The organism is Pontibacter chitinilyticus (assembly GCF_039748935.1).
GTDB classification, from domain to species: Bacteria; Bacteroidota; Bacteroidia; order Cytophagales; family Hymenobacteraceae; genus Pontibacter; species Pontibacter chitinilyticus.
The window spans coordinates 57672-114473 of sequence record NZ_JBDIZJ010000012.1 but is presented as its reverse complement, the minus strand read 5'-3'; the positions used below and the strand labels follow the sequence as shown (position 1 = coordinate 114473).

Below are 56802 nucleotides of genomic sequence, written 5' to 3'. Positions count from 1 at the left end.
CACTTACGCCTGTTTGCGCCGAGGCTGCTACTCCGCTATCCGTTTCAGGCATCTACTGCGTCATAGATCAGCACCTTCGACCAAAGGTGCGCGCACTCTTCCACGAACTTCTTGTGCACGGGATGCACCTGGTAGTTGTCGTGCGCTTCCATGTCGTTAAACACAAGCAGCAGCGAGAAGTCGTATCCTTTTTCAATCACCGGCCGGTCGGTGCTGGCGGGTACGCCAATATGTACGGTGTGAATACTTTCTACCGCTTTTAACTGCTTTATACCTTCCAGCAGCTTCGTTCTTTCTTCCGTCGAATCAGTATTCTTTAGCCAAAAGAAAACGTGGTGTACAAACATATTAAGAGGATCTTAGAATGTGAAACTTCAAATTTAAATGGCAGGTACTACCTGCACGCATACGGGCTTGTGCACCTGCGCGTCATAGCCGGTAGCTGTTAATTTACCAGTCGCTTTATCGATCTTAAAGGTGGTGATGCTGTTGGAGCGCTCATTGGCTACCATCAGGATGTTACCGGAGCGGTCGATGTTGAAGTCGCGGGGCCAGTCGCCGCCGGTGCTTATGTTCTGCACCTGCGTCATCTTGCCGGTACTTTCGTCGATGGCATATACCACAATGCTGTTCTGCCCGCGATTGGAGCCATAGAGGAACTTGCCATCCGGCGATACTTTCACCTCTGCCGGGTTGTTATTTTCCTTGTAATCTGCGGGAATGGTCGATAAGGTCTGCAGCTCGGTGAAGGTGCCTTTATCGGCATCATAGGCAAGCGCCGTCATGGTAGAGTTGAGCTCATGGATCAGGTACGCATACTTGCCATTGGGGTGAAAAGCCAGGTGGCGCGGCCCGGAAGCGGGTTTAGACGCAAAAGCAACAGCCGCATCGTTTGCCACCAGTTTGTTGCCGTCCAGGTGGTAACCCAGCACTTTGTCGTTGCCTAAGTCCACTGCAAAAATATTTTTACCGTCCGGCCCCGGTGCAATGTAATGTGCATGCGGTGCTTCTTGCCGGTCTTTGTTCGGGCCGGTACCTTCGTGCTGTTTTACAGAAGCCGCTTTGCCCAAGCCGCCATTCTCCTGTACCGGAAAGGAGGCCACATTTCCGCCCACATAATTGGCCACCAGCACCGTTTTGCCGTCAAGCGAGATATAGCAGGGCGCACCACCTTCTGAGGGCACTTTGTTGATAAAAGTCAGGCTGCCGGATTGCGGATCAACCGTAAACGCACTCACAGCTCCGCTTTTTTGCCCCTCGTATTCTGTCGTCTCGTTGACGGCATACAACTGGTTTCGCTGCTCATCCAGCGTCAGGAACGAGGGATTCTCCCCGGCTTTAAAGCCACCCGCGCGGGTGAGCTCGCCCGTGCCTGGATTCAGCTTATAGAGAAAGATGCTTTCGCTGTCGGGCTCGGCATAGGTGCCCACGTAAATCATGGATGTTTCCATAGTATCAGTTTTAATTTCGCTGGTCGCCTTATCTGTCGTGGCTTCTTTGGTGCCGGAAGAATTACAGGCTGTAAAAGCAAGCGATAAGCCAGTGAGGCCAAGTGCTGCCACACGTGCAACCCGGCGATGATGGTTATACTTCATATGAGCTGTTTATGGTTTAACTGCACTGAAACAAATGCCACCAATTAAAGCGGCTGTAGAAAAGCTCAAAATAAACAATAATGCCAGCTTAGCCTAAGCTATAAGCTGAAAAATGCAACACGGCACCTTGGCTTATACTATGCCGGCCTACCTGCACGCATATTTATCGTTCTCCGAAGCAATCAATTTATAGCATTTGGCTTGCTTTAGCTGCCGGGTAACAGCACCTGTCTAATAGTTTAAAACGATGCAGGATGCATTTGCCGGTTCGATGCGCACATAGCTTTTGCATGTCTGCACATTTCGTTCTAATTTGCCTCTTTGCTCACTCTTCCTCATCAGCTGTTCTCCGTGTCTTCGACCTTTTATACTTATTTACAACTAGGGTTTCACCATATCTTTAACTTCGGCGCCTATGATCATATGCTGTTCCTGCTGGCATTAAGTGCTATTTATACTTTAAGCGACTGGCGCAAAGTCATTGCCCTGGTGACGAGTTTCACCATTGGCCATTCCATTACACTGGCGCTGTCTACGTTTAACCTCATCCGCTTCGATACGGCCCTAATCGAGTTTCTGATTCCAGTTACCATTTTCGTCACCTGCGTTACCAACTTCTTTAAGCTGAAAGGAGCGGCTGCCAAACAACCGACCATCTGGTCGCTGCACAACCTGATGGCTGTCCTTTTCGGGCTGATCCATGGCATGGGTTTCTCTAATTACCTAAAGGCCTTGCTGGGCCGCGGCACAGATACGTGGCTGCAGTTGCTGGCCTTCAACATCGGAATTGAACTTGGGCAGATGCTGATTGTGTTGCTTCTACTTATACTTGGTTTCCTGATAATGAACCTGTTACGTGCCAAAAAGCGCGACTGGATCATGGTTGTCTCCAGCGCCGCTGCAGGCATCTCCTTGATTTTGATGCTGGAAACCAATATCTTTTAGCGTTCAAACTTTCTTTTGTAACTTTCTGCTTATCAAACTAAACGAATCATCTTACCGAACCAAATGAAACACCTTTTCGCAGGTATGGCACTTGCAGGGCTTGTTGCCGGACCGCTGATGGTCCAGGCACAAGACACCAAGTTTGCCCAGCTGGGGCAAGAGCTGCCAACACCTAATAACTACCGCACCGCCTCCGGTGCTCCCGGCCACGAATACTGGCAGCAGCGCGCCGACTACAACATCAAAGCGGAGCTGAACGATGACAACCAGTCCATCAAAGGCGCTGAAACCATCACCTATACCAACAATTCCCCCGATCCGCTTTCCTATCTATGGGTGCAGCTGGATCAGAACATCTTTGAGCCGAACTCTATGACGAACCTGACCAAAACAGGCGAGTTGAAGGACAAGATGAGCCTTAGTGCCGTGGAGTACATGACGCGGGAGAAGTTTGACGGTGGCTTTAAGATAGAGCAGGTAAAAGACCGCAACGGCAAAGCGCTCAAGTATACCATCAACAACACCATGATGCGCATCGATCTGCCGGCGCCGCTGAAACACGGGCAGAGCTATTCGTTTGATGTAAACTGGCACTATAACATCAACAACCAAAAAACCCTGGGCGGCCGCTCCGGCTACGAATATTTTCCGGAAGATGGCAATTACCTCTACGAAATAGCACAATGGTACCCGCGCATGGCTGTGTATGACGATGTGAACGGCTGGCAGCACAAGCAGTTCCTGGGCAACGGTGAGTTTGCGCTGCCCTTCGGCGACTTCAAAGTGAGCTTAACCGTACCGGCCGACCATGTGGTAGCCGGTACTGGCGAGCTGCAGAATGCCAGCCAGGTGCTCTCGTCCACGCAGCAGAAGCGCCTGGCCGATGCCGCCAAAAGCGACAAGCCGCTGGTGGTAGTGACGCAGGAAGAAGCTACCAAAGCCGAGAAGAACCACGCCAAAGACAAGAAAACCTGGACGTTTGCAGCCAAGAACGTGCGCGATTTTGCCTGGGCCAGCTCCCGTAAGTTTATCTGGGATGCTATGAACGTGAACGTGGGCGGCAAGCACGTGTTAGCGATGTCGTACTACCCGAAAGAAGCGAACCCGCTGTGGGGCCAGTATTCTACGCAGGTGGTAGGCCATACCCTCCGCACCTACTCCAAACACACCATCGATTATCCGTACCCGGTGGCGATCTCGGTGCACGGACCTGTGGGCGGCATGGAATACCCCATGATCTGCTTTAACGGCTATCGCCCCGAAGCGGACGGCACATATTCTGACCGCATCAAGTATGGCCTGATTTCGGTGGTCATTCACGAGGTAGGGCACAACTTCTTCCCGATGATCGTGAACTCCGATGAGCGCCAGTGGACGTGGATGGACGAAGGCCTGAATACCTTTATGCAATACCTGGCCGAACAGGAGTGGGAGCGCAACTATCCTTCCAGACGAGGCGAGCCGAAAGATATCGTGGATTATATGAGCGGCGCTAAAAATACGATGGTGCCGATCATGACCAACTCCGAATCGATCCTGCAGTTTGGCAACAACGCCTATGGCAAGCCGGCCACCGGCCTGAACATCCTGCGCGAATCCATCATGGGCCGTGAGCTGTTCGACTACGCCTTCAAAACGTATGCGCAGCGCTGGGCTTTCAAACACCCGATGCCGGCTGATTTCTTCCGCACCATGGAAGATGCTTCCGGTGTGGACCTGGACTGGTTCTGGAGAGGCTGGTTTTACACCACCGATCACACTGACCTTGCCATCGAAAATGTGAAGTGGTATACCATTGATGCACAGGACCCGGAGTTTGTGAACGCCCAGAAGCGGGAGCAGCAGAACAAAGCGCCGCAAACGCTCTCGCAGCAGCGCAACTTGCAGGATATCTCCAAAACGCTGGTAGAACAGAAGCCGGAGCTGAAAGACTTTTACAACAACTACGACCCGCTGGCAACCACCGCTTCTGACAAAGCTACCTACCAGACCTTCCTGAAAGGCATGACGCCGGAGCAGAAAAAAATGCTGGCTTCCGGCCTGAACTTCTACGAGGTAGGCTTTAAAAACCTCGGAGGCCTGGTAATGCCGTTAATCGTGCGCATGCAGTATGAAGATGGCTCTGAGGAAGTAGTAAACATTCCGGCAGAGATCTGGCGCCATAACAACGAAGAGATCACCAAAGTGTTCGTAACTGAGAAGCCGGTAGCCAGCTTCGTACTGGATCCATACTTACAGACAGCAGACACCGATTTGTCGAACAACAGCTTTCCGCGCCGCATGGCTCCTTCCCGCTTCGAGCTTTTCAAGGAAAACCAGAAGCAGCAGCAAAACCCGATGCAGCAGCAGCGTGCCACCAGCCGCAGCAACAGCACCGGCGAAGCTGGCAGCAGCTCTATCAAGTAGCGTCCTACTTGTACAAGTATAAAAACCAAGTATAAAAAAGCGCCTTCGGATCTTGGTCCGAAGGCGCTTTTTTATTTATAGGCTCAGGTCGAAGCCAAACAGACTGATTCGGAACCATTGGATCGGTCATGACTTGTTCAATCGAAAGAATGCACAGCCATTCAGCAATCTAATCATCCGTGTTATACTTGTTAATGAACTGCCGCGTGGTGCGATCGCCTTTTCGTACAAAAGGCCGGATGATCAGGCGCGTACCGTTTTCATAAGTGAAGAATTTATAGATCCAGTTGCTGAGCACCACCAGTTTGTTACGGAAGCCGATGAGGTACATGATGTGCACAAACAACCAGGTAACCCAGGCAAAGAAACCGCTCAGGTGAATATTTTTCGGCAAGTCGGCCACGGCCTCGTTGCGCCCGATAATTGCCAAAGAGCCTTTGTCAAAGTACTTGAACCGCTCCAATGGCTGATTATGAATAAGCTTGCGCAGGTTTTTGGCCAGCAGCTTGCCCTGCTGGATGGCTGGCTGCGCCACACCCGGATGTCCTTTCGGATATTCCTCGGTTTTCATGAAGGCAATATCCCCGATGGCAAAAATGTCTTGAAAGCCAAGCACCTGGTTATACTCGTTTACCAAAATGCGGCCCCGCTCCACCGATGTGGCCGGGAGCCCGTCTACTAAAGCACCGGCTACACCTGCCGCCCAGATCAGCGTATTCGTCTGGATTTGCTCGCCCCCTTTCAGCACCGCCGTCACACCGTCATACGATTCTACCAGGGTATTCAGTTTAATGATTACTCCCTTTTCGGTGAGGTACTTAAAGGTTTTCTGGCTAGCTTCCGTAGACATAGGCGGCAACACCCGGTCCATTCCCTCAACCAAAAAGATGTTCATTTTATCAAAATCGACACCCGGGTAATCGTTCGGCAGCACGTGCTTGCGCATCTCTGCCAGCGCACCAGCCAGCTCCACGCCTGTTGGCCCGCCCCCGACAATCACGAAGTTCATCAGGCTCTGGCGCGTTTCCGGGTCGGCGGTCATGTTGGCCTGCTCAAAAGCCTGCAGCATCTGGCTGCGCAAATTCAGCGCGTCCGGTATCTGCTTCAGCGGGAAAGCGTACTTTTTCACCTGCTCGTTGCCAAAATAGTTCGGCTTGGTGCCTGTCGCGATCACCAGGTAATCATAAGGCAGGTCGCCAATGAGCGTTGAAACGGTTTTCGTCTCCGGGTTAACGCTTGTCACGCGCACAAGCCGGAAGTGAAAGTCCTCAAACTCATCGCCGCCAAACATCTTGCGCAACGGCTCTGCAATAGAATCCGGCTCCAGACCGGCAGTGGCTACCTGGTACAGCAGCGGCCAGAAACCATGGTAATTTTGTCTGTCGAACAGCACCACCTGAAAATCTTCGCATTTGAGTTTTTTACCCAGGTTAATGCCGCCAAATCCGCCGCCAATAATCACCACGCGCGGTTTGGTAGTATCCGGAATATTGAGAGAGAGCTTATCTGGTTCAAGCATAGGTGTATATCTTTAAGCTGTTAATTCGGCAGAAAGGACTTCTGCCTGGCTTTTATGTCTGTAGGTACGCATTATCATACGCACTTAGCTATACTTGCGAATAACGCAACAGCTAATTGTTAGTTTCCTGCTTCGGAGTTACTGGCGAATTCTGAGGGGGAAAAGAGGCGAAAGCGTGATGCCACCCCAGATCATTGGATAGCTAAAGTATAGCCGTAACCTTTCACCTGAAGTAGAACAGGCGCTTCAACGTATAAGCTAGCACCAATAGGGCGGCAAGATTTTTAACTTTACCTGTACGTTTTGCAGGCAAGTATAAGTGAGGATATTAAACTATTACTTATCCTGTTTAAAATCGCCGTTGATGAGTGATTTGATAAGCGCCGGAATGGCAAAGGGGCTGATAGTCGGGTACATGTAGCGGTTTTGCTGCTGTATCTGCTGCTGCTGGTTAAAGTACCGGAAGTTGCCTTCGCCACCCATCGGCGTACTTTTAAAGAGCTCTTCTAGCCTTTTCGGGTCCAGGTTGCGCATGGCAATAGCACGTCCCTCGTCCGGTAGCTTTACTTTAGCAATAGCTTCGCGCAGGTCACGCTCCGTTGGCCACGGAAAAACATCTACGGTTGGTAGCTCCGTCGGGTCTTCCTGCATTTGCATGATGATGGAGTAGCTCTGGCTGCTGTAATTCTTAGGAATGATGAGGTACTGCTTTTTATAACCCAACGCACTGAAGATCACACTATCGCCTGTTACCACCGGCACTGAAAAGAAGCCGTACTGGTTTGTTTGCGTACCGCGAATGGTGTTGGGCACATACACGCTTACCCCCGCCACGCCATACAGGCTATCGCCAACGGCCACAAAGCCTGACAATTGCACTGCGTGGTTCCGCTGCTGCGCCATACCTTGTTGCGGTATAGCCAGTACCATCAGTAATGCGGCCAGAAGAGGTAGAAAAAGCCACCGCGATGGGCTGAACAGCGAAGTATAAGTTTGCGGAAGTAGGTTCATGCAGTACAATAATAGGATATATTCTTTTATAATAGCAGCTTTTGCCTAATTTTGTTTACGCTGCCAACCTAATTTATGAGGCTCAAACACTTTAGTCTTTCTTTTGGAGAACAGGTTTTTAAAGCCCTGGCCGATGAGTCCCGCATCCGCATCCTGCACCTGATCCTGCGCAACAAAGAGATGTGTACTTCAGACCTGGAGCAGGTGCTGGACTTCACTCAAACCAAAACATCACGCCACCTGGCTTACCTGCGCAACGCCGGGCTGGTAACCTCGCGCAAGCAGGACCAGTGGGTCCATTATACGATCAAGGAAGAAACCGCTGATCTGGTGTCGCAGGTTTTTGGCTACCTGGAGCGTGACGCCCAACTACAGAAGGATGCGGAAACGTACCGGATCCTGTACTCGAACCGCGAACTGGCTGTGAATAAACTACACGCCGGCCGCTGGACGGCTTCTTAGCCGAAAAAAAAGCATGATCGTTTAATAACTATTCACGCCGGAATTTATTGCCCTAGAGCAGCAAAAGCCGGCTTTCTATTAGCTTTACATGAAAACGTATACCCATATTCTTTTTGACCTGGACCACACACTCTGGGACTTTGAGAAAAATTCTGAAGAAACACTTTATACTTTATACGACCAGTTTGACCTGGCCCGCTTCGGCAGCTTTACCAGCGAATCCTTTTATAAGAAGTATAAGTTTGTAAACAACCGCCTCTGGGACCTGTACCGCAAAGGCAAAATAGACCAGAAACAGCTGCGCGACGCCCGGTTTGTGAAAACGCTGATGGGCCTGGGCCTGCAGCACCACCAGGTGCCGAAGGAGATCAGCAAAGCTTATACCGACCTGTGCCCCACCAAAACAGCCGTTTTTCCGTTCACGCACGAGGTGCTGGAATACCTGCAGTCCAAGTATAGCCTGCACATTGTTACCAACGGGTTTAAAGACATGCAGCATGTGAAGATGAGCGGCTCTAAACTCACGAACTACTTTCAGGAAATTGTTACGTCGGAGTGCTGCGGCTACAAGAAACCTGACAAACGCATCTTCGACCATGTGCTGGAGCGGATTGGCAGCCGGGCAGAAGAATGCCTGATGATTGGCGATAACGTGGAGTGCGATATTGAAGGCGCACGTATCAGCGGCATCGACCAGGTATACTTTAACCCCGACAAGATCAAGGCAAAGATTCATCCCAGGCCAACGTTTGAGATCCATTGCCTGAGCCAGTTAAAGCAAATATTATAGTGTTCATCCATCAAAGGCTTTTATACATGAATATCGTGCATCCGCTTTCCCGAAAAATTACGATGATAGTGCTGGCGCTGCTGGTTTTTGGCTGCAGTACTTCTTCTGAAAGAGCCAGTGAAAAAGACAGCATCAAGGCAGGAAAGAGAGATTTTGCCGTGATGGCTTACTATACCGGCGAGCCTGCAACCCTGGATGAACAGTCTGTGGGGCAGCTCACGCACATCATCTACAGCTTTTTTCATTTGGAAGGCAACACGCTTAACAAACCAACACGGCAGGACAGCGCCTCTCTCACCTACCTGACTTCCTTAAAGCAAACGCACCCCGACTTGAAGGTTATGTTTTCGCTGGGCGGCTGGGGTGGCTGTGAGTACTGCTCTCCTGTTTTTGCAACTGCCGAAGGCCGCGAGGCCTTTGCCAAGTCGGTAAAGGCATTCTCCCGCCAGTATCACCTGGATGGCATCGATCTGGACTGGGAATACCCGGCCATAGAAGGTTTTCCGAACCACCGGTTTACGCCCGAAGACAAAGCCAACTTCACGCTGCTGGTGCAGGAACTCCGCAAAACGCTCGGCAAAAACTACATCATTACCTTTGCCGCCGGTGGCTTTAACAAATACCTGGAGCAGTCGGTGGCCTGGGATAAAGTGATGCCCCTGGTTGATTATGTGAACCTGATGAGCTACGACCTGGTAAATGGCAACAGCACCGTAACCGGGAACCATACCCCTTTGTATTCGACTCCGGCCCAGGTAGAATCGATCGACAATGCTGTTCGGTACCTGGACTCCGTAGGTGTGCCGGCTGGCAAGATTGTGGTGGGCGCTGCTTTTTACGCCCGCGTTTGGGAAGGCGTGCAAGATCAGCAGCATGGCCTTTACCAAAGTGGCCGGTTTAAGGAGGCTGTCGCTTATAACGAGCTAAACAGGTACTTCGGCGAAAATCCCGGCTATACTACCTACTGGGACTCTACCGCACAGGCATCCTACAGTTACAACCCTGAAAAGCAGCTTTTCGCTACCTATGACGATTCGCTTTCTATTGCTAAAAAAACAGCTTATGCGCTGCAGTATCACCTCGGCGGCATTATGTTCTGGGAGTTTTCAGGCGACAACAGGCAGGAAGGCCTGCTGGATGTAATTGACCGGGTAAAACAGCAGCAGAGCGCCGCCCAGTAAAAGTGCTATGTATGTGCTGCCTATAGTATACCTGCTGGAACAGCCGCAACTCCTTCGCTGAACGCTGGGCCGGATGCGGCATTTAGCGGAAATCGGCGTACCTTTGCGTTTGAGGCCACCGCTATACTTGTAGCCGCCTCCGCATACCTTACTCATACTTATAAATCAAATTATAAACGCATGGCAACCGGATTTTTTAAAGTACCAACTCCTGTTAACGAACCCGTAAAATCTTACGCTCCCGGCTCTCCTGAAAGAGAAGAGCTGCTGCGCACGTATAAAGAATTAAAGTCGCAAGAGCTGGACGTGCCGATGTACATTGGCGGCGAGAAAGTATACACCGACACCAAGCAGCCTATGCGGCAGCCCCACGACCACCAGCACCTGCTGGGCCACTTTAATGAGGGCGATGCCACCCACGTGGAACAAGCCATTAACGCGGCCCTGGCTGCCCGCGAGCTATGGGCCAACATGGCCTGGGAGCAGCGCGCCAGCATTTTCCTGAAAGCCGCCGAACTGATCGCCGGCCCCTGGAGAGCCCGTCTGAACGCGGCCACCATGCTGGGCCAGTCTAAAAACGCTTACCAGGCTGAGATCGACTCTGCCTGCGAGCTGATCGACTTCCTGCGCTTCAATGCTTACTTCATGACGGAGATCTACAGCATGCAGCCGGAGTCATCGCCGGGCGTTTGGAACCGCATGGAGCACCGTCCGCTGGAAGGTTTCGTATTCGCCCTCACGCCGTTTAACTTCACGGCTATTGCCGGCAACCTGCCTACTTCGGCGGCCATGATGGGCAACGTAGTGGTATGGAAGCCTGCCGACACGCAAGTATATGCCGCCCACATGATCATGGAAGTTCTGCGCGAAGCCGGTCTGCCGGAAGGCGTGATCAACTTAGTATATGTGGATGGCCCTACCGCAGGAGATGTAATCTTCAACCACGCCGACTTTGCCGGCATTCATTTTACCGGCAGTACCGGCGTGTTCCAGCACATCTGGAAGACCATCGGCACCAACATCCACAAGTATAAAGGCTACCCGCGCATTGTAGGCGAAACTGGTGGCAAAGACTTCATCCTGGCCCACCCATCTGCCGATGCGAAGGCGCTGGCTACGGCTATCTCACGCGGCGCTTTTGAGTACCAGGGCCAGAAGTGCTCTGCTGCCTCCCGTGCCTACATCCCTAGCAACCTCTGGGATGAAGTAAAGAGCTACGTGCAGGAAGACCTGAAGACCTTTAAAATGGGGGCGCCAGAAGAATTTTCGAACTTCGTCAACGCTGTGATAAGCGAGAAATCATTTGATAAGATCGCCCAGTACATCGATAATGCCAAGAACAGCAACGAAGTAGAGATTATTGCTGGTGGCAATTACGATAAGTCGAAAGGCTACTTTGTGGAGCCAACCGTATTGCTGGCGCACAACCCGACGTACGTGACCATGTGCGAGGAGATCTTCGGACCAGTGATCACGATCTATGTGTATGACGAAAATAACTTCGAGGAGACGATCCAGTTGGTAAACGCCACATCGCCGTACGCCCTGACCGGTGCGATCTTCAGCCAGGACCGCTACGCCATCGAGTATGCTACCAAAACATTGACTGATGCGGCCGGTAACTTCTACATCAACGACAAGCCAACCGGAGCGGTGGTAGGTCAGCAGCCATTCGGCGGCGCCCGTGCTTCCGGCACCAACGACAAAGCGGGTTCGATGCTAAATCTGCTGCGTTGGGTATCGCCTCGCTCAATCAAAGAAACGTTTGTACCAGTAAAAGACTACCGTTACCCGTTCCTGGGTGAGGACAAGTAAAGCAATCCTCTGATATACTTTTAACAGCGGCCATACTTCCAGCAAGTATGGCCGCTGTGTTTTTCTCCTTTTTGCATCCAATTTATACTTTTGATTGTTGGTGATTTATCCCTAATTTTGCTCCCTAATTTACCAAAGGATAAAACCATTATGGAACCAGCTGTAAATCAGCAGTATGTACCATCCGACTACCTGCCTATTCTGATTCAGTTCATGGCCGCGCTGGGCTTTGTGATCTTTGCCCTCACGCTTACCCACCTGCTGGGACCCAAGCGCAAGAGTGACGTGAAAGGTGCCGCCTGGGAAAGTGGTATCGAGTCAGTGGGGGATGCTCGCACGCCGATCTCCTACAAGTACTTTATGACGGCCATCCTTTTTGTACTGTTTGATGTGGAGATCATCTTCCTCTATCCGTGGGCTGTGAACTTCCGCAGCTTCGGTTTGGACGGTTTTTTGCAGATGCTCGTGTTTATGGGCCTCCTGCTGGCTGGTTTCTTCTACGTGATCAAAAAGGGCATCCTGAAGTGGGAATAGGACATTAAACTTTTACAAGGCCACTGGTGTTCAGACTAGGCACCGGTATGTGCATTTGTGAAATCAAAAATCCTTAAAATGAGCGATTCAAATAACGATATCAAATTAGTAGATGCACCCGACGGGATCTCTGGTGCCGGCTTTTTTGCCACCTCTTTCGAGAAAGTAATCGGCCTGGCGCGCAAGCACTCGCTGTGGCCTTTGCCGTTTGCCACCTCTTGCTGCGGTATAGAGTACATGGCCACCATGGGCTCGAACTATGATATTTCCCGCTTCGGTTCGGAGCGCCCGAGCTTCTCGCCCCGCCAGGCCGACATCCTGATGGTGATGGGGACCATTGCCAAGAAAATGGGCCCGGTGGTAAAGCAGGTGTACGAGCAGATGGCCGAGCCCCGCTGGGTGATCGCTGTAGGTGCCTGCGCTTCTTCGGGCGGTATTTTTGACACTTACTCTGTGCTGCAGGGCATCGACCGCGTGGTGCCGGTGGACGTGTACGTACCGGGTTGTCCACCCCGCCCCGAGCAGATCCTCGACGGCCTGATGCGGGTACAGGACCTGGCAGAAAATGAATCGCTGCGCCGCCGCAACTCACCGGAATATCAGGCGCTTTTGGCCTCTTACAACATTAAATAAGCAATGGAGCTTACGAACGAAAACGTACTCGGCAAGATCATCGGGCAGTTTGGGATCGATAACATCTGGGACGCCGTGAACCCGGACGGTATCATGACCTTCCAGACCAACCGCGAAACCATCATCGACCTGATCCAATACCTGCACGACGACGAGGAACTGCAGATCAGCTTTCTGACCACTATGTGCGGCATCCATTACCCGGACCAGAAGGACAAGGAACTGTGCGTGATGTACCAGTTGCACAGCCTGCGCCACAACTTCCGGGTGCGCATCAAGGTGTTCCTGCCTAGCGCAGATCCGGTTATCCCAACGCTGACCACTGTTTACTCAGCGGCGAACTGGTTGGAACGCGAGACTTTTGACTTCTATGGCATTAAGTTTACAGGGCACCCGAACCTGATCCGCATCCTCAACATCGAGGAAATGGAGTACCACCCGATGCTGAAGCAGTACCCGCTGGAAGACCAGACGCGGCACGACAAGGTAGATACGTTTTTCGGGCGATAAGCCTATAAGCTGTTGCTGGCCGGAGTTCCGGAGCAGCGCGCAGCAAATAACAAAGGACATATAGCTATGGCTACTGAAAATAAAACCGCTGAACTGACCGAAATGGAGCAATTCCGCCTCAAGCACGGACTTGCCCTGAAAGACGAACAGCCCCTTACCACGCTCAACCTGGGCCCAACACACCCGGCCACGCATGGTATTTTCCAGAACATCCTGCAGATGGATGGCGAGAAGATTGTAGACGCCGTGCCAACGATCGGCTACATTCACCGTGCCTTCGAGAAAATAGCAGAGCGCCGGCCGTTCTACCAGATCACGCCGCTCACCGACCGCATGAACTACTGCTCGGCGCCCATCAACAACATGGGCTACCACATGACGGTAGAAAAGCTGCTCGGCATTACCATCCCGAAGCGTGCGCAGTACATCCGCGTGATCATGATGGAGCTGGCCCGTATCTCCGACCACCTGATCTGTAACTCGATCCTGGGAGTGGACTCCGGTGCCTTTACCGGCTTCCTGTACGTGATGCAGGAGCGGGAGCATATTTACGACATTTATGAAGAAGTATGCGGTGCCCGCCTCACCACGAACATGGGCCGCATCGGGGGTATGGAGCGTGACCTCACGCCGAAAGCCCTGCACCTGATCGGCGAGTTTCTGAAGCGCTTCCCCAAAGTATGGGCGGAGTTTGAGAAGATGTTTACCCGCAACCGCATCTTCATCGACCGTACCACCGATGTAGGGGCTATCTCGGCAGAACGGGCGCTGAACTATGGCTTTACCGGCCCGAACCTGCGTGCCGCAGGTGTGGATTATGACGTGCGCGTAATGAATCCCTACTCGTCTTACGAGGACTTCGAATTTGACATTCCGGTGGGTACCAAAGGCGACACGTATGACCGCTTCCTGGTGCGCAACGAAGAAGTATGGCAGAGCTTAAAGATCATTGAACAGGCCTACAAAAACCTGCCCGAAGGCTCCTACCACGCCGATGCGCCGCATTATTACCTGCCCCCCAAGCAGGAAGTATACCGCAACATGGAGGCCCTGATCTACCACTTTAAAATTGTGATGGGTGAGGCCGACATTCCGGTCGGCGAAGTATACCACAGCGTAGAGGGCGGCAACGGCGAGCTAGGCTTCTACCTGATTAGCGACGGCGGCCGCACACCTTATAGATTGCACTTCCGCAGACCTTGCTTTATCTACTACCAGGCTTATACCGAGATGATCAAAGGCGGCCAGTTAGCTGATGCCATCCTGACCTTGAGTAGCCTGAATGTAATTGCCGGAGAGCTAGACGCATAAACATTTATCATTTAACATTGATCAATGATAAATGATCGATGACAATTAAAAAAATGGCAGAGACACTAAATAAAGTGACCTTTTCTGATGCAGCCCTGGCCGAAATGCAGCGCTACATCAGCCACTACCCCGAAGGACGCCAGAAGTCAGCCCTGTTGCCGATCCTGCACATTGCGCAGGCCGAGCTGGGCGGCTGGGTAAGTCCGGAAGCGATGGATACCATTGCTGAGATCCTGAACATACAGCCAATCGAAGTATACGAAGTGGCTACTTTCTATACCATGTTCAACCTGAAGCCGGTGGGCAAGCACGTGCTGGAAGTATGCCGCACGGGCCCTTGCTGCCTCCGTGGTGCCGACCAACTCATCGAAACGCTGAAGCAAAAGCTCAACATCGAAGAAGGCGAAACAAGTGCCGACGGCATGTTCACGCTGAAGCCGGTGGAGTGCCTGGCCTCCTGCGGAACAGGTCCGATGCTGCAGGTGCGGGAGGTGTTCTACGAGAACCTCGATAGCGAAGAGCGGGTAGATGAGTTCCTGGAAATGATGCGCCACAAAGAGCACGAAACCCCAACCTGGGCGAAGTAATTTTGACCTTGTGACAAAAGACAGTTTGACAAAAGACATTATCATCACATGACCTCTTGTCCTTTGTCACCAAGTCCTTTGTCCATATAAAAGATAAACAATGGCTCGCTAGCAGCAACAGTAGCGGCCACCTATACATCCTGTTACAATGGGACTTAAAATATTAACTGAACATATCAACGTACCCGGCATCGAAACGCTGGAAGTATACCGGAAGCACGGCGGCTACAAGTCTGTAGAGAAAGCTGTGAAAACGATGACTCCGGAAGAGGTGGTGGAAGAGGTAAAAACTTCCGGCTTGCGTGGTCGTGGGGGTGCCGGCTTCCCGACGGGTATGAAGTGGAGCTTTTTGGCCAAGCCGGAAGGTGTGCCGCGTTACCTCGTTTGCAACGCCGACGAGTCGGAGCCGGGCACCTTTAAGGACCGCTGGTTTATGGAGCACAACCCGCACGCGCTGATCGAAGGCATGATTACCTCGAGCTACGCGCTGGGGGCTAATACTTCTTACATCTACATCCGCGGTGAGCTGATGTTTGTGCTGCGCATACTGGAGAAAGCGATTGCGGAAGCATACGCTGCCGGTTTGCTGGGCAAGAACATCCTGGGCTCCGGCTATAGTTTGGACCTGCACGTAGCGCCCGGTGGTGGTGCCTACATTTGCGGTGAGGAAACTGCCTTGCTGGAATCGTTGGAAGGCAAGCGCGGCAACCCGCGCAACAAGCCACCATTCCCGGCGGTAAAAGGCCTGTTTCAGAGCCCGACAGTAGTAAACAATGTGGAAACCATTTGCGCTGTGCCTTGGATCGTGAACAACACGGGCGCCGAGTATGCCAAAATCGGTATTGGCCGCAGCACGGGCACGAAACTGATCTCAGCCAGCGGCAACATCAACAAGCCAGGCGTGTACGAGATTGAACTGGGCGTGCCGGTAGAAGAATTTATCTACTCCGATGAATACTGCGGTGGCATCTGGAAAGGCCGTGAACTGAAGGCCGTTGTGCCGGGTGGTTCGTCTGTGCCGATCCTGCCAAAGAATCTTATACTTAAAACAGCAGCCGGTGAAGACCGCCTGATGAGCTATGAGTCTTTATCGGATGGTGGCTTTGTAACGGGCTCTATGTTGGGTTCGGGCGCGTTCATTGTGTTTGATGAAGAACAGTGCATTGTGCGTAACACGTGGAACTATGCCCGCTTCTACCACCACGAGTCGTGCGGCCAGTGCAGCCCATGCCGTGAAGGTACCGGTTGGATGGAGAAAGTACTGCACCGCATTGAGTATGGCCACGGCCATCAGCAGGACATCGATCTGTTGGTAAGTGTTGCCAAGCAGATAGAAGGCAATACGATTTGTCCGTTGGGAGATGCGGCAGCATGGCCAGTGGCCGCTGCGATCCGCCACTTCCGTGACGAGTTCGAGTGGCACATCAAGTATCCGAAAGAGGCAACAGCCCCTGGCGCGGTATACAGAGGACAATTGGATGCGATAACAGCTTAGTTTTAGACACAAGTATCAAGACGTTAGACATAAGACTTTCAGAGGTCATGTTGGTTTGTTTTGATTTAGGAATAATGTAAGATAAAACGTCTTTCTTCCTGTCACTCTGAAAACAACGGTGGTAAGTCATTAAGGCAAAACCTCCTTCCAGATCCTTACTGGATGATAAAAAGGGGATAGTAGAATAGTAACAGTATAGCATAGAAGTTTGTGTTGGTCAGCTCTCTTGCGGGAGATGAGCAACGACAACGAACAACGATAATAAAATGGCTAAAGTAACAATTGACGGCATTGAGATAGAGGTAGAAGACGGAACTACCATCTTGCAAGCCGCTAGAAAAATAGGTGGCAAAGTGGTGCCGCCCGCCATGTGTTATTACGGACCACTGAAGGGCAGCGGCGGCAAATGCCGCGTGTGCCTGGTAAAAGTAACGCAGGGCTCCGCCAAAGATACCCGCCCTATGCCCAAGCTGGTCGCCTCGTGCATTACGCAGGTGCAGGACGGCATGGTGGTGGAAAACACTACGAACGAAGAAGTGCTGAACGCGCGCAAAGGCATTGTAGAGATGTTGCTCATCAACCACCCCCTGGATTGCCCTATTTGCGATCAGGCTGGGGAGTGCAGCCTGCAGGACCTCTCGTACGAGCATGGCGTGAGCGCCACCCGCTACGAAGAGGAGCGCCGCACCTTCAACAAAGTGGACCTGGGCCCATACATCCAGCTGCACATGACGCGCTGCATCCTGTGCTACCGTTGTGTGTATACTGCCGACCAGATCACACCGGAGCGTGTGCATGGTGTACTGGGTCGTGGTGATGCTGCGGAGATCGGAACATACATCGAGAATGTGATTGATAATGATTTCTCCGGCAACGTGATCGATGTGTGCCCTGTTGGTGCTTTAACGGATAAGACCTGGCGCTTTAAAAACCGTGTGTGGTTTACCAAACCGTTGGATGCGCACCGTGACTGCCCGACCTGCTGTGGTAAAGTAACGCTCTGGACGCGCGGCGACGCTGTTTTGCGTGTTACGGCCCGCAAAGACCAATACAACGAAGTGGAGGAGTTTATTTGTAATACCTGCCGTTTCGATAAGAAAGAAGTAAGCGACTGGACCATTGAAGGCCCGCGCCACATCGACAGTCATTCTGTTATTTCGGCAAACCACTACGAACTGCCCGTGATCAACGTGCCGATCGTACCAAACCTACCCGTATCTACCAAGAAAAACCTGCCACAGGCATAACTATGGAGTCAGTAGACCTACTATACAAAGGGATATACATTCTGGTAATTTTCGGTATCACACTGCTGATAGCGACCTACTCTACCTACTTTGAGCGTAAAATAGCCGCCTTTATCCAAGACCGTGTGGGACCAAACCGTGCCGGCCCTGCTGGTCTGATGCAGCCGCTGGCTGATGCAGGAAAGCTCTTTTTTAAAGAAGACTTTATTCCTGCCAGGGCGAGCAAAGCCCTGTTCATCATTGGGCCAGGTATTGCCATGCTGGTAGCTACCATGTCGAGCGCGGTGATTCCGTTTGGCGATATGCTGCTGGTAAACGGCCATGCGATCTTTTTACAGGCGATAGAGGTAAACATCGGGGTGCTATATGTCTTTGGAGTGGTGTCGCTGGGCGTATATGGCCTGATGATCGGTGGCTGGGCGTCGAATAACAAGTTCTCGCTACTGGGTGCTATTCGGGCGGCCTCGCAGAACATCAGCTACGAACTGGCCATGGGACTTTCGCTGATTGCGGTGCTGATGCTGAGCGGCTCGCTCTCGCTGCGCGAAATTGCGGAACAGCAACACGGTTTTAACTGGAACATCTGGTACCAGCCCCTGGGCTTTATCATTTTCCTGGTGTGCGCCTTTGCCGAGACCAACCGTACCCCGTTCGACTTGCCGGAATCTGAGGCCGAACTGATCGGCGGATACCATACCGAGTATGGCTCCATGAAGTTGGGTATGTACCTGTTTGCTGAGTATATCAACATCTTTGTGGCTTCGGCGGTCATGTCTACGCTCTACTTTGGCGCCTACAACTTTCCATTTATGGACAACCTGCGCGAAGCCATCAGCGATCCGGTAACGGCCAACAACGTGGTGACGCTGGTAGGAGTTGTGGCCATGTTTGCAAAGATATTCCTGTTCATCTTCTTTTTTATGTGGGTTCGCTGGACGCTGCCACGCTTCCGCTACGACCAACTGATGAAGCTGGGCTGGCAGATCCTCATCCCGCTGGCCATCCTGAACATTATCCTGACAGGTGGCGGTGTGCTGCTGAAACAATATTTATTTTAACTAAACTTGAATGTTGCCCCCTCTCTCCGTGTTAAAGCAGGAGACAAAGGACAACAATCATAAGCTGACATAAATGGAACCACTATCCAATAGAAGAAAAAACGTTGAGAAGCTGCCCATGACGTTCGCCGAGCGGGCATACCTGCCGGCCATTGCGCAGGGCCTGGGCATCACGTTAAAGCACTTCTTTAAGAAAAAAGCAACGATACAGTACCCGGAGCAAACCCGCGAGCGCAGTTCAGTGTGGCGCGGCCTACACGTGCTGAAGCGTGATGAAAACGGTGCCGAGCGCTGCACCGCCTGCGGCCTTTGCGCCGTAGCCTGCCCTGCCGAAGCCATTACCATGACGGCTGGCGAGCGCGTGAAGGGCGAGGAGCACCTGTACCGCGAAGAGAAGTATGCCGTGACCTACGAGGTGAACATGCTGCGCTGCATCTTCTGCGGCCTCTGCGAGGAAGCCTGTCCCAAAGCGGCCATCTTCCTGCAGGACGACAAGATTGCCCCTGCCCGCTACGAGCGCGACGAATTTATTTATGGCAAAGACCGCCTGGTGGAGCCACTGAAAACCACTGAAACAAAATAAACCGATGACTGAAAGTCTGTTCTATTTTCTTGCCTCCCTCACGCTGCTGTGCGCCCTGATGGTGGTGATCTCCAAAAACCCGGTGCATAGCGTGCTGTTCCTGATCATCACGTTCTTTACCATCTCCGGCCATTACATTTTGCTGAATGCGCAGTTCCTGGCGGCCGTGAACATCATTGTGTATGCCGGCGCTATCATGGTGCTTTTCCTGTTTGTGATTATGTTCCTGAACATGAACAAGGATTCGGAGAATCGTGTAAAAACCTCCACGCTGAGCAAATTTGCCGGAACAATTGCCGGAGGCCTGCTTTTTGTGATTATGATCGCAGCTCTGAAAGATACGGCCGTGGCAGGCTACAATGCCGATACCTTTACCTCACAAACTGGTATGGTGGAGAACCTCGGGGCTGTGCTCTTTACGCAGTACCTGCTGCCCTTTGAACTGGCCTCCGTACTGTTCCTGGTCGCCATGGTAGGCGCTGTGATGTTGGGTAAACGGGAAGTTGGAGAGCAGCATTTCTAAGAGAAAAGACTTTATTAAAATATAAGTATAAAGCCAGTGCAAATGCGCTGGCTTTTTTGCTGTAGCGTCTCTAGTACTTGTGCAAATCAAACCCACCCCTAACCTTTCCAAGGAGGGGAATCATATCCCAGAAGTGCTACAAAGCTAAAGCCCTTGCCAGGTGCACTTTGTGACACTCCACTGTTCGAGCGTTCAGCGAGTGGGGGTAGGGGCCCTCGATTTAGAGGGTCTTGATTCTTTTGCTTACGAGGTAGGAGCCCTCTCTTTTTCTCATCAAGGAGAAAAGTAAGGCCCAGCCGGCAAGGCGAAAAGCTGGTTATAAAACTTACAGAAGAAGTATAGATAAGCCTCTGCAACTTGCCCACACGGTCCTTTCAGGATGACAAGGAAAGGGGTAAACTCATACCTTATTCCTTCACTTTTACTCTAGGCTTTAGCATTACTTCCAGCAGTTCCGTGTGGCCCTGGTCATCATCCGAAACCAGGATAGCTTTATATCCGCCACTTTCGTTTTTTTCCTTTACCACAACTGATTCTGCTTTACCGGTATATACGCTGCCATTCTTGTTCTTCAACTGCACCGCCGACACTTGCAGCGGGTTGGCTGCATCCCCGGCACGTCCCAACGTATAAAGCGGAATAAAACCTATAAAGCTGCCCAGCACTTCGCCATCGTCCACGGCATTGGGGGCATTCTCGATCGAGGCAGAGAAAAAAAGCTTATCGTCGAAAATGTGCGCGCCAGAGAAGCCAGCTTCATAAGGCCCCAACTGCGGCAGCCGCAAGTAAAAAGGCGATGCATTGGGAAGTTCTCCTCCTTCCATCAGATAATTTAGGAATTCGTCCTTTTTGAATCGGAAAATAGTATTCGGACCAGCTGCTAGGCGGCGTTGCAACAGGTAAAAATGATCCTGGTCGGAAGCAAGCCCTTCAATGTTGAGGGTTTCATTGCCACTTTGGCGCGCAAGTATTTTTTGCAGAAACATGTAAAATGCGCTGATGTCCACTGCCTGTGTTTGCTTGGGATCGGCCTGATTTACGACAAAAGCTTTGTTGCGGGCTGTTGTTGAGCCCGAGCCAAGTAACAACAGGTAATCGGCGTCTTTATACCTGAAATGTGTCATACTCTCTAGATCGGCCTTCTCTAACTTTGGTATGCGGCCGCTGTCAAAGCTGGTGGTATCAAATAGGGTAGTTTTCTCCACCAATTTATAAGTGGCATCCAGCAAGTATAAGTATGGCGAATCATCTCCCACTACATAATAGCCCATACCCGCAGCCTCCATACCGGAACCCGAAGGCAGATCCTGGTAAAATACTTTTTGCTGAACGACGGCCTCCATGTCCTCAACTGAAAGCGAGGAGGTGGGAGTGGACTTTTGCTGACAGCCAGCAAGGGAAACAGAAGAAAAAAGTATGGCCATGAATAATTTTGATTGCATAAGTGTTTTAGTTGCTTTACCTCCTGTACGTAAAGTTAGAGAGGCCGAATAATTACAGTGCAGTTACCCACTAACATAACTGGGCCGGAGGCTTGCAGGAATTTCACGCATGATGAGTTCTTCACCAATTATACTTGTTCTCAACCGTTTGGGCAAGTGCTATCTCTATCCTCAACACTACATGGTACTTTTCTATTCTATGACCTCTACACCAATCAGCCAGATATACTATAGGGGTAACCGCACGAGTATATGCCACCTGCTTTCGCAACTGCCGGCATCACCTTTAATAAAACAGGAGGTATGCCCTCTTCCACTGCAGGTGTATAACCGCCAAGCGCTAAGAAGAATAGGAAATATGTTATGGAATTTTAAAAAATGGGGATAACTTTGCGACTTGATTTTTGGATTGTAAGAAACCTACGATACGTTCAGGCCTACTAAAAATGAACCAGATACCTGATATCATCAGAACTGTCCCGCTTAATTATTACCTGTACTTTAGCACTGCTCTTTTTGTTATTGGAGTAATCGGGGTACTCACCCGGCGCAACGCCATTGTGATCTTCATGTGCGTAGAGCTCATGCTGAACGCGGTAAACCTGCTGCTCACCGCCATGGCCTCTTACCGCGCCGATGCCAGTGCCCAGGTTTTCGTGTTCTTCATCATGGCGGTAGCCGCAGCCGAAGTATGCGTGGGCCTTGCCATCATTGTGATGACCTACCGCAACACCCGCTCCACTGACGTGCAGATGCTCAACGACCTGAAGTGGTAGTTGCCCTATTTTTCTCCCTGAACAGCTTTTTAAACTACAAACATAGATGCAAGAGATAGTAATGCCCAGTATAAACCAGGACATGGCATGGCTCTGTTTGCTTATTCCGTTGCTGCCGCTGCTTGGCTTTATCATCAACGGGCTGGGCAACCGCAAAATCGCCAAAGGCCTGGTCGGCTTTATTGGTTGCGCCACCGTGCTGGTGTCGTTCCTGATTTCGATCTACCTGTTCCTCGACTTTAAAGCCAACGGCAGCCATCCGTACATGGTCAATTTTTACGATTGGATCTCGGCGGGCACCCTGCACATTGGCTTTTCGTTTCTGGTCGACCAGCTCACGCTGCTGATGTTGCTGATGGTGACCGGCATTGGCTTCTTTATTCACCTCTACTCGGCCGGCTATATGAGCCACGACGAGGGCTTTGGCAAGTTCTTCTCCTTCCTGAACCTGTTTATGTTCTCGATGCTGCTGCTGGTGATGGGCTCCAACTACGTGATGATGTTCGTGGGCTGGGAAGGTGTGGGCCTTTGCTCTTACCTGCTCATCGGCTTCTGGAACAAGAACACCAACTATAACAATGCCGCCAAGAAAGCTTTCATCATGAACCGCATCGGTGATTTGGGCTTTCTGCTGGGCATTTTCCTCATCTTCATCACCTTTGGCAGCGTGAGCTACCCGATGGTGTTCCTGGAGGCCAGCAAAATGACAGGCCTGGATACGCCGATGATGATCGCCATTACCATGTTCCTGTTCATCGGTGCCATGGGCAAGAGCGCGCAGATCCCGCTGTTTACCTGGCTGCCGGATGCGATGGCGGGTCCAACACCGGTTTCGGCCCTGATCCACGCTGCGACCATGGTAACGGCTGGTATTTACATGGTAGTGCGCTCCAATGTACTGTTTGTACTGGCTCCTACAACGCTGGAAGTGATCGCCATTGTTGGTGCCGCTACGGCGCTGCTGGCCGCCACCATTGGCCTGGTGCAGAACGATATCAAGAAGGTGCTCGCTTACTCTACTGTGTCGCAGTTGGGGTATATGTTTCTGGCGCTGGGTGTGATGGCTTTCTCCTCTTCTATGTTCCACGTGCTGATGCACGCCTTCTTCAAGGCGCTGCTCTTCCTGGGAGCCGGTTCTGTGATTCACGCCATGAGCAACGAGCAGGACATGCGCCGTATGGGCGGCCTGCGCAAAGCTTTGCCGATTACCTTTATCACCTTCCTGATCGGTACGCTGGCCATTTCAGGTATCCCGCCGTTTGCCGGCTTCTTCTCTAAAGATGAGTTGCTGGCCCACGTATTCGAGCATAACAAGATTCTCTGGGGTATTGGCGTGCTGGCCTCGTTTATGACTGCCTTCTACATGTTCCGTGCCCTGTTCCTGACTTTCTTTGGTACGTTTAGAGGCACAGAAGCGCAGAAGCACCACTTGCACGAGTCGCCTGCCGTGATGACGATTCCGCTCATCGTGCTGGCCATACTTTCTACCATCGGTGGTTTTCTGGGCATTCCGGAGATCTTTGGCGCCGACCACGTGCTGGGCGAGTACCTGGCACCCCTTTATACCTTGGCCCGCAGGGTAAATCCTGCTGCTTTCGAGGCCGCAGCTGTGTCGCATAGCTTGGAATTCACCCTCATGGCGGTATCCGTGGGCGTAGCCGTGCTGGCCATTATCATTGCGTATGTCATGTACGTGAGGAAAGAGGAGGTACCCGCCGAAGAAGGCGAGCGCCTGGCCCCGGTGCACAACCTGCTTTATCACAAATACTACATCGACGAACTCTATAATACACTCATCGTGCGCCCGGTAATGTGGCTCTCCAATGCCGTGTACCGCTTTGTGGACGTGGTGATTGTGGATGGTATTGTGAACGGCGTGGGTAAGTTTGTGCTGGGCAGCGGCCGCACGTTGCGCTATGCCCAGAGCGGGGCTATCGGTTTTTACCTGCTCGTAATGGTATGCAGCATCGCCCTGATTCTATTTTTAAACTTCTTTATCGGATAAGGCTCTTAGAAGATGATTACAGCTCTATTACTTTTCTGGCCTGCCCTTGCTGCCCTGCTGGTGTTGTTGCTTAAAGGGCAAGGTGCCAAGAGAGTGGCTTTTGTTGCGGCGCTCGTAGAATTTGCTCTGGCGCTCTTCGCTACCTCGGCCTTTAACAGCGAGAGTGGCAGCATACAAGCTGCAGTTAACATTCCATGGGTCGCCAGTGCCGGTATCAGCTTTGCTATCGGTATGGATGGCATCAGTCTCCTGATGGTACTGCTGACCACCTTCCTGGTGCCGCTCATCATTCTCTCGTCGTTTAAGCACGCGTATAAAAACCCGAACGTGTTTTACGCGCTCATCCTGTTCATGCAAACCGGTTTGCTGGGCGTGTTCGTGTCGCTGGATGCGTTCCTGTTCTACTTCTTCTGGGAGGTAGCCCTGATCCCAATTTACTTTATCTCCGCCATCTGGGGTGGTGCCCGCCGGGTGCCGGTAACCTTTAAGTTCTTTATCTATACCATCTTCGGCTCGCTGTTTATGCTGGCCGCTTTTGTGTACTTATACTTCCAGACAGGTGCAACAGCTACCTCGCCACACTCCTCCAGCCTGCTGGCCTTCTATGACCTGGCGCTGAGCAGCAGTGCGCAAGGCTGGATATTCTGGTTCCTGTTCATCGCTTTTGCGATCAAAATGCCGGTGTTCCCCTTCCATACCTGGCAGCCCGATACCTATACTGAATCGCCTACGCAGGGCACCATGCTGCTCTCAGGCATCATGCTCAAGATGGGTATCTATGGCGTCATTCGCTGGTTGCTGCCAGTGGTACCGTACGGGGTGAGCCAGTGGGATGAGGTAGTGCTGGTGCTGTCAATCATCGGCATTGTGTACGCTTCCATCATCGCCATTCGCCAGCGCGACCTCAAACGCCTGATCGCTTATTCGTCTATCGCGCACGTGGGCCTGATCGCTGCCGGTATTTTCACGCTGAACGAGCAAGGCATGCAGGGTGGTGTAATCCAGATGCTGAGCCACGGCGTGGTAGTAACGGGCTTGTTCTTTATCATCGACATCATTTACAGCCGCACGCAAACACGCGAGATCACCAGCCTGGGCGGTATCACCCAAAACACGCCAGCGCTGTCGATCATGTTCATGGTGCTGCTGCTGGGCTCTGTTGCCCTGCCGCTTACCAGTGGTTTTGTGGGCGAGTTCCTGCTGCTCTCAGGCGTGTACCAGTACAACGGCTGGATGGGCGCTGCAGCAGGCTTAACCATCATCCTAGGAGCAGTGTACATGCTGCGGATGTTCCAAGGGGTAATGTTTGGTACCAAGTCAGAGGTTACGGAGAACTTTGCCGACCTGACCTTCAACGAGAAAGCCGTGCTCATCCCGCTGGTGGTGATGGTGTTCTGGATCGGTTTGTTCCCCAACACCTTCCTGAGCATTTCGGAGCCGGCGGTGCATGTGCTGCTCAACGTGATCAAGCGCTAATTAGAATAAAGAGTTTAACAGGAAATAGACGACATGACTTCAATCATACTTTTATCCGTTTTCGGCGTCATCAACCTCTTTATAGGTTTCTTGAAGTCTAAGCGGGTATTGCTGCCCCTGGCGCTGCTGTTTCTGGCGGTGGTGTTTGTGGTAAACCTGCTGAGCTGGAACGAAGCGCAGAGCTACTTCAACCACATGCTCACCATCGACAACTATGCGGTGGCCTTTACCGCTATTATGGTGCTCACCACCCTGCTGCTCATCCCCTTTTCGCAACGGTATGTAGAGGAGCAGAACGAGAACCTGGCTGAGTTTTACTCTTTGCTGCTCTTCTCGCTGGTTGGTGCTGTAATGATGGTGAGCTACGAGAACCTGCTGATGCTCTTCATTGGTATTGAGATTCTTTCCATTGCCATGTATGTGCTGGCTGGCAGCGATAAAAAGCGTATCCGTTCCAACGAAGCCGCCCTGAAGTATTTCCTGATGGGTGCTTTCTTTACCGGTATCCTGCTGTTTGGTATTGTGCTGATCTATGGCGCTACCGGCTCTTTTTACCTGACGGATATTGCTGCAACGGCGGCTGCCACCGATGGCACTGTAAATGGCATGTTCATGCTGGGCCTGCTGCTGCTCATCATCGGCATCTCTTTTAAAATATCTGCTGCGCCTTTCCACTTCTGGGCACCCGACGTGTACGAAGGCGCTCCTACCCTCTTTACCTCCTTCATGTCGACGGTGGTGAAGATTGCTGGTGTGGCCGCGTTCTATAAACTGATGGCTACTGCTTTTGCCGCCTCTTACGCGGCCTGGTTCCCAACGCTGATTGCCATCACCGTGCTCACGCTGGTGGTGGGTAATATCGGCGCAGTGGTGCAGACAAGCTTTAAGCGTATGCTGGCTTACTCCAGCGTGTCGCATGCGGGTTACCTGCTGATGGGGCTGATTGCTTTTAACGAGCGCTCTGATGCTTCTATCATGTTCTACTCACTGTCTTACGCGCTGGCTACGGTAGCTGCTTTCGGCGTGCTGAAGTATGTGTCGGCACAGCGCAATGGTGATGAACGTTATGAAGCTTTTAATGGCCTGGGCAAGACAAACCCGCTGCTGGCCTTTGCCATGACGGTATCGATGTGCTCCCTGGCCGGTATTCCGCTGACAGCCGGTTTCTTTGGTAAGTTCTTCATCTTCGCAGCCGTAGTGCAAAATGCTAACCTAATGTGGCTGGTGGTGATTGCAGTACTAATGGCTACTGTAGGTATCTACTACTACTTTAGAGTGGTGATCGCCATGTATATGCACCCTGCCGGCAATGTGGAAAAGATTCGCGTGGGCAGTTTCGCTTCCTTTGTGCTGATCTTTATCACGGTATTCACCATCCTGCTGGGCATCGTGCCAGCGCTGGTAAGCGATCTGATCTAACGTATAGTGCTTATAATGAAAAGCGGCTGCCCTTTTCAGAGCAGCCGCTTTTCATTTTTATACTTATCTCTACATTCCAATTGTTTCCATACGCGTTTAAATTCGTAAAAGGAAGTCACAAGTATAAACGGATACGTACAAGCACGATATGAAAGATATAGCAAAGCTGACTTTAATAGCAGGTATGCTCATGGCCTTCACCGCCTGCGGCGACCAGGAGCACAATACAATCGAGGGCGAAACAGATGCTGTAGATAACAGCCAAGGCAACAATATTGAAACCGATACTTCCATCACACAAGACCCAGACACGACTACCTACCATGATATGACGCTATAGAACTTATGCCCAGGTAGCCACACTACATCACCCATCTGGGCACTGTCTGCTCCGGCAGGCAGCTGTTCGTTGTATTGGTAGCTTATATCTTTGTCAGATTTGAGAGAAAGAAGTTGGCGTGAGGAAGGTGGAGGTGATGTGTGAGACAATTTTCGCATCGGCATACTCCGGCATGCCGCTGATCTTTTTCCATTCCGGATCGCTGCCAAAGGCTTTCCAGTTCTTATCGTGCTCGGCCATGTCATCAAACGTGATCATATAGGTCAGGTTCGGGCGTAAGGCACCGATAATGGTTTCCCCGAAGAATACAGGCGTGAGGCCGGTCCGCTTAAAGATATCGATCTCTCCTTTGTTGAACATCTCGATCTTCTTTTTACCGGCACTCTCGCTGGCGCTCTCGTAGCGCCGCAGCTCAAACAGGCGCGGCTTCTGGGCTGGAATAGCTATTTGCGGCATCTGTGCAAAGGCTTTTAAGAGCGAGCTCTCGATGCGCTCGTAGGCGGGGTCTGTGGCGGGAGCGGTCAAGTAAGCAGCGCCGGCTTTATTGTAAGCAGCATTCTGGCTCAGTTCCTCCTGCACCCTGCCGAAATCTGCCAAAGACTTATATGGAATAAGCACATAGATCTTGGTCATTCCTTCGGGCTCGAGGTCCCGGAATACACCTACAGGTTTACTCCCCAACTTGTTTAAGGCAGGGATGGCGGCATGTTGCAAATAATCCTCTACCAACCGCTGCTGCGCTTCGTTTTTTAAAGTATAAACCCGAAGCTCATAGAACTCCCCGTCTACGCGTTCTGCTGTTGTCAACACCCGCGAAGCCGCACTGGCTGCTGGTACCAAGCCTGTCGCTAAAGTAGCGCTTAACAGAGATGCTCTTACAAATGATCGTCTTTCCATAGATTGAAATGCATGTCAGGAGCCACTTAGACAGAATAAGAATGTCCTGAGCAACCTATCATATTTGTGGGGATCACCAGGCCATACACGCCCCGCTACCAAGCTACTTTCAGCCTGCCAGCACCCGGTTATACTTGTGTTTATTTTTACGGATTACGTGAACTACCTCGATAAACTTTTGCCTATACCTGGCGGATACTTTCAGTCAATCAGGCATTATCCTCAAACTTCACACACTCGCGCAGCTCCTTCTCAGTGTAAGCCAGGTTATGCTCTTTCAGCACCTCGACCGGTACACCTTTCCATTGGTTAGGGCGGTTGCCCATGTAGCCGATATCCTTTACACCCATTTCAGAGGTAAAGAACCCGGTGGCCGTTAAGTTGCGCATGAGGTTAAAAAAGGCTACACCCTTCTTCATTTCCGGTTTTGCCCGCTCGGGGTAGGCAATCTCGTCTACAATAGCTAATTGCTGCTTTTCAGGCAGGTCGCGAAAGGGCTTTTCATACTTGTTCATGCTTTGTATGTCCAGCCACCTGAGACCACTGCGCATAGGCGTCTGGTTCTCGGGCTTATCTTTTACGATGAACTCAATAAAATCCGGCACACCGGCATCCGACGCACTGCCACTCACCTCATCTTTCGGAATGATGATATCGGCCAGCACCGTAATAGTGGCCATCTCTTCGTCGGTAAAGAAATCTTTGGATTTGATGTTCTTTAAACGCTCCACCTCCTCTGCCATGCGCCCGGAACTAACGGGAGAGGATTCAGGCGCTTCCATGACCTCTGCTACGGTCTGCTTGTCCTTCTGCTCGCCACAGGATTCCAGAATGAAGGCGGAGGAAACAGTGCCCACCACAATGGCTTTCAGGGATTCTCTTCTGTCCATATAAGTATGCTTTAGCTTAACGGCTGGTGCTTAAATGTTCTGCTTTTTCATTTGATCCACAATATACTCTGAAGCCCGCATCGATAAAGCGAGAATGGTCCAGGTGATGTTCTTGTCACCTTGCGACACAAACTGCCCGCCATCTACGCAAAATACGTTCTTGGCGTCGTGGGCCTGGCTCCACTTGTTCAGCGCCGACTTTTTAGGATCGTTGCCCATGCGCACGGTGCCGGCCTCATGTATAATCTTGCCGGGGTTCTGCAGGCCCCAGTTGTTGTGCGGCCCCGCATCATCGCCCGAGGTGATCACAGCGCCCATTTCGTGCAGTATTTCCTTAAACGTTTGATTCATGTGTTTGGCCTGGTTTATCTCATAGTCCGAGTACTTCACATTGAAGCGCAACACCGGAATGCCATATACATCCACAACGTTCGGGTCGATCTCACAATAATTATGCGCAAAAGCGATTGCTTCTCCGCGGCCGGCCATGCCTACACCCGCCCCATACATAAAGCGGTAATCGTCTTTCAGCGACTTGCCATAGCCACCGGCCTCTTTGGTTCTGCCATTTACCTGCAGCTTTCCGTTCAGGTTTTCAATTCCCCAGCCAAAGCCGTAAGCCGGCTGCTGCATGCCACCCCAGTATTCGATGTGGTAGCCCCGCGGAAAGTCCAGCTTCTTATTATCTAGCCACCAGGGCGTGTACACGTGCATGCCGCCCACGCCATCTTCGTTGTAGCGCTTGCGGCCCATGAGTTGCGGCAGCACCCCACTTACAGAAGCACCTGTGGAGTCGTGCAGGTACCGGCCTACTACGTCGCTGGAATTGGCCAGGCCATTTGGGTGGCGTCGCGATACGGAATTAAGCAGCAGGCGGGCACTTTCGCAGGCGCTGGCTGCCAGAATGACGACGCGGCCGTTTACCTGGTAATCCTTCATGTCGTCTTTGTTAACGAAAGACACCCCCGTAGCCAAACCCTCGGAATTGGTCACCACTTCGCGGGCCATGGCATTCGGAATCACGTCCACGTTTCCAGTGGCTACAGCGGGCTTCACCAGGCAGGACGAGGAGGAGAAGTCAGCGTATATTTTGCAGCTGCGGCCGCATTGTGAGCAGTAGAAGCATTGGCCGCGCTCGTCGTTAATTTTTTGCGTGAGGATGGACAAGCGGGAAGGTATAACCGGAATACCAATGCCGCCAGCCGCTTTCTTGAGCATCAGCTCGTGCAGGCGCGGCAAGGGTGGTGGCAGAAAAATACCGTCCGGCTCATTCTCCAAGCCCTCATTGGTGCCAAACACGCCGATCAGTTTGTCTACTTTGTCATAGTATGGCTTGATATCGTCATACCCAATGGGCCAGTCTTCACCCAAGCCATCAATGCTTTTGCCTTTAAAGTCTTTCGGGCCGAAGCGCAGGGATATGCGGCCCCAGTGGTTGGTTCTGCCGCCCAGCATGCGCGCGCGCCACCAGTCCCACTGGGTTCCTTCAGCCTGCGTGTATGGCTCGCCATCTATCTCCCAGCCCCAGTAACAGCCGTCAAAGTCGCCGAACGGCCTGAACTTGGTACTGGCACCTCTGCGCGGAGACTCCCATGGGTTTTTTAACTGTGCTGAATCCGTGGCAGGATCAAACATAGGGCCTGCCTCGATGAGGCATACTTTTAAACCGGCGTTTGCTAATACATAAGCAGCCATGCCGCCGCCGGCGCCGGAGCCCACGATCACAGCGTCGTATTTCTTAGGTTGTTTCTTAACTTGAAAATCTGCCATAAAGCGTCTGCGGATGAAGAGTTGAAAGAACAGGCAAAATCCTGACATTCGGGTAGCTCAGGCGGCGGATAAAATGCGCCCCTTGAGAGCAAACCCGCTGCTTGTCACTACTATGTTACACATTTACAATGGCAAGTGCAACGCTTTCATGCAATTTTCATCAAACAAAGTAAGGGCTTGCGCACCTGTTTGCTTAAAATGGATGGTGCAACACTAATATCAAGCTTTCGGCAGGGCAATTCCTGCTCTCCGCACCCGGCCTACATTACTGTTAAAGCCTTAGCTCGAAGTGAGTCTCCTGGAGCATACCCCTGCCAATACCCCATACTTGCAGCGGCGAATAGAGCAGAAGTGACAGAGACATCTCCGGTAGTAAAAAGAAAAGCCTGCCACTTTACGCGGCAGGCTTTTCTTTGAAGATCTAAATATAATTTAAATATAAACAATGCTGAATGTTCCGGCTTTACATAGCTATAGGTTCAGGATCATGACGACCTTATCGCTTGTGTTGCCATTCCCGTCGCTAAAGCCGTTGGTCTGGAGATTGGCAATCTCAAAGCCCAGGTTCTCATAGAGCTTCATGGCGCCTGTGTTGGCCTCTACTACCTGCAGGCACAGCACCTGCAGCTGGTGGTTTTCCCTGGCCCAGCCCACTACGGCATTGAGTAGCAGCGAGCCCAGTCCTTTGTTCTGGTATGCCTTCAGCATGCCCATACTTATCAGGCCGGTAGGATTCTCGCCCGGCTCATCGCTGCCGGTCAAATCTATGTTGCCGATAACACGGTCCTGGTGCAGTGCCAGTAGCAACAAGCTGTTCGGGCTGTCACGCAGGCTCTTGATCCACCTGGCTTCGTCGGCTACGGTGTATGCCAGATCCTCCGGCGACACGATCAAATATTTGCTGGTGAGCACATACTCCCGCACCGTTTCCAGCAACGCTTCGGAGTCGGCTATACTTCCTTCGCGAAGCAAAATTTGCTCTCCCGTTTTTAACGTATGTCGTTGTTCTTTTACCTTCATCAAAAACGGAAGAGCAAACGCCTAGCCCTCATAGGCTAGTGCTTCATGCGGATGTGTAATTCGTCTAGTTGGTCCTGCGAAATAGGGGCCGGCGCATCAATCATTACATCGCGGCCCGAGTTGTTTTTTGGGAAAGCGATATAGTCGCGAATGGAGTCAGAGCCGCCAAACAGGGAGCAAAGCCGGTCGAAACCAAAGGCGATGCCGCCGTGCGGGGGTGCCCCATACTCAAATGCCTCCATCAGGAAGCCGAACTGCGCCTTGGCCTCGTCTCTGGAGAAACCCAGCAGGTGGAACATGCGCTCCTGCAACCGGCGGTCGTGAATACGGATAGAGCCGCCGCCTACTTCCACCCCATTGATCACCATGTCGTAGGCGTTCGCGCGGATATCACCCGGGCGGTCGTCGATCAGTTCAATGTCATCAGGCTTTGGTGAAGTGAACGGATGGTGCATGGCGTGGTACCGCTGCGTCTGCTCATCCCACTCCAGCAGCGGGAAATCAACCACCCACAGCGGTGAGAATACGTTCTTGTCGCGCAGCCCCATCTGGGTGCCCATCTCCAGGCGCAGCTCATTAAGTGCCTTGCGCGTCTTGTCTTTCGGACCGGCCAGGATCAGCAGCAGGTCGCCTGGCTTGGCTTCAAACGCCCAGGCCCATGCCTGCAGGTCTTCTGCGGTAAAAAATTTATCAACCGATGATTTTATACTTCCGTCCTCATTGATGCGGGCGTATACCAAGCCTGTGGCCCCAACCTGCGGGCGCTTTACAAAGTCTGTCAGCTCGTCGAGCTGCTTGCGGGTATAGTTGGCTGCACCACGGGCATTGATCCCAACCACCAGTTCGGCGTCATCAAATACCTTAAAGCCTTTGTGCCGGGCCAGGTCGTTGAGCTCTACAAAACGCATGTCGAAGCGTGTGTCTGGCTTATCGGAGCCGTAGTAACGCATGGCATCGTCGTACGTCATGCGGGGCAAGCGGTCTATGTGGATGCCTTTTACCTGCTCAAACAGGTGGCGGATGAGGCCTTCGAAGCGGTTGAGGATGTCTTCCTGCGTCACAAACGACAGCTCACAATCTATCTGCGTAAACTCGGGCTGGCGATCCGCACGCAAGTCCTCGTCGCGGAAGCACTTTACAATCTGGTAGTATTTGTCGAAGCCGGCCACCATCAGCAGCTGCTTAAACGTTTGTGGCGACTGCGGCAGGGCATAAAACTCGCCGGGGTTCATACGGCTCGGCACCACAAAGTCGCGTGCACCTTCCGGCGTCGATTTGATCAGCACCGGCGTCTCTACCTCAATAAAGAAGTGGCTGTCCAGGTAATGGCGCACCTCGCGCATCATGCGGTGGCGCAGCTCTAAGTTATGGCGCACCGGCGACCGGCGCAGGTCCAGGTAGCGGTAGCGCATCCGCAGGTCGTCGCCACCGTCGGTCTCATCTTCTATCAGGAAAGGAGGTAACTTCGAAGGATTCAGTATTTCCAGCTTCTTTACCTGCACCTCAATGGCGCCGGTCGGTATTTTATCATTCTTCGAGTAGCGCTCCACCACCTTGCCGGTCGCCCGGATCACATACTCACGGCCCAGGCTGCGTGCCTGGTCAAACAAAGCCGGGGGCGTCAGCCCTTCTTCCAAAGAAAGCTGCGTGATGCCATAACGATCGCGCAGGTCAATCCAGAGCATGCCGCCTTTGTCGCGCAGGCGCTGCACCCATCCGGTAAGTATCACTTCCTCGCCTACGTTGTAGATCCGTAGTTCGCCGCAAGTATGAGTTCGAAGCATAGTTCAGTTTCTAATAATCAATAAATTTATGAGGCAAAATTAATAAAATAAATAGCTCGGTGGCAATTATTCCAACAGCTTCCGCATCCGGCTTACATTATTCACTTCCACAGCATCGGGCTCTTTCTTCAGGATACTGGCAATACCCGACCTGGACTTGCCACCAAACAGAATCACCTGCAGCCCCTGCTTTTGAGCCCGGCGTACTTGTTCCTGTTTTACATAGTGAGAGGGCGCCACAATACCCTGAAAGCGGTGTTGCAGCACTTTGCGAAAAGCGCCATCAAAGTCATCGTCCGCATCCACTAGCAACGTTGCCTGGGGTTCCTCCTTCCTGAACGCCTCCAGCAACGCTTCATCCGGAGAGATAAAGGCCAGCTTCTGAAGCGGATAAGCATACTTCCGGAGCAGTTCCATAAGCGTGGCGGCGTACCAAGCACGGCGCTCCGGGGTACTGTTGCGCAGGTCCAGTTGCAGGTAAGGTTTTTCGGGCATACTCCCCAGGTATTGCAGCAGCTGCTCCAGCGAAATGATCTTTTCATCCTGAAACAGATCATACAGAAAGCCGGCTTTGTACGGAACGCCCAGCACCTGTTCGGCACGCATCGTATCGATCAGGCCTGCTTTCGCTGTAAACGTGTTTAGCGTCGGGTCGTGGTACAGGATAGCGGTGCCGTCGCTGCTCAGCTGCACGTCTACCTCTACCCCATCGGCCCCATGCTCAAAAGCCTTTTTCAGGGATGCCATACTATTGGGGGGCAAAGGGTTAAAAGGGCTCAGTGGTGTAAGAAAGCCCGAGCCGGCATGGCCGATCACGAGCGCCGGCGGGTGTGTTGCGGCTGCCTGCGCACTTGCGCTGCCGTAGCCCAAACAGCTGAACAGCAGGAGCCACAGGAAAGATTTGGGTGACATAGGTTTCTGATACATTCTATACCTTTTGCACAAGAAAAGCCATACTTGCTAAGTATGGCTTCTTTGGTTGACAGGCGACGTGGTTTATTTGAACAGGCCACCCAGTTTGTCGCCGAGACCGCCGGGTAGTTTATCCTTCAGAGCACTACCGCCCAGCATGCCCAGGATGTCAGACTGGCCCATACCTTCGCCACTAACCTTGCCACTCAGCTTTCGCATGATGAAGCTGATCACAAACGGCCCTGCCTGCTTGGCAATACTCTCCGGCACTCCTAACTTCGTGGTCAGGTCACCCACATAATTGCTAATGATACTGTTCACCCCGGCGTGGTCCATCGGGCCTTTATTTCCTTTCAGGATATCCATAATGCCGCCAAAGTCGCCGCTGGTCGCCTGGTCCTTCAGCCCTTGCTTTAAGTGGTCCTGCGCCAACTCTACTGATTTATTGGCTGTGTCGGGTTGTAACTGAAACTTGTCTTGCAGCTCACCGGTGAGCTGCCCTTTGATATTATCTATGAATTGTTCTAACATATCTGCTTTACTTTTATTGATGGGCTATCCGTATGACAGCCTCCTCTAAAGTATAACGACAAACTGCAGCTTAAGATACCAAGAGCTATATTAGAATACGAAAAGAGGTGTTTAAGTCTGGCAACATAATTGCACTAAAATATCCCTAAACCTTTTCTCAGGATTTTATAGCTTTGCCCCGATATACATGAATATGCGATACATAGCCTTTTTAGCCATCCTTTTAATTGCAGGTGTAGCCTTTGCCCAGCCTGTCAAATTAAAGAAAGTACAACTCAGCAAAGAGGTGAGCGCCCAACTGCCTCAGGATTTTGCGCCTCTCACTGATGATCAGATTGCACAAAAATACCCGGCCATTTTTAAGCCGCTGGCCGTTTATACCAGTTCTAATGGCCGCATAGATTTCAGCGTTACGCCCAAGCCTTCGCAGTTCCGGCCACAGGACCTGAACATGCTGCGCGAATTCTACAAGGCCAACCTGCTGGAAGCCTTTACGAAAGTGGATTTTATACGCGATGAGGTAACGCAGATAAAAGGGAAAGACTTTGTGGTGTTTGAGTTTGTCTCAACCGTTGCAGATGAGCGCCAGAGCAGTAACTTGGCCCCGGTGCAGAAGTATAACATCGTGCAATATACTATCCAGGACAAGAAACTTCTGATCTTTACGCTGCAGATGCCCTTCAGCATGAAAAGTGAGTGGCAAGACACTGCCCATGAGGTCATGAACTCCGTGAGAGTACAATAGCTTACACGCGCTGCATTTACCATCCGGAAAGCCGCTCCTTTGTTTGGAGGGGCTTTTTTTATACTTTAGTGGCAACAGCAGCAGTTCGCCAAAAACACGTTTTACGTAAACCTACACAGACGATGGCATCAGACTTTTTATCTATTTACAGCGACGATCATTTTATGGAGCAGGCATACCGACAGGCGCAGTATGCCCTGGAGGAAGGAGAGATTCCGATTGGCGCTGTGGTGGTAGCCAACAACCGCATCATCGCCCGTGCTTACAACCAGACCGAGAAGTTGAATGACGTGACAGCCCATGCCGAGATGCTGGCACTAACGGCCGCCTCGGAGTACCTGGGCAACAAGTACCTGCACGACTGTACTCTGTTCGTAACCGTGGAGCCCTGTGTGATGTGCGCCGGTGCCAGCTACTGGGCCCAGTTAAAGCGCGTGGTGTTCGGAGCGGCAGAGCCCAAGCGCGGGTATAGGCGTGTAGGCAACCTGCTGCACCCTAAAACCGAGATGGTGAGCGGCATTATGGCCCAGGAGTGCGCCGACCTGATGGCCACCTTCTTTGCCAATAAAAGAAATTAACTAACTTTGATACCACGCCGTACATCTTTAGTACATGTACGAACATTATTTTTCTAACATAAAAACATAAAACTATGGCTTTTGAACTTCCCAACCTGCCTTATCCTTACAACGCCTTGGAGCCGCACATCGATGCGCGCACCATGGAGATTCACCATACCAAACATCACCAGGCTTACACCAACAACCTGAACAATGCCATCAAGGGTACCGACATGGAGAACAAATCCATTGAAGAAATCCTGCAGAATGTAGGTGGCAACGCAGCGGTGCGTAACAATGGTGGTGGGTACTATAACCACAACCTGTTCTGGACCGTCTTGTCGCCAAATGGCGGTGGCCAGCCTTCCGGCGAACTGGCAGATGCTATTAACAGCGCTTTTGGTTCGTTCGATGCCTTTAAAGAAGAGTTTGGCAAAGCAGCAGCTACACGCTTTGGCTCCGGCTGGGCCTGGCTGTGCGTACAGAATGGTGGCAAACTGAGTATTTGCTCTACCGCCAACCAGGACTCTCCTATCATGGACATAGACCAGGCTTGTGATGGCCAGCCGATCTTGGGCCTGGACGTATGGGAGCACGCCTACTACCTGAACTATCAAAATCGCCGTCCTGACTATATTTCCGCTTTCTGGAACGTGGTGAACTGGGATGAGGTAAGCCGCCGCTACAACGAGGCAAAGAAATAACTTTTAGCCAACGGACAGAGGCTGAAAATGCCCTCTGCTGTTATGAAAGCCCTGCCAGTACTGGCAGGGCTTTTTCTTTGCCCCAGGTGAGGCTTCAAAATGAAGGAGAATATTTGTAATATAGATCCCTCAACCTGAAAACAAATGATGGAAATTGCGCTGCTTTTACTGCTCCTTGTGGTTGTGCTTTGGTTTGCCCAGCAACTAAGCAATAAACTGAGCCACAACAGCCAACAGTTAGCGGAAATACAGGATGAACTGCATCTGCTGCGAAAGCAACTGGAGAAGCAGCCGGCACCAACTACCGATACCGCAGCGCCTCCGCGGCCAGCTGTAACCAAACAGACCATTGAGGAAGTACAACGGTCGCTGCAACCCCCTGCTGTGCCACCTGTTCCCCAGCCGGAAAGTCCCGCACAACCAGCCGCTGTTCCGTTACCAAGGCAAGAGCCAGTGGCTGCTTTTTCTCCGCCGCCCCGCCCTGCTGCTTTTGCCAACTTCCGCCGCAACCTGGATTGGGAGAAATTCATCGGCGAAAACCTGATCAACAAACTGGGCATTGCTATTCTGGTGCTCGGTATCGGCTTTTTTGTGAAGTACGCCATCGACCAGGACTGGATAAACGAGGTGGGCCGTGTGGCGATCGGCATGCTGGCGGGTGGCGCATTGCTGGGTGTGGCGCACTGGCTTCGGCGCCAGTACCAGGCCTTCAGTTCGGTGCTGGTAGGCGGCGGCATGGCGGTTTTATACTTCACCATTGCTATCGCGTTTCACGAGTACAGCCTTTTCAGCCAGACAGTCGCTTTTATCCTGATGGTGGGCATTACGGGCTTTACCATTATGCTGGCAATAGCCTACGACCGGATAGAGTTGGCAGTGCTGGCGCTAATCGGCGGGTTTGCCAGCCCGTTTATGGTGAGCACCGGCGCCGGCAATTATGTGGTGCTGTTCGTCTTTATTCTCCTGCTGAACCTGGGTATCCTGGTGCTGGCTTACTTCAAAAAGTGGCCGCTGCTTAACCTCATAGCTTATCTCTTCACCATCATCCTGTACGGCGGCTGGCTCTCTACCCATGTCATCGGCACGCCCCATCCGCCTTATATCGGGGCACTGGTGTTTGCCACGCTGTTTTACCTTGTATTCTTCCTGATGAACATCATCCATAACGTAAAGGAGCAGCGTCATTTTACGGCTCCTGAAATTATGGTACTGCTCAGTAACACATTCCTCTACTACTCGGCCGGTATGTACGCCCTGGCAAATGTGGCCGGAGGCGCTTACCAAGGGCTATTTACAGCGGCCATTGCTGTTTTTAACTTTGTATTTGCCTACTTGCTCTATCAGAATCAGAAAACAGATAAAAACCTGGTATACCTGCTGATTGGTCTGGTGCTCACTTTCCTGAGCCTGACAGCGCCGGTGCAGCTGCATGGCAATTACATTACCCTGTTCTGGGCGCTGGAGGCTGTGTTGCTGCTGTGGCTCGCGCAGCGCTCGGGTATTGCACTCATACGGGTGGCCTCGGTAGTGGTGCTCGCGCTCATGTTCTTCAGCCTTACCCTGGATTGGGACACCTATGCGCTCGCATCGGAGGAACCGCTGCGCATCGTGTTCAACAAAGTGTTTGTAACCGGAGTGGTGGCTGTGGCGGCGCTGGCGGGCACGCGGTGGCTGCTGCGTCAAGAGCAGGTCCTGGTGCTGGTGCGGTTCCTGCCGGCGCAGATGTACCGGCACGTTGTGGCCTTTGCGCTGGGACTGACGCTTTACCTGGTGCTGCTGCTGGAGCTGCGTTACCAGCTGGCCCACTCCGCCTATAGCTACGGCACACAGTATTTTATTCTGGCCACTTACAACTACCTGTACCTGCTGGGCCTGGTGCTGCTGGCGCGCCGCAGCGGCAATGTGCGGTTGCAACAGGCCGGGGCCGCGCTGGCCGCCGCGGGCATAATGCTGTACCTGGCGCTGCTGCACCCGCAAACCCTCACCGTCCGCAGTTTATACTTGCTCGCCGGCGAGGAGACGCTCGGCAGCTTTCTGCTGCACTACCTGCCCCTGCTCATAACCTTGGCTCTGCTGCTGCTCCTGCTACAACTGGTGCACCAGGTGTACGGCTATACTGCCAGGGTTGGAAAGATCACGCTGTGGTTTTGCAGTTTTGCCGTGGTGTTTATGGCCAGCGCCGAGTTGGAGCACCTGGTGCTGCTGCGCTTTTATACTACACAGGAGGCCTATTACCCGCTGCTGCAGCAGGTGCACAAGATCAGCTTCCCTATTCTGTGGGGGCTTAGTTCGTTTGTGCTGATGCTTATCGGCATGCGGCACAAGCTCAAGACGCTCCGTATCATCTCGCTCTCACTGTTCTTTATCACGCTGCTAAAATTATTCCTGTTCGATATCCGGGGCATTTCGGAGGGCGGCAAGATCGCAGCCTTTATTTGCCTGGGGCTGATCCTGCTTGTAATATCGTTTATGTACCAGAAACTCAAAGTCTTGATCCTGCAAGATGATACCGCGAAAACTATACCTGATGAAGTGCTTTAATACCCTGCCCCTGCTTGCGCTGCTGCTGCTGTTCTGCGGCTCCCGGGTGGGTGCGCAAGCGTATACCTGGCAGGCACCCGTTTCCGAGGTGCCGGACAATGCATATTACCGTATTCTGCTGTCTCCGGAGGTAGCGGGCAAACTGAAACGTGATTTTTCGGACTTGCGGTTGTATGCCGCCGATGGCAAAGAAGTACCTTACCTGCTACGTGCTGAACAGCCTGTGCAATACAAAACACTGTTTAAGCCTTACCAGATCCTCAGCTACACGCACCGGGCTGGCTGTTGCTCCGAATTGCTGATTGCCAACCCGCAACAGCGCCGGATGGATAACCTTAGCCTGCTGATCAGCAATGCCGACGTGCAGAAAAAAGTGCAGCTGAGCGGCAGCGATAACCAGCAGGACTGGTATGTGCTGAAAGCGCAGGACGTACTCTACGCCAGCAACAACACTGAACGCACCGCAGAGGTAAAACTCCTGAACTTCCCGCTCAACAACTACCGTTTTCTGCGCCTACAGATCAACGATTCTGCCAGCGCACCGCTCCATATCCTGAAGGCCGGCTACTACGATATGCATGCAGAAACAGGCAAGTATAGCCGCATTCCGACGCAGGAGGTTACCCGCACCGATAGTGCAGCCGTGAAGAAAACATACTTGCGGCTGCACTTTGCTGCCCCTGTTTACCCCGAGCGCCTGGTGTTTGACATACAAGCCCCTCAGCTATATTACCGCGCCGGCAGCGTAACACTGGGCACCAGACCCAGGGAGCAGCAGCGGCTATTCAGAAGAAGGAAGCAGGTGCAGTTAAAGCAGCCGCGCATTAATTTTATACTTAGCTCCAATGCTCCGGCGGTGGTAGAACTGCCGCGCGAACAGGTACAGGAGCTTACAATTGAGATCGATAACGGGGATAACCCGCCGCTGGATCTTGGTGCACTACAGGTGCAGCAACTGAACCGCTACGTAGTTGCTGCACTACAGGCCGGGCAGCCGTACACCCTGTACTTCGGCAACCCTGCTGCCAAGGCGCCCAAGTATGACCTGCAATTTTTTCAGGACAGTATTCCCCGCAACATCCCCGTGCTGCTCACCGGCCCCATCATGGCCCTGCAGGCAGCAGGCGCCGGACAAGTTCATACTTCTACTGTTTTTATCTGGGCGGCCATTGCGGCCGTAGCGCTGGGCCTCGGCTACATGACCTTAAAGCTGCTACGGGAAATGGACCGGAAAAAGCAGTAGCCTGAAAGTATAAATTCCTGCTACAGCATGCAGCTATAGCAGGGATTTATACGAGCGTAGTGGAAAGGTTACTTCTGTGCTATCTGGTGCGTTGCTTTGTAGGCGTCTACACCGGCATCCAGAAAGTGCACGAAATTATTCACATTCAAATCATACGCAATGGGCGTCACCAGCAGGTTTTCCCTGGCATCCATCAACACATAGTATGGCTGGGCATTTACATTGAACTTCGTGATTTGGTAGTCTGCATACTTTTTGCCAATAGTGGTTTTCTGCTTCTGATCGTAGGTGCTGGTAAACCACTCGCTTTGCGGCAATTCAGTCTTGTCGTCTACATACAAGGCGGCAATGATGTAGTTTTCGCGCAGGCGCTGCAGCACTGCCGGATCTGACCATACGTTGGCTTCCATTTCGCGGCAGTTTACGCAGCCATGGCCGGTAAAATCGATGAAAATGGGCTTGCCCTGCTCGGCGGCACACTTCTTAGCCTGCTCCAGATCAAAGTAGCCTTTCAGGCCATGCGGCAGCTCAAACAGGTCGCCATACTTGGGTGTCTCGCACAGTTCGTCTGCGCTGACCAGTGTACCACTACCGCCCTGCTCCGTCATTCGGCTCAGGTCAAAATCATGTGTAGACTGCGGCGGCAGATAACCGGCAAGTGCTTTGAGCGGCGCACCAAACATGCCCGGCACCAGGTACACGACAAAAGAAAAAGTAGCAATGGCAAAAAACAGCCGCGGTACACTGAGGTAAGGCTGGTCAGAATCGTGCGAGAATTTGAGTTTGCCCAGCAGGTAAAAGCCCATCAGCGTAAAGATCACGATCCACAAGGCCAGGTATACTTCACGGTCCAGGATGCGCCAGTGATACACCTGGTCGGCTATACTTAAAAACTTGAGCGCCAGCGCCAGCTCGATAAAGCCTAAAACTACTTTTACGGAGTTAAGCCAGCCGCCAGATTTGGGCAGCCCGCTGAGCCATGACGGGAAAATGGCAAAGAGCGTGAAAGGCAAGGCAAAGGCCAGCGAGAAGCCGAACATGCCCACAATGGGCCGTACCGTTTCGCCCCCTGCAGAGGCAACCAGTATACTTCCTACAATTGGGCCGGTGCAAGAGAAAGATACGAGCGCCAGCGTAAAAGCCATGAAGAAGATACCAATCCAGCCACCCCGGTCAGCTTGCGCATCTACTTTCGTCAGGAAAGAACTGGGCAGCGTGATCTCAAACAAGCCGAAAAAGGACATTGCAAAAATCACGAAGATAAAGAAAAACAGCAGGTTGGGCAGCCAGTGCGTGCTGATGAAGTTGGCCCCATCCGCCCCGAACAACCGCGCCACCACCGTGCCAATAATAGTATAAATGGCAATGATGGAGAGGCCATAGAACAAGGCTTTTATAATGCCCTGCGCCCGCGTACGGCTGCTGCCGGTAAAAAAACTAACGGTCATTGGCACCATCGGGAACACGCAGGGTGTAACCAGGGCCACCAACCCGGAGCCGAAGGCTACCAGCAGAAAAGCCCATAGGCTGCCGGTACCTGTGCCACCTGTTTGGATAGGAACGGCAGTGGCTGTAGCAACGGCTGTTTGCGTCGTGTCAGCAGCGGTGGCGGGAGGGGCAACAGCGGGCGTTACGGAGTCCTGGGTCGTTGCAAAGGCATCTGTTGTTGGGGCAGTCGCCGGCTTTTGGTTTATACTTGTCGCCGCAGTTGGCTGCTGCGAGGGTTCCTGCTTTGTCGTGCTTTGCGGCTCTGCCTGTTTCGCTGGTGCAGCGCTTTCAGGTGTCGCCGAAACGGCTGAACCTGTTACCGTAATTTGCTTATTGGTGAAAGCGAAGTCATCGTCAAATGGAATGCACTGGCCGCTTACGTCCGAACATACCTGGTACGAATAGGTACCTTTTACCTGCAGGTCGGGCTGCAGCACTCGTATCTTCTGCCGGAACTGCGCTGTGCCGGTAAAATACGTGTATTCGCCACCCCACAGGTCGTCATACTTCTTTTTAGGGTGTACCGGCACGATCTTGCCCACCAACTCATACGAAGGATCTTTGGCAAATTTAAATTCAGTAACCATTGGCCCGAGTTCCGGATCGAAATCGGAAGAATAGAGGTACCAGTTCTTATCGATGCGCACGTTAAAGATCAATTCGACCTCCTCGCCTGTTGCTACCTGTTTTTTAGAGACATCGTAGCTCCACACGGCCGGCTTCAGAATTTGTGCCTGCGCAGTGATCGCTACCAGCCAGAGCAACAGTAGCGCCAGCCATGGCTTTAAGGTTTTGATTGGATGCATGTATTTTATGTTTATTATAAACCAGCCTGAGCTTAGATGTCACAGCCGGCCATGATCAATGGGCATAGCCTGTACAAAAGTATAGAATTTTGATGTGATCCGGTGCCTCTGCCCAAAGCTATACCTGCCTGCAAGACAAACAACGCCTGCGGATTGTTTCATACCACTCCTATTCCTACAGAAAGCAGCCTTTAGTTTACTTATACTACAACATATTTTATCCTGAACAAGTGCAACTAGCACCTTGTAAGATAAAGCAGCAAACCTGCTTTACTGCTGTACATTTCGCACCTCTTCAGCCACCCATACCACACACCATCTAAGCACAATACAATTAAAAATAAATATTTAAAAAATATTATATAATAACATATACCTAATATAATATTAATCGTATAAAACCTTAGTTAAGCACCAGGACCATCTTAAATAGAGAAGATGCAGAACGTTTAAGGAAGCTTGCAGCAGCTGTACCCTTAAAATAAGGTTGTTTACGGAAGAAAGCGCTTAGGTATTGAACCTTAGGAATTTATCCTCCGGGCACGCTGTATAAGAAGTAACAGGAAACAACATACATACATTCTGATGGAAAACCTTTACACACATGATGAGCAGCTTACTTTGAAAACAGAATGCGGCAAGGAGTTCGGCAATGTTTTCAGGGCAATCCAACTGATACGTGATGAGCGCCACAACTTTCATGTGGTGTACAGGACTTTTTCAGATGAATACATTTATTCGTTCTGTAATCCCTTCCAGGATACGTACGCGGGCAACACTTACCGGTTGATCTCCAAAGAAGAGGCGATGGCCATTTTTATGCAGCACCTCACCCAAGATAATTTCCGTGAGCTGTTCAACTCCTATTAACGGGGTAGACCATTGCCATCCTATCTGTTTTCCTGCTTAAGTATCTGAACTGCAAAAGGTGCCTTCCGGCACCTTTTCCTTTTACCGCCAGCCAGTACCTGTTAAGTGCAGCAGAAGTATAACCCGGAAGTGCTTCAGCGGCAACGGCATCCGGCCCGTAAAGGTAAGCAAATGCAAGCTTCGCCATACCCATACTGTAAAAGCACGTATTTTAATTAACTTTACACCGTGGCAGGTTATACCCCTGAGGCTCTCTATGGTTTTAGACATCTTTTTTACAATAGTTCTTGTATTGCTCAACGGTTTTTTTGTGGCAGCTGAGTTTGCTCTCGTAAAGGTTCGCTCGTCGCAGATAGAACTGCGGGCGCAGGGGGGCAATGCCATGGCCAAAATGGCGCTGCACATGCTCGGCCACCTCGACGCCTACTTATCAGCGACCCAATTAGGCATTACGCTGGCCTCGCTGGGCCTTGGCTGGATCGGGGAGAGCGTGGTGGCACGGCTGGTAATCAACAGCATGGATTTTTTTGGTTACAGCGGTGGCGAAGCCCTGGCACACAGCATTGCTATTCCTATTTCTTTCGCCATTATCACCATCCTGCATATTGTATTCGGCGAGTTGTCGCCTAAGTCGCTGGCCATACAGCGCTCAGAGGCAACTGCCCTGGCCGTGGCTTTCCCGCTGCGCGTGTTTTATGTGGTGTGTATACCATTTATCTGGATCCTGAACGGCTTTGCCAATGGCGTTGTGAAAATGATGGGCATCGAACCAGCCCACGGCACGGAAGTACATAGTGCCGAAGAACTGCGCCTGCTCTTTGAGCAAAGCGTGGAGAGCGGCGCCATTCAGGACTCGCAGCATGAACTGATCGAAAACGTATTTCAGTTTAATGAGCGCATGGTGAAGCAGATACAGGTACCCCGCACCAAGATGGTGGCCATTGACGTGCATATTTCGGAGCATGAACTGATGGAGGTGGTGTTCAACGAAGGATACTCGCGCCTGCCCGTGTATGATGGCAGCATCGACAATATTGTGGGTATCCTTTACGTCAAAGATATTCTGAGTATCCTGCGCCTGGGGCAGCCGATCATGATCGAGCAACTGATGCGGCCGGCTTACTTTGTGCCTGAAACGAAGAAGATCAACTTACTGCTGAAGCAGTTTCAGCGGCGCCACATGCACATTGCCGTGGCTACCGACGAGTTTGGCGGCGTATCCGGCATTGTGACCATCGAAGATATCATTGAAGAACTGGTGGGCGAGATACAGGACGAGTATGATGAGGAAGCGCCTATTGTGGAAAAGGTGGCCGAGAACGCATTTAAAGTGAACGGCTCTGCGGCTATCTCAGATGCCAACGACTTTCTGCCCTTTCCGCTGCCGGAAGGAGAAGATTACGAAACCGTCGGCGGTATGGTAAATGTGCTCTACGGCCAGATACCCGAAGATATTGACGAAATAGCGACGTTCCATGAGTATGAGGTAAAGGTGCTCGAGCGCTCTGACCGACGGGTAGAGTGGGTGCTGCTCACTGTGCTTGCCTCCGAAAGCAAAGAAGAGGAATAGTACCAACACAGGTGCCCCGGAGCAACGTAACCGTTGCGGCGCTACCTGCTCCGGGGCAGCCAAGTCATCCGTTTACTGCTGACCTGTAAACCAGCTGCTGTACAACGCATAGTTGTCGGCGGTTTTTTGCAGCGCCGCTACCTGCTCCGGGCTTAGCTGCTTTACTTTTCGGGCCGGTATACCGGCATAAATCCACCCCGACTCGCATAATGTGTTCTCCAGCACCACCGCTCCTGCCGCGATCATGCAGTTTTGCTGTACCCGTGCGTTGTCCATCACAATGGAGCCCATCCCAATCAGCACATTATCTTCTATCGTGCAGCCGTGTACGATCGCATTGTGCCCCACCGACACATTATGGCCGATGGTGGTAGCAGCCCGCTCATACGTGCAATGGATCACAGCGCCGTCCTGAATGTTAGTTTTGTTACCGATTCGGATACTATTAACGTCTCCGCGAATCACAGCGTTAAACCACACCGAACACGCATCGCCCAGCACCACATCGCCCACAATGGTGGCATTTTCAGCGACAAAGCAACCGTCGCCCATTTGCGGCATCACACTTTTTACCGGAAGTATAACTGGCATTTGTTTAGTTTTGAATGAGTGAATAACTGAATTTTGAATAATTGCAGTGCGGCAGTTCTGATGCTTTGCCCCACACTGTTGTTAATTGATTAATGGCTAAACTGCTTATAGTTAGCTTTGCAAGATCACATTTCCTACTTTGTCACATTGCCCCAAATTTTCTTCAACCATTCTACAATTTAACCATTTAGCTATTACACCAACAGCCGTTTCCAGGTGCCTTTGTGGAAGTTATACTTCAGCGTGCTGGGCAGCGCTTTCCAGAAATACTTGTTTACCTCTACGGCAAAGCTGGGCTGCATGTAGCAGTTGATGGTACAGCCTTCGCAGGCAGGTAACCGTCCCTCCTGCTGCTTCAGGGCCGCTACTTCCTGGCTCAAGTATAAATCATGCAGGTTGCCGTTGATGGGGAAGCTTTGGGTGCCGAGATGATAACAAGGCAGCACCAGTTCATTCTCCGGTGAAATAACCAGCGTGGTGCTGGCTGCTTTGCAAACTGGTGCGGCCACCTGGTTGCCACCGTCGCGGCGTAGTTGAATAAAGCCGTCGTTTAAGTATACCTGCCGCCGCTTGCCAAAAGCACTGAGATATGCCAGTTCATCTTCTGTCAGCTGCCCGCCGGTTTCCACGGTATTATACTCAAATGCCGGGTTGAGGATTAGCAGCAGCTTATTGGGCAGTATCAGTTGCTGGTACACCTCTTCTAACTGCTGCAGGTTGTGCTTGAAGACGGTGAACAGGATATCAGGCCGCTCGCCAAGTTCCCGCGCCACCCTGATCGACTCCAGCACCAGGTCGTAGCAGGCAACACCGCGGCCGGCATCGTGCTCCGCTTTATCTGCTGAGTCGAGGGAGAAGTGCAGCATATCAACCTTGCCCTTCAGGCGTGTAGCCAACTTTGGGTATAACAGGCCGTTGGTGGTTAGGGTGGTGATAAACCCCATACTATGCGCCATCTCCAGCAACACATCGATCTGGCGGTGCAGCAGCGGCTCGCCCCCGGTAAAATCAATCACCTGCACGCCCAGCCGCTTCAGGTCGCGGAGGTTTTGCGCCACATCGTCCGGCGTAATATAGGGCGAAGGCTTTTCCCAGATATCACAGAACGAGCACCTGGCGTTACAGCGGTAGGTAACGTAATAATTGCAAAGCACAGGTTTGGTTCTAAGGCGCATGAGTTGGGAAGGCGAAAGCCAAAAGTATGAATTATGCTCGAAATAAAGCGAACGTTCTCCCTGAAGCAGAGTACATTTCATTATAAAATTACCTCCTTTACACTGAAAAGCAGCGATATGACAAAACGCATGAACATCGCGTCGGGCACGGCCTGGGAAGAGGAAGTGGGCTACAGCCGCGCCGTACGCATCGGCCATACCATAGAAGTTGCCGGCACCACCGCTACTGATGGCGACGAAATTATTGGCCGCGGCGACCTGTATGCGCAAGCCAAGCACGCGCTGCAGAAGATCGAGCATGCCTTGCAACAGGCTGGCGCTTCGTTGCAGGATGTGATCCGTACACGCATTTTCGTAACCGATATCAGCCGGTGGCAGGAAGTGGCGCGGGCGCACGGAGAGGTTTTCCGGCACATAAAACCGGTTACTACCCTGGTGCAGGTACAGGCGCTCATCCATCCCGACCTGCTGGTAGAGATTGAAGCATCTGCTATCACCGGCACATAGCCCCCTGTACCTGATTGCCTATACTTCAGCGCATGGATGCAGCAGCTAACCTTAACATGGACCAAAACGGTTCATTGGCATGCAGCACGGTAAAATTTTCCGGTCCGAAAGTATAAGTTAATGTCCAGGAAAACGTATTGAAAGAGGACATACAACTAACCCATGAAAAAGACGATCTTATTTATGTTCCTGCTGCTCACCACCGCTTTTGTGGCGAAAGCACAAGTATTTACTCTGGGTATTAAAGCCGGCGTAAGCTCCTCCAGCATAGATGTTAAGAACATCGAAAACAACCTGACACAGTTTAAGGAAGGTGATAACATTACGGGCTATCATGCCGGCGCCTTTCTGCGGTTAAATGCGGGCAAGGTTTTCCTACAGCCAGAGGGCCTGTTTACGTACACCGGCGGCAAGGTAGAGTATAGCGATGACCCGAATACAACCGACCTGCACGTAGAGAAATTTAAGTTTACACGCCTGGATGTTCCGCTGCTGCTTGGCTATAAGTTGTTTAATGTAGTGCACGTAAATGCCGGACCAGTGGCATCTGTACTGCTGAACGGCAAGTTTGAAGGGGATAAGATTGATCAGTACCTCAACAATGCAGAATGGGGATGGCAGGCGGGCATAGGACTGGACATTGGCAATCTGGTAGCCGACCTGCGGTACCAGACAGTAAAAAGTGATTACGCGGCAGATGCACAGCAAAACAGCTTCGACATACATAACGGGCAGATTATGCTAAGCCTGGGCTTAAAATTGTTAGGCAAGTAATAGCTGCAGGTATACTCAACGGCTTAGGTGGCGCTGGCTCCCGGTATCGGGAGGCCAGCGCTTTCGTTTTATGGCACTTCCGCTCAAAAAATCATACCTTCGTTCTCTGAGCTAACATATTTATGATGATTCCTTCCCTGCGCTCCGGCGATAAAATTGCCATCCTTTCCACTGCCCGTAAGATCACCACGCCTGAAATTGAACTGGCTATCCGGACCTTTGAAAGCTGGGGGCTGCAGGTAGTACTGGGGCAAACCATCGGGGCCAGTTACAACCAGTTTGCCGGCGATGATGCCCTGCGCCTGCAGGACCTGCAGCAGATGCTCGACGATGCAAGTATAAAAGCTGTTATGTGTGCCCGCGGCGGCTATGGCACCACCCGTATTATTGATCAGGTGGATTTTACGACGTTTCTGCAGCGCCCGAAATGGTTAGTGGGCTTCAGCGACGTAACTACGCTGCACAGCCACATTCATACGCTTGGGCTGGAAAGTATACATGCCATTATGCCGGTACTCTTTCCTAAAGAAGGTACTACTGCTTCTATAGAGACGCTGCGCCGCGCCCTTTTTGACGAGGAACTGCGCTATACCGCAGCCCCGCATCCGTTTAACCGCAGCGGCAGCGCCACAGGACAACTGGTAGGTGGCAACCTTTCAATGCTGCATAACCTCACCGGCACCCGCTCCGACATCGACACGGCCGGCAAGATCCTGTTCCTGGAAGATCTGGACGAGTACCTCTACCACATAGACCGTATGCTGGTGCACCTGGACCGTAGCGGCAAGCTGGCGAACCTGGCCGGCCTCCTCATCGGCGATATGAGCGACATGCGCGACAACGCTATTCCTTTCGGCAAAACAGCTTATGAGATCATTCTGGAGCATACGGGTAAGTATGACTATCCTGTCAGCTACGGCTTCCCCGTAGGTCACGAGCCGCTGAACCTGGCACTGATTTGCGGCCGCCAGGCACAGCTTGACGTTAGCGAAACAGGCGTGCAACTGGCGTACTGCTAATTTCCGGCCGGCAATTCCGCAGCGGCTATGCTACTGTTAGCATAGCTCATAGAAAGCAGCACAAAAGCAGGGTATAGCGAGAAACAGGCTCGCTTTAAGAATTTCCGGAGCCAAAGTTTTTCGTACATTTATAGCCTTGGTGCAACTCTCCTGGAGCTGCACCAGTGCTTTACGTATACATGCGCCATGCTCGATCTGATTATACTTGCCGTGGGGGGTGGTTTTGCTTATTTTGTCTTTAAGCCGCTCATTAAGCACCCGGGCATTCAAAAGAAATTCTTCCACTGGTTTCTGGCGGCGTACTTCCTGGTACTCCTCGCCACCACGGCAGCCAATTACCTGATCGAACCGGAGCAGCCTACCTCCTTTAAAGCAGGGGTAGCCCTGGTGAAGAACGACAAGGACATTCAACAAAAGATCGGGGAGTTTAAGACGCTGAAGTTCAACAAAAAGGATTTTCCCGGCGAAACGGATGACCCGGCAACGTTGAAGTTTGAACTGGTGGGCAGTAAAGGAATCCTGTTTGTAGAAAGCAAAGTAGCCAAAAGCAGTGACGGCAATTGGTACCTGATGGAAATTACAAAACAAAGCCTGCTCCGGAAATACTAGATAGAACACGTCTGCTGCTGTTTGAAACAGCAAAAGACCAATGCAAAGTATAGCAGTCTTCCCGCTAAGCTGCCTTATCGATGCCCTTTTCCCGCACATCTGCATAGTAGTTGCAGAAGCCGTTGAGAACACAGTTGCTACACTTGGGCGCCCGGAAAGTACAGATACGCTGCCCATGCCAGAGCAGGTGCAGGTGAAAATTGTAGAGTTCTACCGGTTCAGGGGGCAACAGGTGCAACAGGATATCGTGCGCTTTGTTGGCCGTCACGTTAGCGCCTATGATGCCTACCCGCTGGCTTACCCGGAATACATGCGTATCGACAGGCATCACCGGCTTTTTAAAGTTAAAGAGCAGAACCAACGTCGCTGTTTTCAGGCCAACGCCCGGCAGGTGCATCAGCCAGTCCAGCGCCTCTTGCACCGGCATGTCATTCAGGAAATCTATACTTATCTCACCCCGTTCTTCTTTGATCATGCGCAACGTCTGCTGTATTTGAGGCACTTTCTGGCCGGGATAACGGGTGGTTTTGATCGCATCCGCTAACGCGTCAAAGTCTGCCTGCATCACGCCTTCCCAATCGCCGAACCGCTCCAGCATGGTGTAATATGCCTTCTCCTCATCGGCGTGGGTGGTGCGGTGCGAGAGCATCGTGGAGATCAGCTCGTGCATGGGTTTGCGCCGGGTTTCCAGCGTCAGCCTTTTATAGGCTTTGTTCAGCAACTCGTGCGTCAGCTGTATTTTCTCTTCGGCAGATAGTTCGTGCGCATCCATCAGTTTCGTGTTGTAGTATCGCTTACTTCCTTACGCATGTCCTGCAGAACCGTTTTAGCACCGGCATGGTATACGGCAGCATGTGGGTTTCCATAAAATCATCAGCTTCGCTATAATTTAAAGCTGAATAGCCATGAATATAACTTTCCGCACAACCATTTAAAACATTTCGCGCTATACGTCTTGACTTGGCTATAGATGCTCTGCCACAGCGCTTGATGGTTTATACTTATGCAGATTAAATTTTTAGGAACAGGCGGTGCTTTCGACACAGATTACCTTAACTCAGCAGCTCTTTTAGAGTTCAGGGGTATTCAGCTATTAATTGATTGCGGCTTCACTGTTTTTCCTACGCTTGTTAAAAAGAACCTGGTGCACAAGGTCGATCATATCCTCCTGACGCACCTGCACAACGACCACAGCGGTAGTTTGGCTAACCTGCTGCTCTACAAACGTATTATCGAGAAGAGCCCGCTGCCGGTTATACTTTACCCCTCCGAACAGTTTAAACAACAGCTGTACCGCTTCCTGGAGATTCAGTTAAAGGACCCGGACCTGTATGCGGATTTTGTGCCGCTGGAGCAGTTTGAAGGGATTAACTTTGTAGACACCTACGGGCAACATTCCGAAGGGCTGCAAACCTACGCCTACATTTTCGATAACGATTACCGCATAGCTTACTCCGGTGATCTTGCCCGGCCGGAGGCATTGTTTGACAGGCTGCAGCGGATGCCGGAGAAAAAAACCTGCGTTTTCCACGATATTACCTTCTCTGCCGAGAACACCAGCCACACATACTATAAAAAGCTGCTGCCTTACATGAACGGCATGCAAATTTATGGATACCACTGCGACCCAACACAAAGCCCGGCAGATAACCCTATCCGCCTGGTGTTTTACGAGCATGACCTGCTGGCCTAGTACCGCTGATCTGAAGGAGGTAAAGGATGCTTCCGGAAAACAAGAAGGATAACAGGCTGTTGTTGCTCCGAAACCGAAACACCTGAGGCAAGTACTATGCAACTAATGACATCTGCCAAACCAGACAAGCATTTACCTTTCCGGCAAAAGCCCCTGCACCTGGTTTACTGTATCCTTTTTATGGCGTTCTGGGCTTATACTGCGCTTACAACGCCCGACCTGCTCAATTGGGTGACAGAAAATACGCTGACGCTCTCGCTCCTCATTCTGCTGGTCGCCTTCTACAATATTATTCGCTTTTCGGATAACAGCTATACTTTGATTTTCGTGTTTCTGCTGCTGCACGTGTATGGCAGCCAGTACAAGTATGCTGACAACCCTTTTGGCGAATGGCTGCAGCACCACTATCACCTGCAGCGCAACCCTTACGATAGGCTGGTACATCTTTCCTTCGGGCTGCTGCTGGCGTATCCGATGCAGGAGGTGTTGTACCGGGGCTTAAAAGTAAAGCGCGCGTGGAGCTACCTGCTACCGGTGCAGACAGTGCTGGCACTGGCAGCTATCTATGAACTAGTAGAGTGGGTGGTGGCCGACCTGATCTACGGCGGAAACCAACAGGGAATGGATTACCTGGGCATGCAGGGCGACATCTGGGATGCGCAGAAAGACATGGCCCTGGCGCTGCTGGGTGCCTCCCTTAGTATGGGAGCGGCTTACCTGCTGCACTGCAGAAATAAAGTATAGCTGCAAGCAGCACACTAAGAGGTAAAGCAGTAAGTATAAACTGGGCTTGATCAATGCTGCCCCATTGCTGTGGCTGCAGGCTTGCTGCCGGTGCAACGGGTACACAAAAAAGCAGCCGTACCTGGCGGCACGGCTGCAAAAAATCACCAATCATTCGTCACTAAATTTTATAATTCGCCATTCTCGGCAGCTTTCTTCATTTTATCATTCGCAAAGATGGCAATTTCCACGCGGCGGTTTTGCGCACGACCTGCTTCCGTAGAGTTGTCGGCTACCGGCTGGTCAAAGGCATAGCCTTTGGTAGTCATACGGCTGCGGTCTACGCCCATAGAAGCGGCATAATCAGCTACAGCCTGCGCACGTTGCTCTGACAGACGCTGGTTTAATTCACGTCCGCCGGTGTTGTCAGTATGGCCTTCTACCAGGATATTGGTATCCGGATATTTTTTCAGGGTTTCGGCAAGCTGCGCAATATCAGTCTGAGCTGCCTGCTGCAACTGCGCAGAGTTGGTCTGAAACAGAATACCAGAGTCGAAAGTGATTTTAATACCTTCACCTACCCGCTCTACAGTAGCACCTTCCAGGTCACGCTTCAGCTCATCAGCTTGCTTGTCCATACGGCGGCCGATTACGGCACCCGCTGTACCACCTACTGCTGCACCTATAATGGCACCAGCTGCTGTGTTGCCAGCTACCCGGCCAATAACACCACCTACTACGGCACCGGAACCGGCGCCAATGATACCACCTTTAGTGGTCTTGCTCATACCTGAGTTGTTGCCTGTGCTATCCGTACCTGTTCTGGTGGAGGTACACGAGGTGGAAAGTAAACCTAGTATGGCAAAAATCGATAGATAAATTCTAAGGTTCTTCATAATTTTCATTTTAAATCTGTGTTAACGTATCATCAGATACTGTGCATCATACTCCGACGGCTCCAAAATGTTACCTTCTCCTATAAATGCTTTTTTAAAGCGTATGCCACAGTATCAGACGTTCGACACGCCATATATTTAATAATGTATACTTAAACGGTCAAAGAATCAGCGGGTTTTTAGCCCCAAAATTGTTTATACTCTTTGGCTGACAAGTGCAATTTGCAAGATGTGGCCTGCTGCACCTTTTGGCTGACAACAGGCCACATGCTTATTTTATATTTCCGCTCTCTGCGGCTTGCTTCAACTGATCATTGGCTACTACAATAATCTCTACGCGGCGGTTCTGTGCACGTCCTTCGGCAGTCGTGTTGTCAGCAATCGGCTGGTCATAGCTGTAGCCTTTGGCCTGCAGGCGGGATCCGTCTACACCCAGACTACGGGCATACGAAGCTACCGCTTCGGCACGTCGCTCTGACAACTTCTGATTTAGCTCATGGCTGCCTGTATTATCTGTATGGCCTTCGATGATCACATCAGTGCCTTCATACTTCTGCAAGGTTTGCGCAAACTTCTGGATGTCTTCTTTGGCTTTAGCGCTCAGTTCTGCAGAGTTGGTGTTGAACAAAATGCCGGAGTCAAAGTTGATGCGGATGGCCTCGCCTACGCGCTCTACTTTAGCGCCTTCCATACTTTTCTCTAGTTCTTCCGCTTGTTTGTCCATGCGGCGGCCGATCACGGCACCAGTGGCACCTCCCACTGCAGCGCCTATAATAGCACCGGCAGCCGTATTCCCCAATCTGTTACCGATGAGGCCGCCTAGCACAGCACCACCGCCGGCACCGATAAGGCCGCCTTTCGTGGTCTTTTTCATACCTGGCTGCCCGCTATCCGCGGTCTTGGCCTGGGCAGTTGTATCATTATCTCCTGCTCCTGCCATTGGTTTAGTAGACTGGCAGGAAGAAAACAATAGTGTAATTGCCAGTAAAGGAGTAAGCGATATTCTGATTAATTTCATAGGGTTTAAATTGGTAAAGGTTTAAATTATGCTTTATGATTTTCAGATAAATTAAAATGGCTTGCGGCCATACGTTACAGCTGCTAACGCAATACTGATGCCAAACTTATATCCATCAACTACTATATCTGAACATTATATTTTTAGTACTGCTAAATAGAAGTAACATGCTATACTTGCTCTTGCTGCCTGCCGGAAATTAAAAAGCCCGCCGGACAGAACCGGCGGGCTTTTTAAGCAGGATGTTGCGCAGTGCGTTTAACTAAGACACTTTTGCCGTTTTCCCGTTCTTGGGCTTAGGAGCTTCTATTGGTTCTGGGCGCAGCATGGCAAACAGGTCGCTCAGTTTAACTTTGAGCTCCTTCCGGTCTACTATGAAATCGAGGAAGCCGTGCTCTAATACGAATTCGGCACTTTGAAAACCTTTGGGCAGTTCCTTTCCAATTGTTTCTTTGATCACGCGTGGGCCGGCAAAGCCGATCAGCGCTCCTGGTTCTGCAATATTAAAATCGCCCAGCATGGCATACGACGCTGTTACGCCGCCGGTGGTCGGGTCAGTGAGCAGCGACACATACGGCAGTTTCTCTTCAGAGAGCAGCGCCAGTTTGGCCGATGTCTTCGCCATCTGCATCAGCGAAAAGCCTGCTTCCATCATGCGAGCGCCCCCAGACTTGGAGATCATCAGAAAAGGCGTGCGGGTTTTACGGGCATGGTCTATAGCGCGGGCAATCTTTTCGCCTACCACCGAGCCCATGGAGCCTCCGATAAAGGCAAAGTCCATACAGGCAATGGTGATGTCCTGGCCGTTCATTTTACCGTAGGCAGTCCGTACGGCATCTTTCAGGCCAGTATTTTTTTGTGTGGCGGCAATGCGTTGCGGGTAAGGCTTGGAGTCTACAAAGTGCAAGGGGTCGCCTGAGGTCATGTTCTCGTCCAGCTCTGTAAAAGTGTCTTCATCAAACAGGATGGCGAAGTATTCCCGGGAGCCGATACGGTCATGGTAGTCGCACTTTACGCAAGTATACAGATTCTTGCGGTGCTCGGCCATGCTCGTAACTGTTTTGCAGTCAGGGCACTTGTACCACAACCCGTCTGGCGTTTCTTTTTTCTCTTCGGTCGGTGTATGGATTCCTTTTTCTACTCTTTTAAACCAAGGCATCATAGTTAAAAGCGTGCTCGCCGCACATTAAAGTTTGTAAGTATACCTTGCCACAGGCAACACATAAAAATGGTAGCCTGTCTTTCCGCTCCACAAAAGGCACAGGCAAGACAGGCTACAAAAGTATGTAATAATCAGCAGTTGTGCTACAATTTACGCGAGTGTAATCTCAGGCGCCAGGTAAACGTCCTGAACAGCATTCAGGAGTTCCACGCCTTTGTCAAAATCCCGTTGAAAAGCACGCCTCCCCAGGATCAGCCCCATACCGCCCGCACGCTTGTTAATCACTGCCGTGCGCACCGACTGCTCCAGGTCAGAATCGCCCTGCGACTCGCCGCCGGAATTGATAAGACCGGCGCGGCCCATATAGCAATTGGCCACCTGGTAGCGGCACAGGTCAATCGGGTTGTCGCTACTCAACTGGCTATACATGCGTTTATCGGATTTTGAAAAGTTAATGGCCGTAAAGCCGCCGTTGTTCGTGGGCAGCTTTTGTTTGATAATGTCAGCCTGAATGGTAACACCAATGTGGTTGGCCTGCCCCGTAATATCGGCCGCCGTGTGGTAGTCCACGCCATCTTTCTTGAAGGCATTGTTGCGGGTGTAGCACCACAGGATGGTCGCCATGCCCAGTTCATGCGCCC

54 protein-coding genes (1 of these 54 cut by a window edge) are annotated in these 56802 nt (G+C 51.7%); 34 read left to right on the top strand and 20 right to left on the bottom strand.

The window, feature by feature from the left end:
* Positions 1-44: 44 nt before the first annotated feature.
* Positions 45-347, bottom strand: coding sequence for a Dabb family protein (locus ABDW72_RS16645; RefSeq protein ID WP_347159728.1), 303 nt, complete (start codon positions 345-347; stop codon positions 45-47).
* A 33-nt stretch (positions 348-380) separates the two neighbouring features.
* Positions 381-1595 carry a lactonase family protein gene (locus tag ABDW72_RS16640; RefSeq protein WP_347159727.1) on the bottom strand — a complete coding sequence of 405 codons (1215 nt, stop codon included), beginning with the start codon at positions 1593-1595 and terminating at the stop codon, positions 381-383.
* A gap of 351 nt (positions 1596-1946) precedes the next feature.
* Between ABDW72_RS16640 and ABDW72_RS16635 the strand changes: the two genes are divergently transcribed.
* Positions 1947-2540: a HupE/UreJ family protein gene (locus ABDW72_RS16635; RefSeq protein ID WP_347159726.1), complete on the top strand. Its 594-nt coding sequence runs from the start codon at positions 1947-1949 to the stop codon at positions 2538-2540.
* 63 nt (positions 2541-2603) lie between these two features.
* On the top strand, positions 2604-4946 hold the full coding sequence (locus ABDW72_RS16630; RefSeq protein WP_347159725.1) for a M1 family metallopeptidase: 2343 nt from the start codon (positions 2604-2606) through the stop codon (positions 4944-4946).
* A gap of 169 nt (positions 4947-5115) precedes the next feature.
* Here the strand turns inward: ABDW72_RS16630 and ABDW72_RS16625 are convergent, their stop codons facing one another.
* Positions 5116-6465, bottom strand: a complete 1350-nt coding sequence (locus ABDW72_RS16625) for an NAD(P)/FAD-dependent oxidoreductase (protein ID WP_347159724.1) — start codon at positions 6463-6465, stop codon at positions 5116-5118.
* A gap of 336 nt (positions 6466-6801) precedes the next feature.
* Positions 6802-7476: a carboxypeptidase-like regulatory domain-containing protein gene (locus ABDW72_RS16620; RefSeq protein ID WP_347159723.1), complete on the bottom strand. Its 675-nt coding sequence runs from the start codon at positions 7474-7476 to the stop codon at positions 6802-6804.
* A 75-nt stretch (positions 7477-7551) separates the two neighbouring features.
* On the opposite strand from ABDW72_RS16620, the gene ABDW72_RS16615 reads away from it, so the two are divergent.
* The 14 genes from ABDW72_RS16615 to ABDW72_RS16550 all read left to right on the top strand — a co-directional run bounded on the left by ABDW72_RS16615 (position 7552) and on the right by ABDW72_RS16550 (position 20205).
* The gene (locus ABDW72_RS16615; RefSeq protein WP_347159722.1) at positions 7552-7938 is read left to right on the top strand and encodes an ArsR/SmtB family transcription factor; all 387 of its coding nucleotides are present in this window, start codon (positions 7552-7554) and stop codon (positions 7936-7938) included.
* An 88-nt stretch (positions 7939-8026) separates the two neighbouring features.
* Complete coding sequence (locus tag ABDW72_RS16610) at positions 8027-8728, top strand: YjjG family noncanonical pyrimidine nucleotidase (RefSeq protein WP_347159721.1); 702 nt, start codon at positions 8027-8029, stop codon at positions 8726-8728.
* A 26-nt stretch (positions 8729-8754) separates the two neighbouring features.
* Complete coding sequence (locus ABDW72_RS16605; protein WP_347159720.1) at positions 8755-9909, top strand: glycoside hydrolase family 18 protein; 1155 nt, start codon at positions 8755-8757, stop codon at positions 9907-9909.
* Between the two features lie 180 nt (positions 9910-10089).
* On the top strand, positions 10090-11724 hold the full coding sequence (pruA, locus tag ABDW72_RS16600; RefSeq protein WP_347159719.1) for an L-glutamate gamma-semialdehyde dehydrogenase: 1635 nt from the start codon (positions 10090-10092) through the stop codon (positions 11722-11724).
* Positions 11725-11874: 150 nt separating this feature from the next.
* Positions 11875-12258, top strand: a complete 384-nt coding sequence (locus tag ABDW72_RS16595; RefSeq protein ID WP_347159718.1) for an NADH-quinone oxidoreductase subunit A — start codon at positions 11875-11877, stop codon at positions 12256-12258.
* Positions 12259-12336: 78 nt separating this feature from the next.
* A complete protein-coding gene (locus ABDW72_RS16590) occupies positions 12337-12891 on the top strand; it encodes an NADH-quinone oxidoreductase subunit B (protein ID WP_068837211.1) in 555 nt (184 codons plus the stop codon).
* Positions 12892-12894: 3 nt separating this feature from the next.
* Complete coding sequence (locus ABDW72_RS16585) at positions 12895-13401, top strand: NADH-quinone oxidoreductase subunit C (protein WP_347159717.1); 507 nt, start codon at positions 12895-12897, stop codon at positions 13399-13401.
* A gap of 102 nt (positions 13402-13503) precedes the next feature.
* Positions 13504-14712: an NADH dehydrogenase (quinone) subunit D gene (gene nuoD, locus ABDW72_RS16580; protein ID WP_347159761.1), complete on the top strand. Its 1209-nt coding sequence runs from the start codon at positions 13504-13506 to the stop codon at positions 14710-14712.
* 53 nt (positions 14713-14765) lie between these two features.
* A complete protein-coding gene (locus ABDW72_RS16575; RefSeq protein ID WP_347159716.1) occupies positions 14766-15299 on the top strand; it encodes an NADH-quinone oxidoreductase subunit NuoE family protein in 534 nt (177 codons plus the stop codon).
* A gap of 148 nt (positions 15300-15447) precedes the next feature.
* On the top strand, positions 15448-16794 hold the full coding sequence (gene nuoF, locus ABDW72_RS16570) for an NADH-quinone oxidoreductase subunit NuoF (RefSeq protein ID WP_347159715.1): 1347 nt from the start codon (positions 15448-15450) through the stop codon (positions 16792-16794).
* 266 nt (positions 16795-17060) lie between these two features.
* The gene (locus ABDW72_RS16565; RefSeq protein ID WP_347159714.1) at positions 17061-18041 is read left to right on the top strand and encodes an NADH-quinone oxidoreductase subunit G; all 981 of its coding nucleotides are present in this window, start codon (positions 17061-17063) and stop codon (positions 18039-18041) included.
* A 2-nt stretch (positions 18042-18043) separates the two neighbouring features.
* Positions 18044-19099 carry an NADH-quinone oxidoreductase subunit NuoH gene (nuoH, locus tag ABDW72_RS16560; RefSeq protein ID WP_347159713.1) on the top strand — a complete coding sequence of 352 codons (1056 nt, stop codon included), beginning with the start codon at positions 18044-18046 and terminating at the stop codon, positions 19097-19099.
* Positions 19100-19172: 73 nt separating this feature from the next.
* Positions 19173-19682: a NuoI/complex I 23 kDa subunit family protein gene (locus ABDW72_RS16555; RefSeq protein WP_347159712.1), complete on the top strand. Its 510-nt coding sequence runs from the start codon at positions 19173-19175 to the stop codon at positions 19680-19682.
* A 4-nt stretch (positions 19683-19686) separates the two neighbouring features.
* On the top strand, positions 19687-20205 hold the full coding sequence (locus tag ABDW72_RS16550; protein ID WP_347159711.1) for an NADH-quinone oxidoreductase subunit J family protein: 519 nt from the start codon (positions 19687-19689) through the stop codon (positions 20203-20205).
* 407 nt (positions 20206-20612) lie between these two features.
* Here the strand turns inward: ABDW72_RS16550 and ABDW72_RS16545 are convergent, their stop codons facing one another.
* Positions 20613-21647 carry a DUF6929 family protein gene (locus ABDW72_RS16545; RefSeq protein ID WP_347159710.1) on the bottom strand — a complete coding sequence of 345 codons (1035 nt, stop codon included), beginning with the start codon at positions 21645-21647 and terminating at the stop codon, positions 20613-20615.
* A gap of 446 nt (positions 21648-22093) precedes the next feature.
* On the opposite strand from ABDW72_RS16545, the gene nuoK reads away from it, so the two are divergent.
* From nuoK to ABDW72_RS16520, 5 genes are all read left to right on the top strand, one after another.
* On the top strand, positions 22094-22423 hold the full coding sequence (gene nuoK / locus ABDW72_RS16540; protein WP_347159709.1) for an NADH-quinone oxidoreductase subunit NuoK: 330 nt from the start codon (positions 22094-22096) through the stop codon (positions 22421-22423).
* Between the two features lie 46 nt (positions 22424-22469).
* Positions 22470-24428 (top strand): NADH-quinone oxidoreductase subunit L, encoded by a 1959-nt coding sequence (gene nuoL / locus ABDW72_RS16535; protein WP_347159708.1) that lies wholly within the window; start codon positions 22470-22472, stop codon positions 24426-24428.
* A gap of 12 nt (positions 24429-24440) precedes the next feature.
* Positions 24441-25904, top strand: coding sequence for a complex I subunit 4 family protein (locus ABDW72_RS16530; protein ID WP_347159707.1), 1464 nt, complete (start codon positions 24441-24443; stop codon positions 25902-25904).
* 33 nt (positions 25905-25937) lie between these two features.
* Positions 25938-27323 (top strand): NADH-quinone oxidoreductase subunit N, encoded by a 1386-nt coding sequence (locus tag ABDW72_RS16525; RefSeq protein WP_347159706.1) that lies wholly within the window; start codon positions 25938-25940, stop codon positions 27321-27323.
* Positions 27324-27471: 148 nt separating this feature from the next.
* Positions 27472-27663 (top strand): hypothetical protein, encoded by a 192-nt coding sequence (locus ABDW72_RS16520; RefSeq protein WP_347159705.1) that lies wholly within the window; start codon positions 27472-27474, stop codon positions 27661-27663.
* 93 nt (positions 27664-27756) lie between these two features.
* On the opposite strand, the gene ABDW72_RS16515 is transcribed toward ABDW72_RS16520, so the two are convergent.
* The 7 genes from ABDW72_RS16515 to ABDW72_RS16485 all read right to left on the bottom strand — a co-directional run bounded on the left by ABDW72_RS16515 (position 27757) and on the right by ABDW72_RS16485 (position 35467).
* Positions 27757-28560: an NIPSNAP family protein gene (locus ABDW72_RS16515; protein ID WP_347159704.1), complete on the bottom strand. Its 804-nt coding sequence runs from the start codon at positions 28558-28560 to the stop codon at positions 27757-27759.
* 209 nt (positions 28561-28769) lie between these two features.
* A complete protein-coding gene (locus ABDW72_RS16510; protein WP_347159703.1) occupies positions 28770-29450 on the bottom strand; it encodes a gluconate 2-dehydrogenase subunit 3 family protein in 681 nt (226 codons plus the stop codon).
* Between the two features lie 30 nt (positions 29451-29480).
* Complete coding sequence (locus tag ABDW72_RS16505) at positions 29481-31220, bottom strand: GMC oxidoreductase (protein ID WP_347159702.1); 1740 nt, start codon at positions 31218-31220, stop codon at positions 29481-29483.
* Positions 31221-31691: 471 nt separating this feature from the next.
* On the bottom strand, positions 31692-32240 hold the full coding sequence (locus tag ABDW72_RS16500; RefSeq protein ID WP_347159701.1) for a GNAT family N-acetyltransferase: 549 nt from the start codon (positions 32238-32240) through the stop codon (positions 31692-31694).
* 35 nt (positions 32241-32275) lie between these two features.
* Complete coding sequence (gene aspS / locus ABDW72_RS16495) at positions 32276-34024, bottom strand: aspartate--tRNA ligase (RefSeq protein ID WP_347159700.1); 1749 nt, start codon at positions 34022-34024, stop codon at positions 32276-32278.
* A 66-nt stretch (positions 34025-34090) separates the two neighbouring features.
* Positions 34091-34936 carry a glycerophosphodiester phosphodiesterase gene (locus ABDW72_RS16490; protein ID WP_347159699.1) on the bottom strand — a complete coding sequence of 282 codons (846 nt, stop codon included), beginning with the start codon at positions 34934-34936 and terminating at the stop codon, positions 34091-34093.
* An 84-nt stretch (positions 34937-35020) separates the two neighbouring features.
* Positions 35021-35467: a hypothetical protein gene (locus tag ABDW72_RS16485; RefSeq protein WP_347159698.1), complete on the bottom strand. Its 447-nt coding sequence runs from the start codon at positions 35465-35467 to the stop codon at positions 35021-35023.
* 187 nt (positions 35468-35654) lie between these two features.
* Here ABDW72_RS16485 and ABDW72_RS16480 point away from each other — a divergent pair, with 187 nt between their 5' ends.
* From ABDW72_RS16480 to ABDW72_RS16460, 5 genes are all read left to right on the top strand, one after another.
* A complete protein-coding gene (locus ABDW72_RS16480) occupies positions 35655-36212 on the top strand; it encodes a hypothetical protein (RefSeq protein ID WP_347159697.1) in 558 nt (185 codons plus the stop codon).
* 122 nt (positions 36213-36334) lie between these two features.
* The gene (locus tag ABDW72_RS16475; protein WP_347159696.1) at positions 36335-36790 is read left to right on the top strand and encodes a nucleoside deaminase; all 456 of its coding nucleotides are present in this window, start codon (positions 36335-36337) and stop codon (positions 36788-36790) included.
* 74 nt (positions 36791-36864) lie between these two features.
* A complete protein-coding gene (locus ABDW72_RS16470) occupies positions 36865-37476 on the top strand; it encodes a superoxide dismutase (protein WP_347159695.1) in 612 nt (203 codons plus the stop codon).
* A 144-nt stretch (positions 37477-37620) separates the two neighbouring features.
* The gene (locus ABDW72_RS16465) at positions 37621-40017 is read left to right on the top strand and encodes a DUF2339 domain-containing protein (RefSeq protein WP_347159694.1); all 2397 of its coding nucleotides are present in this window, start codon (positions 37621-37623) and stop codon (positions 40015-40017) included.
* On the top strand, positions 40004-41260 hold the full coding sequence (locus tag ABDW72_RS16460; protein WP_347159693.1) for a DUF3999 family protein: 1257 nt from the start codon (positions 40004-40006) through the stop codon (positions 41258-41260). Before ABDW72_RS16465 ends, ABDW72_RS16460 begins: the two co-directional genes overlap by 14 nt.
* A gap of 68 nt (positions 41261-41328) precedes the next feature.
* On the opposite strand, the gene ABDW72_RS16455 is transcribed toward ABDW72_RS16460, so the two are convergent.
* Positions 41329-43554 (bottom strand): protein-disulfide reductase DsbD family protein, encoded by a 2226-nt coding sequence (locus ABDW72_RS16455; RefSeq protein ID WP_347159692.1) that lies wholly within the window; start codon positions 43552-43554, stop codon positions 41329-41331.
* A 585-nt stretch (positions 43555-44139) separates the two neighbouring features.
* Here ABDW72_RS16455 and ABDW72_RS16450 point away from each other — a divergent pair.
* Positions 44140-44424 carry a hypothetical protein gene (locus ABDW72_RS16450; RefSeq protein WP_347159691.1) on the top strand — a complete coding sequence of 95 codons (285 nt, stop codon included), beginning with the start codon at positions 44140-44142 and terminating at the stop codon, positions 44422-44424.
* 256 nt (positions 44425-44680) lie between these two features.
* Positions 44681-45994 carry a hemolysin family protein gene (locus ABDW72_RS16445; protein ID WP_347159690.1) on the top strand — a complete coding sequence of 438 codons (1314 nt, stop codon included), beginning with the start codon at positions 44681-44683 and terminating at the stop codon, positions 45992-45994.
* 72 nt (positions 45995-46066) lie between these two features.
* Here ABDW72_RS16445 and ABDW72_RS16440 read toward each other — a convergent pair whose 3' ends face one another.
* Positions 46067-46585 carry a gamma carbonic anhydrase family protein gene (locus tag ABDW72_RS16440; RefSeq protein ID WP_347159689.1) on the bottom strand — a complete coding sequence of 173 codons (519 nt, stop codon included), beginning with the start codon at positions 46583-46585 and terminating at the stop codon, positions 46067-46069.
* A 194-nt stretch (positions 46586-46779) separates the two neighbouring features.
* Complete coding sequence (locus ABDW72_RS16435) at positions 46780-47760, bottom strand: radical SAM protein (protein ID WP_347159688.1); 981 nt, start codon at positions 47758-47760, stop codon at positions 46780-46782.
* 117 nt (positions 47761-47877) lie between these two features.
* Between ABDW72_RS16435 and ABDW72_RS16430 the strand changes: the two genes are divergently transcribed.
* The 4 genes from ABDW72_RS16430 to ABDW72_RS16415 all read left to right on the top strand — a co-directional run bounded on the left by ABDW72_RS16430 (position 47878) and on the right by ABDW72_RS16415 (position 50669).
* A complete protein-coding gene (locus ABDW72_RS16430; protein ID WP_347159687.1) occupies positions 47878-48267 on the top strand; it encodes a RidA family protein in 390 nt (129 codons plus the stop codon).
* A 162-nt stretch (positions 48268-48429) separates the two neighbouring features.
* Positions 48430-49041, top strand: coding sequence for a porin family protein (locus tag ABDW72_RS16425; protein WP_347159686.1), 612 nt, complete (start codon positions 48430-48432; stop codon positions 49039-49041).
* 122 nt (positions 49042-49163) lie between these two features.
* Positions 49164-50060 (top strand): S66 peptidase family protein, encoded by an 897-nt coding sequence (locus ABDW72_RS16420; protein WP_347159685.1) that lies wholly within the window; start codon positions 49164-49166, stop codon positions 50058-50060.
* A 186-nt stretch (positions 50061-50246) separates the two neighbouring features.
* Entirely contained in the window at positions 50247-50669 is a 423-nt protein-coding gene (locus tag ABDW72_RS16415) for a hypothetical protein (RefSeq protein ID WP_347159684.1), read from the top strand.
* 64 nt (positions 50670-50733) lie between these two features.
* Here ABDW72_RS16415 and ABDW72_RS16410 read toward each other — a convergent pair whose 3' ends face one another.
* Complete coding sequence (locus ABDW72_RS16410) at positions 50734-51441, bottom strand: endonuclease III domain-containing protein (RefSeq protein WP_347159683.1); 708 nt, start codon at positions 51439-51441, stop codon at positions 50734-50736.
* A gap of 231 nt (positions 51442-51672) precedes the next feature.
* Between ABDW72_RS16410 and ABDW72_RS16405 the strand changes: the two genes are divergently transcribed.
* Together ABDW72_RS16405 and ABDW72_RS16400 are read left to right on the top strand one after the other, a co-directional pair.
* Complete coding sequence (locus tag ABDW72_RS16405) at positions 51673-52362, top strand: MBL fold metallo-hydrolase (RefSeq protein WP_347159682.1); 690 nt, start codon at positions 51673-51675, stop codon at positions 52360-52362.
* Between the two features lie 96 nt (positions 52363-52458).
* Entirely contained in the window at positions 52459-53106 is a 648-nt protein-coding gene (locus ABDW72_RS16400) for a DUF2238 domain-containing protein (RefSeq protein WP_347159681.1), read from the top strand.
* A gap of 167 nt (positions 53107-53273) precedes the next feature.
* On the opposite strand, the gene ABDW72_RS16395 is transcribed toward ABDW72_RS16400, so the two are convergent.
* From ABDW72_RS16395 to ABDW72_RS16380, 4 genes are all read right to left on the bottom strand, one after another.
* Complete coding sequence (locus ABDW72_RS16395; protein WP_488168640.1) at positions 53274-53990, bottom strand: YiaD family glycine zipper/OmpA-like lipoprotein; 717 nt, start codon at positions 53988-53990, stop codon at positions 53274-53276.
* Between the two features lie 262 nt (positions 53991-54252).
* Positions 54253-54999: a YiaD family glycine zipper/OmpA-like lipoprotein gene (locus ABDW72_RS16390; protein ID WP_347159679.1), complete on the bottom strand. Its 747-nt coding sequence runs from the start codon at positions 54997-54999 to the stop codon at positions 54253-54255.
* Between the two features lie 262 nt (positions 55000-55261).
* The gene (gene accD, locus ABDW72_RS16385; protein WP_347159760.1) at positions 55262-56158 is read right to left on the bottom strand and encodes an acetyl-CoA carboxylase, carboxyltransferase subunit beta; all 897 of its coding nucleotides are present in this window, start codon (positions 56156-56158) and stop codon (positions 55262-55264) included.
* Between the two features lie 153 nt (positions 56159-56311).
* Positions 56312-56802 carry the final stretch of a class I fructose-bisphosphate aldolase gene (locus tag ABDW72_RS16380; protein WP_347159678.1) on the bottom strand. Its footprint extends 568 nt past the window's final position, so 491 of the gene's 1059 nt are visible here — the last part of the coding sequence; the start codon falls outside the window, past its right edge — the gene reads right to left on this strand; its stop codon occupies positions 56312-56314.

Excerpts from the sequence above, each read along its gene's own strand:
- ABDW72_RS16645 (WP_347159728.1), bottom strand. The coding sequence starts at position 347 with ATGTTTGTACACCACGTTTTCTTTTGGCTAAAGAATACTGATTCGACG.
- ABDW72_RS16640 (WP_347159727.1), bottom strand. The coding sequence starts at position 1,595 with ATGAAGTATAACCATCATCGCCGGGTTGCACGTGTGGCAGCACTTGGC.
- ABDW72_RS16630 (WP_347159725.1), top strand. The coding sequence starts at position 2,604 with ATGAAACACCTTTTCGCAGGTATGGCACTTGCAGGGCTTGTTGCCGGA.
- ABDW72_RS16625 (WP_347159724.1), bottom strand. The coding sequence starts at position 6,465 with ATGCTTGAACCAGATAAGCTCTCTCTCAATATTCCGGATACTACCAAA.
- ABDW72_RS16620 (WP_347159723.1), bottom strand. The coding sequence starts at position 7,476 with ATGAACCTACTTCCGCAAACTTATACTTCGCTGTTCAGCCCATCGCGG.
- ABDW72_RS16615 (WP_347159722.1), top strand. The coding sequence starts at position 7,552 with ATGAGGCTCAAACACTTTAGTCTTTCTTTTGGAGAACAGGTTTTTAAA.
- ABDW72_RS16610 (WP_347159721.1), top strand. The coding sequence starts at position 8,027 with ATGAAAACGTATACCCATATTCTTTTTGACCTGGACCACACACTCTGG.
- ABDW72_RS16605 (WP_347159720.1), top strand. The coding sequence starts at position 8,755 with ATGAATATCGTGCATCCGCTTTCCCGAAAAATTACGATGATAGTGCTG.
- pruA (WP_347159719.1), top strand. The coding sequence starts at position 10,090 with ATGGCAACCGGATTTTTTAAAGTACCAACTCCTGTTAACGAACCCGTA.
- ABDW72_RS16595 (WP_347159718.1), top strand. The coding sequence starts at position 11,875 with ATGGAACCAGCTGTAAATCAGCAGTATGTACCATCCGACTACCTGCCT.
- ABDW72_RS16590 (WP_068837211.1), top strand. The coding sequence starts at position 12,337 with ATGAGCGATTCAAATAACGATATCAAATTAGTAGATGCACCCGACGGG.
- ABDW72_RS16585 (WP_347159717.1), top strand. The coding sequence starts at position 12,895 with ATGGAGCTTACGAACGAAAACGTACTCGGCAAGATCATCGGGCAGTTT.
- nuoD (WP_347159761.1), top strand. The coding sequence starts at position 13,504 with ATGGAGCAATTCCGCCTCAAGCACGGACTTGCCCTGAAAGACGAACAG.
- ABDW72_RS16575 (WP_347159716.1), top strand. The coding sequence starts at position 14,766 with ATGGCAGAGACACTAAATAAAGTGACCTTTTCTGATGCAGCCCTGGCC.
- nuoF (WP_347159715.1), top strand. The coding sequence starts at position 15,448 with ATGGGACTTAAAATATTAACTGAACATATCAACGTACCCGGCATCGAA.
- ABDW72_RS16565 (WP_347159714.1), top strand. The coding sequence starts at position 17,061 with ATGGCTAAAGTAACAATTGACGGCATTGAGATAGAGGTAGAAGACGGA.
- nuoH (WP_347159713.1), top strand. The coding sequence starts at position 18,044 with ATGGAGTCAGTAGACCTACTATACAAAGGGATATACATTCTGGTAATT.
- ABDW72_RS16555 (WP_347159712.1), top strand. The coding sequence starts at position 19,173 with ATGGAACCACTATCCAATAGAAGAAAAAACGTTGAGAAGCTGCCCATG.
- ABDW72_RS16550 (WP_347159711.1), top strand. The coding sequence starts at position 19,687 with ATGACTGAAAGTCTGTTCTATTTTCTTGCCTCCCTCACGCTGCTGTGC.
- ABDW72_RS16545 (WP_347159710.1), bottom strand. The coding sequence starts at position 21,647 with ATGCAATCAAAATTATTCATGGCCATACTTTTTTCTTCTGTTTCCCTT.
- nuoK (WP_347159709.1), top strand. The coding sequence starts at position 22,094 with ATGAACCAGATACCTGATATCATCAGAACTGTCCCGCTTAATTATTAC.
- nuoL (WP_347159708.1), top strand. The coding sequence starts at position 22,470 with ATGCAAGAGATAGTAATGCCCAGTATAAACCAGGACATGGCATGGCTC.
- ABDW72_RS16530 (WP_347159707.1), top strand. The coding sequence starts at position 24,441 with ATGATTACAGCTCTATTACTTTTCTGGCCTGCCCTTGCTGCCCTGCTG.
- ABDW72_RS16525 (WP_347159706.1), top strand. The coding sequence starts at position 25,938 with ATGACTTCAATCATACTTTTATCCGTTTTCGGCGTCATCAACCTCTTT.
- ABDW72_RS16520 (WP_347159705.1), top strand. The coding sequence starts at position 27,472 with ATGAAAGATATAGCAAAGCTGACTTTAATAGCAGGTATGCTCATGGCC.
- ABDW72_RS16515 (WP_347159704.1), bottom strand. The coding sequence starts at position 28,560 with ATGGAAAGACGATCATTTGTAAGAGCATCTCTGTTAAGCGCTACTTTA.
- ABDW72_RS16510 (WP_347159703.1), bottom strand. The coding sequence starts at position 29,450 with ATGGACAGAAGAGAATCCCTGAAAGCCATTGTGGTGGGCACTGTTTCC.
- ABDW72_RS16505 (WP_347159702.1), bottom strand. The coding sequence starts at position 31,220 with ATGGCAGATTTTCAAGTTAAGAAACAACCTAAGAAATACGACGCTGTG.
- ABDW72_RS16500 (WP_347159701.1), bottom strand. The coding sequence starts at position 32,240 with ATGAAGGTAAAAGAACAACGACATACGTTAAAAACGGGAGAGCAAATT.
- aspS (WP_347159700.1), bottom strand. The coding sequence starts at position 34,024 with ATGCTTCGAACTCATACTTGCGGCGAACTACGGATCTACAACGTAGGC.
- ABDW72_RS16490 (WP_347159699.1), bottom strand. The coding sequence starts at position 34,936 with ATGTCACCCAAATCTTTCCTGTGGCTCCTGCTGTTCAGCTGTTTGGGC.
- ABDW72_RS16485 (WP_347159698.1), bottom strand. The coding sequence starts at position 35,467 with ATGTTAGAACAATTCATAGATAATATCAAAGGGCAGCTCACCGGTGAG.
- ABDW72_RS16480 (WP_347159697.1), top strand. The coding sequence starts at position 35,655 with ATGAATATGCGATACATAGCCTTTTTAGCCATCCTTTTAATTGCAGGT.
- ABDW72_RS16475 (WP_347159696.1), top strand. The coding sequence starts at position 36,335 with ATGGCATCAGACTTTTTATCTATTTACAGCGACGATCATTTTATGGAG.
- ABDW72_RS16470 (WP_347159695.1), top strand. The coding sequence starts at position 36,865 with ATGGCTTTTGAACTTCCCAACCTGCCTTATCCTTACAACGCCTTGGAG.
- ABDW72_RS16465 (WP_347159694.1), top strand. The coding sequence starts at position 37,621 with ATGATGGAAATTGCGCTGCTTTTACTGCTCCTTGTGGTTGTGCTTTGG.
- ABDW72_RS16460 (WP_347159693.1), top strand. The coding sequence starts at position 40,004 with ATGAAGTGCTTTAATACCCTGCCCCTGCTTGCGCTGCTGCTGCTGTTC.
- ABDW72_RS16455 (WP_347159692.1), bottom strand. The coding sequence starts at position 43,554 with ATGCATCCAATCAAAACCTTAAAGCCATGGCTGGCGCTACTGTTGCTC.
- ABDW72_RS16450 (WP_347159691.1), top strand. The coding sequence starts at position 44,140 with ATGGAAAACCTTTACACACATGATGAGCAGCTTACTTTGAAAACAGAA.
- ABDW72_RS16445 (WP_347159690.1), top strand. The coding sequence starts at position 44,681 with ATGGTTTTAGACATCTTTTTTACAATAGTTCTTGTATTGCTCAACGGT.
- ABDW72_RS16440 (WP_347159689.1), bottom strand. The coding sequence starts at position 46,585 with ATGCCAGTTATACTTCCGGTAAAAAGTGTGATGCCGCAAATGGGCGAC.
- ABDW72_RS16435 (WP_347159688.1), bottom strand. The coding sequence starts at position 47,760 with ATGCGCCTTAGAACCAAACCTGTGCTTTGCAATTATTACGTTACCTAC.
- ABDW72_RS16430 (WP_347159687.1), top strand. The coding sequence starts at position 47,878 with ATGACAAAACGCATGAACATCGCGTCGGGCACGGCCTGGGAAGAGGAA.
- ABDW72_RS16425 (WP_347159686.1), top strand. The coding sequence starts at position 48,430 with ATGAAAAAGACGATCTTATTTATGTTCCTGCTGCTCACCACCGCTTTT.
- ABDW72_RS16420 (WP_347159685.1), top strand. The coding sequence starts at position 49,164 with ATGATGATTCCTTCCCTGCGCTCCGGCGATAAAATTGCCATCCTTTCC.
- ABDW72_RS16415 (WP_347159684.1), top strand. The coding sequence starts at position 50,247 with ATGCTCGATCTGATTATACTTGCCGTGGGGGGTGGTTTTGCTTATTTT.
- ABDW72_RS16410 (WP_347159683.1), bottom strand. The coding sequence starts at position 51,441 with ATGGATGCGCACGAACTATCTGCCGAAGAGAAAATACAGCTGACGCAC.
- ABDW72_RS16405 (WP_347159682.1), top strand. The coding sequence starts at position 51,673 with ATGCAGATTAAATTTTTAGGAACAGGCGGTGCTTTCGACACAGATTAC.
- ABDW72_RS16400 (WP_347159681.1), top strand. The coding sequence starts at position 52,459 with ATGCAACTAATGACATCTGCCAAACCAGACAAGCATTTACCTTTCCGG.
- ABDW72_RS16395 (WP_488168640.1), bottom strand. The coding sequence starts at position 53,990 with ATGAAAATTATGAAGAACCTTAGAATTTATCTATCGATTTTTGCCATA.
- ABDW72_RS16390 (WP_347159679.1), bottom strand. The coding sequence starts at position 54,999 with ATGAAATTAATCAGAATATCGCTTACTCCTTTACTGGCAATTACACTA.
- accD (WP_347159760.1), bottom strand. The coding sequence starts at position 56,158 with ATGCCTTGGTTTAAAAGAGTAGAAAAAGGAATCCATACACCGACCGAA.